Genomic DNA, 55703 nt, shown 5'->3' with positions numbered 1-55703 from the left:
GCTCGCGCTCGACGCCGAAGAAGGTGAGCAGCCTCTCACGCCGCGACACCGGCACGTAGTTGGCGCACATCAGCTCGCCGCGGACCGCGCCCGCTCCTCTTCCTGCAGGCGCAGCACGCGGCGCTGCACCTTGCCCGTGGTCGTCATCGGCAGCTGCTCGATGAACTCGATCTCCTTCGGGTACTCGTAGGGCGCCAGCTTGTCCTTCACGTGCGCCTGCAGCTGCGCGATGAGCTCGCTGTCGAACGCGTTCTGGCCGCGTGTGGTGATGGCGCGCGCCTGCGCGACGTGCGGTGCCAGCACCACGTACGCCTTCACGAGCGCGCCGCGTTCCCGGTCCGGCTTGGGCACGACGGCGGCGTTGACAACTGCGGGGTGCTTCACGAGGCAGTTCTCGATCTCGCTCGGCCCGATGCGGTAGCCCGCCGCCTTGAACACGTCGTCCGCGCGGCCCTGGTACCAGAGGTAGCCGTCCTCGTCGCGCGTGGCGAGGTCGCCGGTGCGGCACCAGTCGCCGGTGTACTTGGCGCGCGTGGCGTTCTCGTTCTTCCAGTAGCCGAGGAAGAAGATCGGGTCGGGGTCGCCGTGGATGTCGTAACGGTTCACGGCCACGTCGCCGGGTACGCCAGGTGGGCATTCTCGCCCTTCGTCATCGATCACGGCGACACGATGGCCCGGGTACGGCCTGCCCATGCTGCCGGCGCGCGCAGGCCAGTACCTCGCGCAGTTGCCGACCACGTAGTTGATCTCCGTCTGCCCGAACATCTCGTTGACGATCACGCCGAGGTGGTCGCGGCAGTACGCGAACACCGCGTCGCCGACTGCCTCACCGGCGCTCATGATCGCCTGCAGCTTCAGCTTGAAGTGCTCGCGCGGCTCGGGGAACACCTTCATCATCGCCTTCAGCGCCGTCGGGAACAGGAAGGTGTGCGTCACCCCGTGCTCCTGGATCAGCGTGAAGGCCAGCTCGGGGTTGAAGCGGCCGTTGTAGCCGACGATGGGCCGGCCGAAGTAGAGCGTCGGCAGCAGCGCGTCCATCAACCCGCCGGTCCACGCCCAATCGGCCGGCGACCAGAAGACCGCGTCGGTCTTCTTGTTCGACTGGCCGTCGAAGCCGAACCAGTTCTGGCTGCACACGAAGCCCGACAGGTTGCCGATCAGCGCGCGGTGCGGGATCAACGCACCCTTCGGTGGCCCGGTGGTGCCGCTCGTATAAATCAGCACCGCGGCATCGTCGGCATGCGTATGCGCGTAGACGAACTCGGTGGACATGCCCTGCAGCTCGGCCTGCCAGTCGATGTCCGCATCGGCAGCGGCGGCGCCCACGCCGATCACCTCGCGCAGCAACGGGCACTGCGCGCGCACCTGGTCGACGTTGGCGATGGAGCTTTCGTCGCAGATCGCCACCACCGCCTCGCTGTCCTGCAGCCGGTACTCCAGCGCCTCGGGGCCGAACAGCATCGACAGCGGCATGGCGACGGCGCCCAGCTGGAACACCGCCATGTACGCCACCGCCGTCTCGAAGCGCTGCGGCATGACGATGGCGACGCGGTCGCCGCGGTGCACGCCCAGCGTGGCCAGCAGGTTGCTCAGGGCGTTGGCGCGCTGCTGCAGCTGCGCGTAGGTCATGGTCGCGCCCTCGCCCTTCACGCCGTGCGCGATGACCGCCACGCGCGTGTCCGCATCGCGCCGCACCGCCCAGCGCGCGCAGCACTCGCGCGCGATGTTGAAGTCGGGCGGCACGTGCCAGCCGAAAGACCCGTGCATCGCGTGGTAGTTGTCCCTGCCTTGACTGTCCTGCATGGCGCCGCTCCGTATCATCGGCGTCACTGTAACCAGCCCCGCCACGATGTACCAACCCCGCCGGATTTTCCGCAACCAGTTCGTCCCGATCCGCAACCTGAACTACCACGTGCTCACGTGGGGCGAGCCGGGGCCGGGCAAGGTGCCGCTGGTGATGGTGCACGGCTGGATGGACGTGGCGGCGTCGTACCAGTTCGTGGTGGACGAGTTCGAGCGAGACCACTACGTCATCGCGCCGGACTGGCGCGGCTACGGCGCCACCGACGTCCCCCACACGGACAACTACTGGTTCCCCGATTACCTGGCCGACCTCGATTTCCTGATCGACCATTTCTCGCCGGACCAGCCCGTGAACCTCGTGGGCCACAGCATGGGCGGCAACGTCGCGATGCACTATTCGGGCGTGAAGCCCGCGCGCGTGCGGCGCCTCGTCAACCTCGAAGGCTTCGGCATGCCGAAGACGAAGCCCTCGCAGGCGCCGGGGCGGCTCGCGAAGTGGATCGACGAACTCAAGGCCTACCACCGCGGCGAAATGGAGCTGAAGCCGTACGACTCGGCGGACGGCGTCGCCCAACGCCTGATGAAGACCAACAAGCGCCTGACGCAGGACAAGGCGGGCTGGCTGGCCCGCCACTGGGCGAAGCCGGACGCCGAAGGCAAATGGCGGATCCTCGGCCACGCTGCGCACAAGATCGTCAACGCCAACCTCAGCCGCGAGGACGAGGTGCTGGAGCTCTACAAGGCGATCACCGCGCCGACGCTGGCCGTGGTGGCTTCGGACGACAGCCTCAGCCAGTGGTGGCAGGGCCGCTTCACGCTCGCGCAGTACGAAGAACGTCTGAAGTCCGTTTCCGACCACCGTGTAGTCCGCATCGAGGACGCGGGGCACATGATGCACCACGACCAACCTCGGCAGCTGGCGCAGCACATCGAAAGTTTTCTCGGCGGCTAGCGCGGGCGCACGAACACCTTTTTGTTCATTCACGCGGACTTACGCGTCCGATGCGTGAATTTTGCCGACGAGCCACTGCTACCGGCCCTCTCCAACGTAACAAACCTTGCCGTAGGAAGTGTCCTACTCCATAGTAGGCGCCATCGAAGGGGTAGTTGCTCATGAGGAAGTCGGGTTTCGCGGCCCTCCTGTTGGCTGCAGTGCTGAGTCCGGCCTTTGCGCAGGCGGATGAGTTCGAGCAAGGGCTCGGCACGATGTGGGAAGTGCTGTGGCACCAGAGCGGCACGCCCACACGCCTCGTACGCTGGGAACAGGAGATGCGCGTGCGCGTCTACGGCGTCAACCTCGCCTCCCACAAGCAGCACACCCTCGAAGCGCTGCGCGCCGTGGCCGGCGAGGCCGGCATCAAACTGGTAGACGTGAGCGACCGCGCCGACGCAGCGCAGGTGGCCAACGTGAGCGTCGAGATCACGCCCGACTACATGCTGGAAGACAACCAGCCCTGCGTCACCTTCCTGAATTTCTATACCGAGACGCGCATCGAGTCGGCTGCCGTGCAGATGCGCGGCCGGGATGCGTGGCGCTGCGCCTACCACGAGGCCATGCACGTGATGGGCGTGCGCGGCCACCCCGCCGGCAAGACGGTGCTCAGCTACTTCCCCACCAAAGTGGAAGGCCTGTTGCCGCTGGACCGCGCGATGCTGCGCGCCTGGTACTCGCCCAAGGTGCGCGGCGGCATGACGCCTTTCGAAGTGCTGCCCGCGCTGGCGGACGAACTGATCGCCGCCGCGCCGGCCGCCGACAAGGCGCGCGTGACTCGCATTCGCGATCGCTTCTTCGCCGACACGATCGAGTCGATGCAGGCGTTTGCCGAAGGCCGCGGCGAGATCCCGTACATCGTCAAGCGCTCGGGCAAGAGCACGGAAGACGGCATCAAGCTCGGCCGCACCGAGATGAGCTACTTCCTCGGCGTGGCCTACCTGGAAGGCGCCACGGTGCAGGCCGACTCCGGCCAAGCCGTGCGCTGGCTGCAGCGCGCCGCCACGCTGGGCAGCCGCACCGCGCAGACGCGCCTGGGCGGCACCCGCTGATCCTCCTCGTTCCTTATGGGAGAATCCTTGGCTCTCAAGGATTCTCCAGATGGACGCAGAACGCACCAACCTGATCGGCACGACACTCGCCGATCTCCAGACCCGGACCTCTGAACTACGGAGGTATCTTTGACTTCGATGCGAAGTCGGAGAGGCTGAGGACCGTCAACGCCGCGCTGGAAGACCCCGCGGTCTGGAACGACCCCAAGAAGGCCCAGGAACTGGGCAAGGAAAAGAAGCAGCTCGACGCGGTGGTGGTCTCCCTCACCGACCTCGAGCGTGAGACCTCGGACAACCTCGAGCTCTTCGAGATGAGCAAGGAGGAGGGCGACGAGGCCGGCCTGCAGACCATCGAGGCCGAGACCGCCAAGCTCACGAAGATCGTCGAGGACCTCGAGTTCCGCCGCATGTTCAACCAGCCGGCGGACCCGAACAACTGCTTCCTCGACCTGCAGGCAGGCGCCGGCGGCACGGAAGCGTGCGACTGGGCGAGCATGCTCATGCGCCAGTACATCAAGTACGCCGAGCGCAAGGGCTTCAAGTACACCATCGAGGACGAGACGCCCGGCGACGTGGCGGGCATCAAGAGCGCCACGCTCAAGATCGAGGGCGAGTACGCGTTCGGGCTGCTGCGCACCGAGACGGGCGTGCACCGGCTCGTTCGCAAGTCGCCGTTCGATTCGTCGGGCGGTCGGCACACGAGTTTCGCTTCGGTGTTCGTCTACCCCGAGATCGACGACTCGATCGAGATCGACGTCAACCCCGCCGACGTGCGCGTGGACACGTTCCGTGCCTCCGGCGCGGGCGGCCAGCACATCAACAAGACGGACTCCGCGGTGCGCCTGACGCACATGCCCACGGGCATCGTGGTGCAGTGCCAGGACAGCCGCAGCCAGCACAGCAACCGCGACGTGGCGTGGCGGCGCCTGCGCTCGCGCCTGTACGACTTCGAGATGCGCAAGCGCATGGAGGCGCAGCAGGCGCTGGAGGCGACCAAGACCGATGTGGGCTGGGGCCACCAGATCCGCAGCTACGTGCTGGACCAGAGCCGCATCAAGGACTTGCGGACGAACGTGGAAATCTCCAACACGCAGAAGGTGCTGGACGGGGACCTCGACACGTTCATCGAGGCCAGCCTGAAGCAGGGCGTATGAACACCACAGCCGTCATTGCGGGCTTGACCCGCAATCCATGCCGGCGTGGGACCACGCAACGATGGATGCCGGGTCGAGCCCGGCATGACGGCCTGTGAGCGCGCCCGTCTTCATCTTTGACATGGACGGCACGCTCGTCGACTCCATGCCGACGCACGCCAGGAGCTGGGAGGCTTTCACGCGCAGGCACGGCATCGACATGTCCGTCGCTGAAGTGCTCGCGCGGACCACCGGCCGCAACGGCGTCGAATGCATCCGCGAGCTGATGGGTGCGGACACGCCCGAAGCCCGGGCGCTGGAACTCATTGCGGAGAAGGAAGCGATCTACCGCGACCTCTTCGCATCGCAGTTCCGCGAAGTACGCGGCGTCAGCGATTTCATCCGGGCGGCGCGCGAGCGGGGCATCCGCTGCGGCATTGCCACAGCCGGCGACAGGCACAACATCGCATTCACGCTCGGCCACCTCAAGCTGGCGCAAGCGCCCGACGCCATCGTCGGCGGCGACGAGGGCCTGCCCGGCAAGCCCGACCCCGCCCTCTTCCTGGAGGCCGCGCGCCGCATGGGCGCCCAGGCTTCGCAGTGCATCGTTTTCGAAGACGCACCGTTCGGCATCGAAGCCGCGCGGCGCGCCGGCATGCGCGCGGTGAGCATCTGCACGACGCACACCGCCGCCGAACTGGGTGGCGCGCACGTGATCGCGCAGGCCCCCGATTTCCTGGACCTCGCCAACAAGAACTTCCTGGAGACACTCCATGCGTGAAGGCCACAACAACGTGATCTACCGGCAGGACTACCTGCCCCCGCCCTTCTGGATCGACAGCGTCGACCTGACCTTCGACCTCGACCCGGCGAAGACGCGCGTGCTCAACAAGATGCGCGTGCGCCGCAACCCGGACGTGCCGCCGCAGGCGCTGCGCCTGGATGGCGAGGAGCTGAACCTCGCGCGCGTGCTGGTCAACGGGCAAGGCACGTCCTTCAAGATGGAGGACCACACGCTGGTGCTGGAGAACCTGCCGGAGGGCAACGACCCCTTCGAGCTGGAGATCTTCACCACCTGCGCGCCTGCGAAGAACACCAAGCTGATGGGCCTGTACGTCAGCAACGAATCGTTCTTCACGCAGTGCGAAGCCGAGGGCTTCCGCCGCATCACCTACTTCCTCGACCGGCCGGACGTGATGGCCAGCTACACCGTCACGCTGCGTGGCGACAAGACGAAGTACCCCGTGATGCTGTCCAACGGCAACCTCGTGGAGCAAGGCGAGCTGGACGACGACCGCCACTTCGCCAAGTGGGTCGACCCGTTCCGCAAGCCCAGCTACCTCTTCGCGCTGGTCGCGGGGCAGCTGGTGTGCCGCGAGCAGCGCATCGTCTCGCGCAGCGGCAAGGAGCATTTGCTGCAGGTGTACGTGCGCGCCGGCGACCTGGACAAGACCGAGCACGCGATGAACTCGCTGATGCACTCGGTGGCGTGGGACGAGGCGCGCTTCAACCTGCCGCTGGACCTGGAGCGCTTCATGATCGTCGCCACGAGCGACTTCAACATGGGCGCCATGGAGAACAAGGGCCTGAACATCTTCAACACGAAGTACGTTCTCGCCTCGCAGGCCACGGCCACCGATGTGGACTTCGCCAACATCGAGTCGGTGGTGGGCCACGAGTATTTCCACAACTGGACCGGCAACCGCGTGACCTGCCGCGACTGGTTCCAGCTGTCGCTGAAGGAAGGCCTCACGGTTTTCCGCGACCAGGAGTTCAGCCAGGACCTCGCGGGTGAAGCGTCTGCACGCGCCGTCAAGCGCATCGAGGACGTGCGCGTGCTGCGCAGCGCGCAGTTCCCCGAGGACGCGGGCCCGATGGCGCACCCGGTGCGGCCCGACCAGTACCTGGAGATCAACAACTTCTACACGGTGACCGTGTACGAAAAAGGCGCCGAGGTCGTGCGCATGCAGCAGACCCTCGTCGGCCGCGAAGGCTTCGCGAAGGGCATGGCGCTGTACTTCCAACGCCATGACGGGCATGCCGTGACGTGCGACGACTTCGCGCAGGCGATCGCGGATGCCAACCCCGAGTCGCCGCTCGCGCAGAAGCTGGAGCAGTTCAAGCGCTGGTACAGCCAGGCCGGCACGCCGCGCGTGCGCGCCGAGGGCCGCTTCGACGAGGCGAGCGGCACCTACACCCTGACGCTGTCGCAGTCCTGCGCGCCCACGCCGGGCCAGGCGACCAAGCTGCCGTTCGTGATCCCGATCGCCTACGGCCTCGTCGCCGCCGACGGCCGTGAAGTCGCGTCCGGCATGCACGTGCTGACCGAAGCCAGCGAGACGCTCACCTTCAACGGCCTGCAGGCCGCGCCCGTGCCGTCGCTGCTGCGCGGCTTCAGCGCGCCGGTAATCCTCGACCACGACTACACCGACGAGCGGCTGCTCACCCTGCTGGCGCACGACACCGACCCGTTCAACCGCTGGGAAGCGGCGCAGCGCCTCGCGACGGCCCGCGCGCTGAAAGCCATCCGCGGCGGCGGCGAGGTCGAACTCGATGCGCCTTTCGTCGAGGCGATGCGAACCGTGCTGCGCCATCCCACGCTGGATGCGGCGTTCAAGGAGCTGGTGCTCACGCTGCCCGGCGAAACCTACATCGCCGAGCAGCTGGAAACCGTGGACCCGCAGCGCGTGCACGTCGTGCGCGAAGCGATGAAGGAGCAGCTCGCGCAGCAGCTCTTCGCCGATTTCGAGCAGGCGTACGAGCAGAACAAGGACACGGGCGCGTATCGGCCCGATCCCGTCTCCAGCGGCCGTCGCGCCCTCGCCGGGCTCGCGCTGGCCCACCTGTGCCTGGCCGCGCGCCAGAGCGGCGACACGGTGTGGCCCGGCAAGGCCTACCAGCGCTTCAAGGACGCGGGCAACATGACCGACCGCTTCAATGCGCTGACGGCCCTCGTCACGAGCGGCCACCCGCTCGCGGCCGAAGCATTGCAACGCTTCCACGCGATGTTCAAGGACGAGGCGCTCGTCATCGACAAGTGGTTCGCGCTGCAGGCGAGCGCGCCCGACCGGGGCGGCAACGTGCTGCCCGTCGTCAAGCAGCTGATGTCGCACCCCGACTTCAACATCCGCAACCCGAACCGCGCGCGCAGCGTCATCTTCAGCTACTGCAGCGGCAACCCGGGCGGCTTCCACCGCGCGGACGCGGCCGGCTACGTGTTCTGGAGCGAGCGCGTCATGGAGCTCGACTCGATGAACCCGCAGGTGGCCGCGCGCCTCGCGCGTGCGCTGGACCGCTGGAAGAAACTGGCCGAGCCGCTGCGCACGGCTGCACGCGAAGCGATTGCGCGCGTTGCCGCCAAGCCGGACCTGAGCAACGACGTGCGCGAGGTCGTGACCCGCGCCCTTGCGGACTAGACGCGGAGGCACGCCATGGCTGCGAAGGAGAAGAAGAACGCTTTCTACGCGCAGTCGGGCGGCGTCACCGCCGTCATCAACGCGTCGGCGTGCGGCGTCATCGAGACGGCGCGCGCCAACAGGGACCGCATCGGCAAGGTCTATGCGGGGCGCAACGGCATCATCGGCGCGCTGACCGAGGACCTGATCGACACGAGCAAGGAGAGTGCTGCCGCCATCGCGCTGCTGCGCTCGACGCCCTCCGGCGCGTTCGGGTCCTGCCGCTACAAGCTCAAGTCGCTGGAGGCGAACAAGCGCGAGTACGAGCGCCTCATCGAGGTGTTCAGGGCGCACGGCATCGGCTACTTCTTCTACAACGGCGGCGGCGACTCGGCGGACACCTGTTTCAAGGTGAGCCAGCTGTCGCAGACCATGGGCTACCCGATCCAGGCGATCCACGTGCCCAAGACGGTGGACAACGACCTGCCGATCACCGACTGCTGCCCCGGTTTCGGCTCGGTGGCGAAGTACGTCGCGGTGTCGGCGCTCGAGGCGTCGTTCGACGTGCGCTCGATGGCGAAGACGTCCACCAAGGTGTTCGTGCTCGAAGTGATGGGGCGCCATGCGGGCTGGATCGCGGCTGCGGGCGGGCTGATCGAGGACGAGGGCATCCCCGTCGTCGTGCTCTTCCCCGAGGTCGAATTCGACGAGAAGAAATTCCTCGCGCGTGTCGAGGCGTTGGTGAAGAAGCACGGCTTCTGCACGGTGGTGGTCTCCGAAGGCTGCCACCACCCCGACGGCACCTTCCTCGCGGAGCAAGGCACCAAGGACGCCTTCGGCCATGCGCAGCTCGGTGGCGCGGCGCCCGTCGTCGCCAACATGGTCAAGCAAGGGCTCGGCTACAAGTTCCACTGGGCCGTCGCCGACTACCTGCAGCGCGCCGCGCGCCACATCGCCTCGAAGACCGACGCGAAGCAGGCTTATGAAGTCGGCGCCGCCGCCGTCAAGCTCGCGCTCAAGGGCCACAACGCCGTGATGCCCACCGTTGAGCGCGTGAGCGACGCGCCCTACAAGTACCGCATCGGCGTCGCGCCGCTGGACAAGGTGGCCAACACCGAGAAGTTCATGCCGCGCAACTTCATCACCGCCGACGGTTTCGGCATCACCGAAGCCTGCAAGCGCTACCTGCGCCCCCTCATCCAGGGCGAGGACTATCCTCGCTACCGCAACGGCATGCCCGTGTACGCGACGCTGAAGAACGTCGCAGTCCCGAAGAAACTCCCCACGTTCGAGATGCAGAAATGAGCGCGAAGATCTCCCTGACCCGTTACCTCGTCGAGCAGCAGCGCGTCGACGGCCGCATCCCATCCGACCTGCGCCTGCTGATCGAGGTCGTGGCGCGCGCCTGCAAGGCGATCAGCCACTCGGTGGAGAAAGGCGCGCTCGGCGGCGTGCTCGGCTCCGCCGACAAGGAGAACGTGCAGGGCGAAGTGCAGAAGAAGCTGGACATCATCGCCAACGAGGTGCTGATCGAGGCCAACGAGTGGGGCGGCCACCTCGCCGCGATGGCGAGCGAGGAGATGGACACCATCCACCTCGTGCCCAACCGCTACCCGCAGGGCGAGTACCTGCTGCTGTTCGACCCGCTGGACGGCTCGTCCAACATCGACGTGAACGTGAGCATCGGCACGATCTTCAGCGTGCTGAAGAAGCCGGAGGCCACGAACGGCGGCGTGTCGGAAGCCGACTTCCTGCAGAGCGGCAACAAGCAGGTGGCGGCCGGCTACTGCATCTACGGCCCGCAGACGACGCTGGTGCTGACGGTGGGTGACGGCGTCGCGATGTTCACGCTGGACCGCGAGCAGGGTTCGTTCGTGCTGACCGAGGAGCACGTGAAGATCCCCGCCGACACCAAGGAGTTCGCGATCAACATGTCGAACATGCGTCACTGGGACGCCCCGGTGAAGCGCTACATCGACGAGTGCCTGGCCGGCAAGGAGGGCCCGCGCGGCAAGGACTTCAACATGCGCTGGGTGGCCAGCATGGTGGCCGACGTGCACCGCATCCTCACGCGCGGCGGCATCTTCATGTACCCGTGGGACAAGCGCGAGCCGGACAAGCCGGGCAAGCTGCGCCTGATGTACGAGGCCAACCCGATGAGCTGGCTCGTCGAGCAGGCCGGCGGCGCCGCCACCGACGGCCGCCAGCGCATCCTGGACATCCAGCCGGGCAAGCTGCACCAGCGGGTGAGCGTGGTGCTGGGCTCGAAGAACGAGGTGGAAAGGGTGACCGGGTACCACCTTTCGTAGGCTGCTATAATCTGAGGCTTCGCCGGAGTAGCTCAGTCGGTAGAGCAGCGCATTCGTAATGCGAAGGTCGGGGGTTCAATTCCTCTCTCCGGCACCAGACAGCAAGGCCGCCAGTCGCAGGACTGGCGGCCTTTTGCTTTTCGGGGTGGTTGAGGCCAAGTCTCGATTGAGACTAGAATCAGCTTCATATCAGGCCAATCCGGGAGACCTCGTGACGACCGCCTCGCTTCCCATGCCCGCGCGCCGAGCGCACCAACCGACGCCTGCGACTTCAAAGCCGCACACGGCGAGGCCGCGCCAACCAGCGCTCAAGGACCTCGCGCAGCTCGTGGAAGTCGTCACACGCGCGACGCCGCTGGAGCTGGTCGAACTCGAACGCAAAGGCGTGCCGAGCGCCATCCTGAAGGACATCGCCCGCCAGCTTGGGCTACCCCAGGCACGCGTCTTCGAGATGCTCGGTGTGCCCAAGGCGACGGCCGAGAGGAAAGTGGCCGCCGGCGAGACGATTGCAGGCATGGGCGGGCAGGCCATCATCGGTGTGGCAAGGCTGCTGGCGAGAGCGCACGAAATCGTCGCGAATTCCACCGCACCCGAAGCACGCGGATTCGACACGGAAAAGTGGTTGGGTCGCTGGCTCGAAACGCCGCAGCCTTCGCTGGGCGGGCGCAAGTCGTCGGAACTGATCGACACACGGACCGGCCTCGACGTCGTGCTCAGGCTGCTTGGGGCGCTGCAGAGCGGTGCCTACCAATGATGCTGTGGCGTATTGCCGAAGAGACCCGGCAGTACAGGGCTGACGACTTGAGCGGCACCGGTGCCGCCCAGTATCCGGGGCGTTGGAACAACGCAGGCGCGCCGGTGCTCTACACGACGCTCACGATTTCCCTGGCCGCGCTGGAGACGGCCGCGCACATGGCCGAAACCGGGCTGCCGGGAAATCGGTACGTGGTTCGCATCGACGTCCCCGAGCATGCGTGGCGCAATCGGCAGGTGCTCGCCCCCGAAGCGCTTCCGGTGACATGGGATGCCATCCCGGCGGGTGAATCGAGCGCCGAGCTCGGTGCCGAGTGGCTCGCGGCCGGCGCGAGTGCGATCCTGCTCGTGCCCTCCGTCATCGTGCCGGAGGAAGCGGTGGCGCTGATCAACCCCGCCCATCCGGATGCAGCGAAGATCAAGGCCACCGCGGTGCGCAGCTTCGAGTACAGCAGGCTGTTCCGCTAACCTGCGCGTTAGCTCGCACGCGTCGTCGTGCGCACGGTCGTCACCTTCGCCACGTGACGATGCTTCGGCGTCTTCACGACGGCGACGATCTTCTTGTGGTGGCGGTGGTGGTGGTTGTACGCGACATGGCGCGCGGGATGATGGCGCTCCTTCGTCACCTGTTTCGTCACGGTGCCGCTGGGGGTCTGGTGCACGGTGGTCGTCGTGGTGGTGGACGTCGCCGCAAAGGCCGAGCCGGCCAGGGCCATGGCGGCGGCGAGGGTGATGGCTTGCAGTTTCATGTGGGTCTCCTGTCGAGGTTGTGAAGGGCCGAAGGTGGCCCCACACTTCAAAGACGCGCGAGGCACCCCGCTCGCCGAAAGACAGGATGGATGGCGGCTGTCGGCATGCGCCGACAAGGGCCGCCCGTCCACAGCCGTAGCATGCGAACCATGCCCAGATCCCTGACTCTGCGGTGGCTGCTCGCCGCCGCCACCGTGCTTGCCGCCGGCTGCTCGCGCGCCGCACCTCTGGACCAGCCGATGCCGCCCGAGCAGTTCCAGGCGTGCGTGCAATCGCTCGCGTCGCAAACGAACACCGCGCAACGGCCCCTGCGCAGCGAGGACTTCCTGCGCTACGCATCCACCGCGCAATACGACGACCGCGTGCGCCAGTCGATGCTGGTGCAAGTCACCGAGCCCACCTTCTGGTGGGACGATCTCGCGGCCACCACCGACGACCAGCGCGTCGAGGAAGGCCGCGCGGTGCTCGCGCGCGAGCGCGAAGCACTGCAGCGGATCGAAGCGCAATTCGGCGTGCCGAAGGAAATCATCGTCGCGCTCTACGGCATCGAGACGAACTACGGCCCCGCCCTCGGCCGCATCCCGATCCTCGACGCCACGATCTCGCTCGCGTGCCTGCGCCCCTGCCCCGACCCGGCAAAGACCTGCAGTTCGCGCGAACGTGCGTACGCCGCCGTGCGCCTGCTGCGCGACAACAAGGTCAAGCCCGAGACGTATCGCGGCTCGTGGGCCGGCGCATTCGGCCGCACGCAGTTCGTGCCGGACACCTTCGAGCAGATCGCGGTGGATGGCGACGGTGACGGTGTCGCCGACATCGTCGGCTCCGAACGCGATGCGTGGGCGTCGACGGCCAACCACCTCGTCAAGCGCGGCGGCTGGATCACGACTGCGCCCGTGTATGTGGAGGTCGTGGTGCCGCCCGCCGAACGCGCCCAGTTCGCCACCGGGGGCAACGCCACGCGGCAACGCGATCGCGCGCAGAAGGCCTCCGCGTGGGCGGCCGCGGGCTGGCAGGCCGTCGATGCCGCGGGCAAGCCGGTGCCGCTGCAGGTCAACGGCGACCCGGAGCTCTTCCCCTTCCTGCCGGTGGGCCTGCCGGGCCCCGCGTTCCTCGTGTCGCGCAACTTCCTCTCGATCTTCCGCTACAACAACTCGGAGAAGTACGTGATGGAAGTGGCCGTGCTCGCCAACAAGCTCGCGGGCGGCCCCGGCATCGTCACGCCGTGGCCGACGGACGACCCGGGCCTGTCGCGCGCGCAGGTGCGCGAGCTGCAATCGTGGCTGGTGCAACAGGGCTACGGCAAGGTCACGGCCGACGGCGTGATGGGCCGCAACACGCGCGATGCCATCGAGGCCGAGAGGGCGAAGAAGGGGCTGCCGCCGGGCCGCCGCGTGGGGCAGCGTACGATGCGCCTCCTGATGCAATCCTGATCGACTCGACCATGAACTACCGTTCGCTCGGCCGCAGCGGCCTGCAGGTTTCGCCCATCTGCTTCGGCGGCAACGTCTTCGGCTGGACGGCCGACGAGAAGACCTCCTTCAGCCTGCTCGACGCGTGGCTGGACGAAGGCTTCAACTTCGTCGACACGGCCGACGTGTATTCGTACTGGGTGAAGGGCCACACCGGCGGCGAGTCGGAAACGATCATCGGCAAGTGGTTCAAGGCGAGTGGCAAGCGCGACAAGGTGGTGCTCGCCACCAAGGTCGGCAAGCCGATGCCCGCCGGCAAGGGCCTGAGCCCCGCGTACATCCGGCGCGCCGTCGAAGACTCGCTGCGCCGCCTGCAGACGGACGTGATCGACCTTTACCAGTCGCACGACGACGACACCGAAACGCCGCAGGAAGAGACGATGGCGGCGTTCACCGAGCTCGTCCGCGCGGGCAAGGTGCGCGCCGTCGGCTGCTCCAACTACAGCGCGGACCGCTTGCGCTCCGCCCTGCAGGTGAGCGAGAAGCTGGGCCTGGCCCGCTACGAATCCCTGCAGCCGCTGTACAACCTCTACTCGCGCAAGGAGTTCGAGGACGGGCTGCAGCAGGTGTGCACCGAATACGGCGTGGGTGTCATCCCGTTCTATGCGCTCGCCGCCGGCTTCCTCACGGGCAAGTACCGCACGCCCGAAGACGCATCCAAGAGCGCGCGCGGCGGCAACATCGTCAAGAACTACCTCAACGAGCGCGGCCTTCGCATCCTCGATGCGCTCGACGCCGTCGCGAAGCGCAACAACGCCACGTGCGGGCAGGTGGCGGTCGCATGGCAGCTCACCAAGCCCGCGATCACCGCGCCCATCGCCAGCGCGACTTCGCTGCAGCAACTGAAGGAGCTGGCCGCGGCCGCACGCCTGAAGCTCTCGGCCGAAGACGTCGCGCTGCTCGACGAAGCGTCGCGCTAGCCCCGTAAGCCGCTGTTCACGCGGCCTGCGGAAAGCGGCGCGCGAGGAACTGCAGGAAAGCGTGCGCCGCCGGCGACGCCTCGCGTTCGCGCGGCGTCAGCAGGCAGATGCGCCGCTGGATGCGCGGGCCATGCAGCGGCCGCACGACGAGCCCATACGCCGCGGCGAGCGGCTCCGCATGCGCCGGCTGCGCGGTGATGCCCTTGCCCGCCTTCACCAAGGCGAGCGCCGTCGTGATGAAGGTGACATAGGTTTCGGGCTCCAGCGTCAGGCTCTCGGAAAAATGCGCGAGGTCCGCGCGCATCGTCATCGCGTAGTCCGGCGAGAGCGAAACATAGGGATGGCGCAGCGCCTCGACCCACTGCACGGCGTCCTGCGCGGCGAGCGGATGGTCGGGCCGGCACACGAGCTGCACGTCGTCGCGGAACAACTGCGCCTGCACCACTTCGGCCGGCACCGCGCGTTCGGGCGCGATGCCGAGGTCCGCATCGCCGCTCGCCACTTTCGCGGCAACCTGCTCGGTCAGCGCATCGACGACGTGCACGCGGATACCCGGATGCAATTCGCTGAACTGCGCCGCCAGCTCCGGCACCAGCGTGCCCGCGTAGATGGGCGAGCCCGCGATGCGCAGCACGCCGCGCTCCACGCCCTGGAACTCGCGCAGCCCTTCGATCGCGCGCGCGAAGTCCTCCACCAGCTTGCGCGCCGAAGGCAGGAAGTCGCGGCCCGCGGGTGCCAGCCGCGTCTGCCGCGTGGTGCGGTCGAACAGGCGCAGCCCGACCGTGGACTCGAGGTCCTTGATCACCAGGCTGAGCGCCGACGGCGTGACGTGCAGCCGGCTGCGCCGCCGCCGTGAAGCTGCCCGCCTCGGCCAGCGCCACGAAAGCCCGCAACTGCTTGAGCGTCACATTCATCAGCCAACCTCAAAACTGCACTGAGTATTTCTCGATTGTGCTTGGCAATCGCGCTCCGTAGAGTGCGGTTCAAGCGGTGCGCCCGCAGCCGACATCCCCAGGAGTAGTACCGGATGCTTCGTTTCGACCCCAACCTGCGCTGGCTCTTCACCGAGCTGCCCATGTGGGACCGCTACACCGCCGCCGCGCAAGCGGGCTTTTCCGGCGTGGAAGTGGCCTTCCCCTACGAATACCCCGCCCGCAAGCTCGCGGCGCACCTGAAGGACAACGGGCTCACGCTCGTGCAGGTCCTCGCGCCCGTGGACTGGGAAGGCGGCTCACGCGGCATTGCGTGCCTGCCCGAGAAGAAGGACGAGTGCCGCCGCAGCGTCGAGACCGCGATCGAATACGCGCTGGGTGTCGGCAAGCCCATGGTGCACGTGCTCGCCGGCAACCTGGAGCCGCACCACCGCATCGACGAGTGCATGGCGGTGTTCAAGGAGAACCTCGCCTATGCGGCCGATATCGCGGGGCGCGAGGGCATCACGATCATCATCGAGCCGGTGTGCAACGCGCGGTTTCCCGCGTACCTCTACTCGCGGCTGGACGAGGGCACGCAGATCATCGACGAGCTGGGCAAGCCCAACATCAAGCTGTGCTTCGACACGTACCACGTGCAGATGCAGGAGGGCAACCTCACCGAGCGGCTGCGGCAGGTGTACCCCTACATCGGCCACATGCAGATCGGCAACACGCCGGGGCGCAACGAGCCCGGCGTGGGCGAGCTGGACCTGCACTGGTTCTTCCGCCAGCTCGAGAAACTGGGATGGGACCGCTGGATCGGCTGCGAATACGCGCCGTCCACCCGCACGCTCGCATCCATCGGCTGGCACGCCCCCTTCACCACACGCTAGATCCATGAAGCTCCTCAGCTACACCCGCAATGGCAAGCCCTCCTGGGGCGCGCTCGAAGGCAACGACCGCATCGTCGACCTCGGCCACGTCGCGCCCACGTTGCGCGACGCGCTGGGCCAGGGCGGCCTCGGCGCGATCCGCGAGAGCCTCGCAGCGGCCGACCGCGGCGCCGCGTTGCGCCTTGCGGACGTGCGGCTGCTGCCGGTGATCCCCAACCCCGAGAAGATCGTCTGCATCGGCCTGAACTACGAGGCGCATCGCCTCGAAGCGAAGCGCGCCGAGACGAAGTTCCCCACGCTGTTCCCGCGCTGGCCGACCTCGCAGACGGCGCACGGCGCGGCGATCCCGCTGCCGACGGAGTCGGAGCAGCTCGACTTCGAAGGCGAGATCGCGCTCGTCATCGGCAAGGGCGGCCGCCGCATCGCGAAGGAAGACGCTTGGTCGCACATCGCGGGCTATGCGCCCTACAACGACGCGTCGATCCGCGACTGGCAGTACCACACCACGCAGTGGGGCGCGGGCAAGAACTTCGACGGCACCGGCGCGTTCGGGCCGTGGATGGTGACCCGCGACGAGATCAAGGACGGCCAGCGGCTCGAACTCGTCACGCGCCTCAATGGCGAGGAGGTGCAGCGCGGCAACACCGACCAGCTGATCTTCTCGATCCCCGTCCTCATCAACTACATCTCCACCGTGATGACGCTCAGGCCCGGCGACGTGATCGTCACCGGCACGCCTTCCGGCGTGGGCGTCAAGCGCGAGCCGCAGCTGTTCATGAAGGCGGGCGACCGCATCGAAGTGGAAGTCAGCGGCCTCGGCCGCCTCGAAAACACCGTCGCCCACGAGAGGACGCCATGAAGTACCCCGCACTCCTGCGCCGCGCGTTCGTCGCGCTCGCCTGCGCCGCCGCCCTTGCGCCGACGGCGCATGCCCAGGACGCCTTCCCCGACAAGCCGATCAAGCTCGTGGTGCCGCTCGCACCCGGCGGTGTGACCGACGTGTTCGCGCGTGTCGTCGCGCAGCAGCTGGGCAAGGAGTTGAACGGCACCGTCGTCGTGGAGAACAAGCCGGGCGGCGACGGCGTCATCGGCAACGCCTTCGTCGCGCAGGCCAGGCCCGATGGCTACACGCTGCTGTTCTCCGTGCCGTCGCTCGCCATCGACCCCGCATTGGGCCGCAAGCTCCCCTACGACGCGCTGAAGGACTTCACCTTGATCGGCCTCGCGGCCGCGTCGCCGAACTTCCTCGTCGTGAGCTCGAAGATGCCCGTGAACGACGTGAAGTCGCTCGTGGAGCTGGTGCACAAGAACCCGGGCAAGTACAACTACGGCCATCCCGGCGTCGGCACCACCGCGCACCTCAGCTTCGAGTTGTTCAAGCTGGCCGCCAAGCTGGATGCACAGGCGATCCCCTACAAGGGCTCGGCGCCGATGATCGTGGAGCTCGCGAGCGGGCAGGTCGCGATGACGAGCATGGCCGCCATCCTGGCGATCAGCGAGTCGAAGGCGGGCCGCGTGAAAGTGCTCGCGACCACCGCACCGAATCGCTCGCCGCAATTCCCCGACGTGCCGACGATGGCCGAAGTGGGCTACCCGACCGCGATGGTGCAACCCTGGTTCGGCATCGTCGGGCCGGCCGGCATGCCGCAGGCCATCAGCACCAAGCTGGTCTCGGCATTGCAGAAGGCCCTGCAAGCACCTGAAGTGAAGGCGCAGCTCGGGGCCGTCGGCGGCGAAGTGGCCACCGCGACGCCCGCGGAATTCCGCGCGCTGATCGAGAAGGACACCGCGCGCTGGACCGACCTCGTCAAGAAGGCCGGCCTCACCGTCACGACGCAGTGAAGCCATGCTGAGCCGCGAAGACAACGAGACGCTCACGCGCACCGGGCCGGGCACGGCCATGGGGCAGCTGTTCCGCAGCTACTGGATCCCCGTGCTGCTGTCCGAGGAACTGCCCGAGCGCGACGGCCCGCAGGTGCGCGTGCGCATCCTCGGCGAGGACCTGCTGGCCTTCCGCGACTCGGAGGGCCGCATCGGCCTCGTCGAGCCGCGCTGCCCGCACCGCGGCGCCGACCTCTACTTCGGCCGCAACGAGGAAGGCGGCGTGCGCTGCGCCTACCACGGCTGGAAGTTCGACGTGACGGGCCAGTGCCTGGACATGCCGACCGTGCCGCCGGAGACCGCGCAGACGATGTGCGCCAAGGCGCGCATCCGCGCCTACCCCACGCGCGAGTGGGGCGGCATGGTGTGGGCGTACATGGCCGAACTTGCCGGCGGCGCCGAGCCGCCGCCGTTGCCGCAGATGGAATTCGCGCTCGTCCCCGGTGAGCACCGCTATGTTTCGAAGAAGCTGCAGGAATGCAACTGGGCGCAGGCGGCCGAAGGCGGCATCGACACCGCGCACTTCTCCTTCCTGCACATGCCGGTGGCGCGCAGCGAAGCGGAGTTCGCCGAGCGCGCGCTGCGTGCCGTGCGCGGCTACAACGCCAGGACGATGAGCCAGGACCACGTGCGCTGGATGCGCGAGGACCCGCGCCCGCGCTACCAGGTGAAGCGCCATGCGGCGGGCCTGGTGCTCGGCGCGTCGCGGCAGGCGGACCCCGGCGAGCACTACTGGCGCATCGCGCAGTACCTGATGCCCTGCCACGGCTACACGCCGAGCGCCACCGAGGGCCAGACGTACCACGGCCAGAGCTGGGTGCCGATCGACGACCACTCGTGCTGGATCTTCTGCTACTCGTGGAACCCCGAGCGGCCGCTGACCGAGCAGGAGCGCTCGTCCTATGTGACGGGGGGCGCGGTCTACCCCGCACGCGATGCGAACTACGTCCCCGTGCGCAACCGCGGCAACGAGTACCTGATGGACCGGCGCATGCAGAAGCTGGAGAACTTCACCGGCATCGAGGGTGTGTCGGAGCAGGACGCCGCGATCCAGGACAGCCAGGGCCGCATCGCGGACCGCACGCGCGAGCTGCTCGGGCCCACGGATGTGGCGGTGGTGCACTTCCGCCGGTTGATGCTGCAGTCGGCGGCCGGCGTGGCGAAGGGCGAATCGCCGCCGGGGCGTGACGACCCGGCGGCTTACCTCGTGCGCGGTGGCGGCACCATCGCGCCGGTCGGCGAAGCATTCGACGACGTGATGCGCCGGCGCTTCGGCGACGAGATGGGGCGAGTGGTGCCGAAGGACATGGTCAGCGCTTGACTGTCACCCTCAGGATCCGGGGCTTCATGCCCGCAGTCTACGCCCGCGCTATGCTGCACCCGTGAGCCTGCACATCCAGTTCAGACCCGTGTCGCGCGAAGACGGCGACGCGCTCGCCACGCTGCGCGTGGAGGCGATGCGTGAAAGCCTCGAACGCGCGGGCCGCTTCGACCCGGAGCGGGCGCGCAACCGCTTCCTGGACGCCTTCTCACCCGACGCCACGCACGAGATCGTCGCCAACGGCGAGCGCGCCGGTTTCTACGTGCTCAAGTGGAAAGGCGCGAGCCTGTGGCTCGACCACCTTTACCTCAAGGCACAGTGGCAGGGCCGCGGCATCGGCGCGCAAGTGCTGCGCCACGTATTCGCGCGGGCGGATGAATTGCAGGTGGACGTGGGCGTCGGTGCGCTGCGCGGCAGCCCCGCCAACCGCTTCTACGCGCGGCACGGGTTCGAGCTGGTGGAACAGGTGGACGTCGACAACTACTACGTCCGGCGGCCTAGGCGCTAGCCGGCGCGCGCGATCCGCTGCTGGAGGTATTCGACGCCCGCGCTGTCCAGCACGAGCGCCAGTTCGTGTTCCGGCTCGAGCGCCGCGCGCGAGCCACTGCCGCCCTTGAGCATGCGCTCCAGCACACCGGTGCCGCGCTTCCACACATCGGCCAGGCGCAGCTTCGGCTGCGTGTCCCACGCGACGAGGCGCGACACGAGCGCGCACAGCGCCGCCTCGAGGTCGATCTCGCCATGGCGGGCGAGCGACATGCGGTCCGCCACACGCTGGTGCAGCCCGCCCAGCCGCTTGCGCAGCTCGCGCGGCTCGATGCCATCCAGCGGCAAGCCCGCCTCCGCCGCGCCGCTGAAGATCCACATCACTTCCACGTCGGCCCAGTGCACCACTTCCATGAAGCAGCCATCGAGGCTGGCGCGCAGCTCGCACAGCACGGCGAGACCGGCTTGCACGCGGTCGAAGAGGCCCGCTTCGCGCAGGAGCGATTCGACCGCCAGGCCATGGCTGTCCAGGTAGGTTTCATAGGCGGAGTGGCGCGAGAGGTAAGGCAGCAGCGTCGAGCCGGCCCAGGCGCCGCTTCCGCCGCCTTGCACCACGTGCCAACCGCCTGCCACCATGCCTGCCGTCCTTTCCCTGCGAATGGACGGATGCTCACGCCTGCCGGGCCGGTCGCGAAGGAGCTGCGTCACTGCTTTCCTGTGCGCTATTACCGGCGACCGGCGGCCGGCTCACTTCAATTCGTCGTCGCCCCCACCGACTTCGTCACCGCCTTGATCTTCTCGACTTCTTCGGCGACGAAGGCGGCCAGCTCTTGCGGCGTGCTCGTTGCGGCGTCGGTGCCCAGCTGCAGGAACTGCGCCTTCACCTCCGGCAGGGCCATGATCCTGCGGATTTCGCCATTGAGCCGCTGCACCGCCTCGGCCGGCATGCCCGCAGGGCCCACCACGGCCTGCCACGTCGAGAAGGCGAACCCGGGGTAGCCCGACTCCGCGATGGTGGGCACGTCGGGCGCGATCTCGCTACGCCTCGGTGTGGCGACGGCCAGCGCGCGCAGCTTGCCGCCGCGCACCTGCTCGAGCACGTCCGAGATGTTGGCGAACATCACCTGCGCATGGCCCGCCAACAGGTCCTGCATCGCCGGCGCGCCGCCCTTGTAGTGCACCGTCACCCAGTCGACCTTGGCGACCTGCTTGAACTGCTCGCCCGACAGCCGCACCAGCGTCGTCGGCCCGGGGGAAGCCATGTTCAGCTTGCCGGGGTTCGCTTTGGACCAGGCCACCAGCTCGCCGATCGTCTTCGCGGGCACCGCCGGCGTTGCCACCACCATGATCGGCACTGTCGCGACCAGCGACACGGGCGTGAAGTCCTTCACCGGGTCCCACCCGAGCTTGTCGAAGAACGCAGGCGCGGCGGCGAACGACGTCGCGGCCATCATCAAGGTGTAGCCGTCGGGCGCCGCGCGCGCGACCGCTTCGGAAGCGATGTTGCCGCTGGCGCCGACGCGGTTCTCCACGACGACCGGTTGCCCGAGCGTCTGCGACAGCCGCGCCGCCAGCAGGCGCGCGGCAAGGTCGGTGGAGCCGCCCGGCGGAAAGCCCACCAGCAGCTTCACGGGCCGATTCGGCCAACCTTGGGCGGCGGCCTGCGGGGCAGTCCAGGCCAGCACGAGGGCGCAGGCGGCGGCAGCGAGGGTACGGAACATGAGCGGCTCCTTTCTACTTCTCAGAAATTCAGGGGCAAGGCGAACCGGCGCACCTTGTCCTCGTCGATGTCGATGCCCAGCCCCGGCCGCTGCGGCACATAAGCCACCTGCGAGCGCACGGGGAAGGGCTGCGCGAGGTAGTCCTCGGCGATGAACTGCGGGCCGTTCAGGTCCACCGGCAGCGCCATGCCGTACGCGGCGAACAGGTGCACCGACGCCGCGAAGCCGATGGGAGCGTCCATCAGCCCCGAGCCGATCAGCGTGAGCCCGGCGTTGAGCGCCAGGTCGCACATCTGACGCGCGTAGTGCAGGCCGCCGACCTTCGAGACCTTGATGGCCAGTCCTTCGACCGCCTCGCGGCGGATCAGCTCCACCACGAAAGGCAGGCCGATGGCGGCTTCGTCCAGCGCGATCTTCAGCGGTGTCGCGGCGAGCAGCTTGCGCATGCCGTAGACGTCGCTCATGGCCACCGGCTGCTCGAAGAGCGTGAGGCCGAGGGACTCGAACACGCGGCTCATCGCCAGCGCCTCGTCCAGCGTGTAGCCCTGGTTCGCATCCGCCCACACGTAGCCGCCGCGCGCGGCGCCCACGACGGCACGCACGATGTCGGCATCGAGCGCCTTGTGGTGGCCCACCTTCACCTTGAAGCCGCGAAAGCCTTCCTCGCACGCCTCTTCGGTCATCCGCGCGGCCTCCTCGGGCGAGGCCGCCGACACGAGTCGCGCGAGCTGCACGGAGTCGGCGCGCTTGGCACCGAGCCAGCTCTGCACCGGGATGCCGAGCCGGCGGCCGATGAGGTCGTGCACCGCCACGTCGATCGCGCACTTGGCGATCGGCTGGCCGGGGTCCAGGCCGACGGCGAGTTCGCGGTTCATGCGCTCGTGCAGGCCCGCGATGTCGAAGATGTCGTGCCCGACGACCGCCGGCGCCAGGTATTGCCGCAGCGAACTCACGCAGGACTCCAGCGTTTCGGCCGACCAGCGCCGCGACGGCCCCGACTCGCCCCAGCCCACGTTCCCGTCTTCGTCGGTGACCTTCACCAGCGCGACCCGCTTGCCTTCGTCCAGCGTGCGCGACGCGCCGCGCGGCAGCGTCAGCACGCCCTTGAGCGGCAGGCGGACCGGGAACACTTCGACGCGTTCGATCTTCATCGGCGGCCTATCGGTAGTTGATGAACACGGGGCTCGCCCAGGCGAGCTGCCCGTTCTTCTGCTTCACGCGCAGGTAGACGTGCGAGCGCCGCGGCGGCACGGCCAGGGTCACCCTGCCGGCCAGCGACGACGCGGCCAGCGGCACCAGGCGATGCCACTGGTAACCCTCTTTCGGAAAGCCCCCGGTGAACAGGTTGTGCGAGCCCTTGAAGAGGTCGGCCATGCGGCTGGACGTGTGCTGCGGGCTGGGCTCGGTCAACGTGAGTTGGAGCACCGTGTCCACCGATGCAGCAACCTCGAGCACGACGCTCTGGTTCGGGTTCTCGCGGTAGGCCCCCTGGCGCGCGCTGTAGGAGCGGATTGCCAGCGCGCGATCCCCCTCCGGCGTGAAGCGATGGCGCCGCTGCTCGTCGTAGGGCATCGACTGCAGGCAGGGAAAGTGGCGCAGCAGGCGGCCGTGCGTCACCTCGACGCGCATCGCCCAGTCGCACACGCGGTCCAGCGCCAGTGCGCCCCACGGGCCCCAGCCCCACTCCAGCCGCAGCTGCACCGGCGAGTCGAAAGCGCGAGGGGCGTCGACTCTTTCGTCCGCGTACGCGCGGTGCACGATGTGGCCGTCCTGGATGACCTCGACCACGTCGATCTCGTCCCGGCCGCGCACGTCGAAAGCGACTTCGACCTGCGCCCCGGCTTCGATGGTGCTGCCCATCGGCGCGCCGTCGACGCGGAAGTCGACCTCGATGCGGTCTCCGGTGAGCGCATAGGTACGGCGCGCGCGGATGGCCTCGAAGATGCCTTCGCGGGTGAAGTCCTTCACCCACGCGGCCATGAGGCCCTCGCCGTAGGCACCGGGGAAACCGGCGTGGTCGTCCGACGAACCGACGAAGCCGAAGCGCAGGCCATTGGCCAGGCCCGCCGCGGCGGTGTTCGACGTCTGCCGCCCGCCCATCGAGTGGCTGAAGTACGTGAGCGGCCCGCGGTCTTCCTCGCCGTTGCCGTGCTCGGAATAGACCTCCACCACCGGCGTGCATTCCTCGCAGAATGCATCCCAGTTCACGCCGCGGTGGCCGCTGGGGTAGGCGAGATGATGCGGGATCATCAGCGCGTTCTCGTCCCGGCAGAAGCGCCGCAGCTCGTGCGGGTCGGACGTGTAGTGCAACGGGCGGTGGTCGCCCGGGAAGACCACGCACTGGTCGCCCCAGTGCGACGAATGCCACTCGAAGCCGAGGAAGGCGCAGAAGGCGTTGTCGCGGTTGCCGTCGGCGATGACCTGCTGCACGCGCGGCCAGGTGTCCTTCAGGCGCTTGAAGCCGTCGATCCAGTGACGCTCGCGCCCGCCTTCCATGGCGGGCATGTCGTGCCAGCTCGAGTGGCCGGTGAATGCGAAGAAGTCGAGGTGCGTGCGCGCGATGTCGAGCGAGCGCTCGATGGAGCCGACGCCATACCCGTGCGCGTTGTGGTTGTGGATGTCGCCGAAGAGGAGGCGGTGGTCGTCCATGCGCCGTCCTCAGCCGGGGGCCGCGGCGATGGGTACTGCTTCGATCTCGACCGCCATCGAAGGCAGTTTAAGAGCGCGGGGTCTCCAGGGTATCGGTAGAGTCCCGGGTAGCGGGGCCCTCCGGTGCCGCCACCGGAACCGGCGGCAGGTGCGCCTGCTCGTAGTCGAGCAGCTCCATCAGGTGGTGCATCACCTCGTCGGCGATCTCGTTGCCCTGCCACAGGCGCAGCAGCTCCTTGCGCTCGGCGCGGATCACCGCGTGGCGCAGGCGCGTCATCGTCTCCATGCGCGGCGTGAGCTGCTCGTCCTCGCTCGTCGCGAGCGCGATCCGGTCGGACACCTCCGCCTTCAGCCGCTGCGCCCACTCCTGCGAGATCTGCTCGCGGGCGATGACGTCGTCGATGGTCGCGAGTGCCGCGGCGCTCATGGCCGCGCGCACGCGCATCTGCTCGTCGTGCAGGCTCCAGTTGGAGCCCACCTTCAGCCAGCGGATCAGCGGCGTGAGCGTCAGGCCCTGCCCCACCAGCGTGGCGACGATCACGACGAAGGTGATGAAGATGATCAGGTCGCGGTGCGGGAAGGGCGTGCCGTCCGGCAGCGCGAGGGGCAGCGCCAATGCGGCGGCCAGCGACACGATGCCGCGCATCCCGCACCAGCCGATGATGATCAGCTCGCCGCCGTCCTTGTTCTCCTTCTCCAGCAGCTGGCCGACGTTGGCGACCGGGAACACCCACAGGAAGCGCACGACGATGGCCGTGGCCGTCACGGCCGCGGCGATGCCCGCGAGGTGCAGCGGCGAGTAGAGCCGCAGGTTCACGGAGACGACCGCGTTGATCTGCAAGCCGATCAGGATGAACACGAGGCTGTTCAGCAGGAACACGAGCAGGTTCCACACCGAGCGCGCCATGATCCGCATCTCGGCCGAGACGATCTCCGGCGCATAACGGCCGCGCACCAGCCCCGCGGCGACGACGGCGAGCACGCCCGAGACATGCACCGACTCCGCCGCGAGATACGCCGTGTAGGGAATCGTCAGCACCGTCAGCGTCTCGATGAACGGGTCGCCCAGTTTCTTGTGCAGGCCGATGTACACGAAAGCGAGCGCGACACCCACGGCGACGCCACCGACCGACACCAGCGCGAACTGCGCCGTCGCCTCCATGAACGAGAAGGCGCCGGTGAGCACCGCCGCCACCGCGAACTTGTAGAGCACCAGCCCCGACGCATCGTTGACGAGGCTTTCGCCTTCGAGGATGGTCACGATGCGCCGCGGCATGTTCAGCCGCGAGAGGATCGCCGTGGCGGCCACCGCGTCGGGCGGCGACACGATCGCGCCCAGCGCGAACGCCGCGGCCCACGGCACGTCGGGGACGAGCCACTTCAGCACCGCGCCCACCGCTAGCGTGGTCACCACCACGAGGCCGATCGCCAGCATGCCGATCGGCCGGATGTTCGCCTTGAAGTCCGACCACGAGGTGAGCAGCGCCGCCTGGTAGAGGATCGGCGGCAGCACCGCGAACAGGATGATCTGCGGGTCGAACGTGGCCACCGGCAGGTTGGGCACCAGCCCCAGGACCACACCGCCGGCCACCAGCGCGATCGGGTACGGGAACTTGAAGTGGCGCGCCACCCAGCCGAGGGCCACGGCGGACAGCAGCAGGATCAGGAGGAGCTCGAGCAGGGCCATGTCCCGGTGATTATGGCTTTGCCCCCCGGCCGTGGCACCATGGCAGCGCAGTGGAACAGTACGACGCAGAAAGTGAACGCAGGCTGCGCCGCCGCGGGGCGGTGCTCGTGGTGCTGCGCATCGCGATGGCGCTGTGCGCCCTTTCGCTCATCGCCGCGATCGCGCACTGGCCGTTCGAGAGCGCCGGGCGCATTGTCGACACCTGCCTCGCGCGCGGCGGCACAGGCGACATGCTGATGGACTGCGTGCGGCGGCGCATCGACCTGCAGGTGAGCCAGGCCGAGATGGTGCGCGCGCAGGTGGTGCTGCTGCTCGCCCTGCTGGCCGCCGTCATCACCGCCGCCTTCTTCGTGCGGCGCACTTACCGGGACCGCCTCGAGGAACAGGCGGAATACCACGAGCAGCTGATCGACGCGATCCCGCTGCCGCTGGGCCTGCGCGCTGCCGACGGCACCTTCATGCGAGTGAACACCTCTTTCGAGCGGCGCAACGGCGTCAGCCGTGACGAGGTGGACGGCAAAGCCGTGGACCAGGTCATCGGCCCCGCGCGCGCGCGCATGGTGGCCGAAATGGACACGCGGGCGCTCGCCTCCAACGAGGCAGTCGAGTGCGAGCTGGACCTCTCCGACGCCCGCAACGAGCAGTACGTGCAGTTCCGGCTGCAGGCGCTGCGCCGCCGCGACGGCTCGGTGCTGGGCCTGGTGGGCGTCAGCAACGACATCACGGCGCTGCGCATCAAGGAGCGCGAACTGCAGCGCAACAACGAGCGGCTGCATCGCCTCTCCAACCAGATGCTGGTGGCGCAGGAGGACGAGCGCCGCCGCATCGCGCGCGACCTGCACGACCAGGTGGGCCAGATCCTCACCGCGCTGAAGCTGCAGCTGGGTTCGCTGGCGAAGCGCCCGACCATCGACGACCCCGCGGCCGCGATGGTGACGCCGGTGGACCTGGTGGAGGAGGCGCTGCGAAGCACGCGCGACCTGAGCGCCTCGTTGCACCCGCACCTGCTGGACGACCTCGGGCTGGAGCGTGCGTTGCAGTGGCTGGTGGAGCGGTTCATCCGGCCGGCGATCCCGAACATCGAGCTGCGCTGCCGGCTCGACCCGCCCCGTGCAGAGGCGGGCCTGGAACTGGTCGCATTCCGCGTCGTTCAGGAATCCCTGACGAATGTGGTGCGGCATGCGCAGGCGACGCGCGTCGGCGTGATACTGGAGGCCGGGGAGGGCGAGCTGGCAATCGAGGTGATGGACGATGGCGTGGGTTTCGACCTCCCCCGGGATGGCACGGCACAGGCGGTGTCGCTGGGGCTGGCGGGCATGGAGGAACGTGTGAGCGAGTTTGGCGGTGAGTTCGCGATGGAAAGCACGCGCGGCGTGGGCACCCGGCTGCGCGTGAGCCTGCCCTGGAAGGCGCAGCCGTGACGAAGCTGCACGTCGTGCTCGCCGACGACCACCGCCTCGTGCGCGCGGGCCTGCGCGCCCTCCTCGATGGCATGGCCGACGTCGAAGTGGTCGCCGAGGCCACGGATGGCGAGGAGGCCTGGCGCCTCGTGCAGGAATTGCGGCCCGACGCGGCCCTGCTGGACATCGCCATGCCCAAGCTCAGCGGCCTGGCCGTGCTGTGCAACGTGACGGCGGCGAAACTGCCCACGCGCGTGCTGCTGCTGTCCATGTACGACAACGACGAGTACGTGGCCGAGGCCGTGCGCTCCGGCGCCGCGGGGTACCTGATCAAGGATGCGGCGGTGGAGGAGCTGGGGCTCGCGCTCGACGCATTGCGCCGGGGCGACGTCTACCTGAGCCCCGCCGTCACCCGCAAGCTGACGCAGGCCTTCAGCGGCAACCGCCCCAGCCCGGGCCTCACGAGCCGCCAGACGCAGATCCTGCGCATGATCGCGCTGGGGCGCTCGTCGAAGGAGATCGCGCGCGAGCTGGACCTGTCGATCAAGACGGTGGAGACGCACCGCACGCAGATCATGGACCGGCTGGAGATCCGCGATCTCGCGGGCCTCGTGCGCTACGCCGTGCGCAGCGGGCTGGTGGACCCGGCGCAATGAGGCCGCTGCATCCTCCCTAGGGGTAATTCGGTATGCGCGTGCGCCGCACGCATGGATGGGCAGGGCGGCCCCCGGTTCCTACGATCCCGCCATGCCCAAGACACACGTCCTACGCGTCATCTGCGCCAGCGTGGCGCGCGTGGAAAGCTCGCCCGTCAACGTGCTGCTCACGTTGCGCAACGACTTCTGCCAGAAGAACGTGCGGGCACGCTCCGCCTGGCTGTACACCCACGGCTGGTTCGTGGGCTGGTTCGAGGGCGCGCGGGACGCCGTGGAAAACGGCATCGCGATCGCCGCGTCGGACACCCGCAATGCGGGGCAGCGCATCGTCCACCGCAGCACCGGCCCGGCCACGCTGGCGCAGCCGATCAGCGTGGTGGCCACGCAGAGCCAGCACACCCCCACGGAGTTCGCGCGCGGCATCGAGTGGCTGCGGCGCTCGCCGCTCGCGCAGGAGGAGCCGCTGGCCGTCTGGCGCCGCCTGAGCGAGCCCTGCGTGGCCCCGGGGCACGGCACCTGGAGCGCGCTGCCGGACCACGACGTCGCCTACGTCGCCGCCGACCCCAACGCCTCGCTCGACGAGCTGCGCAAGCTGGGCGAGCGCCACGGCAGCCCCGTGGTGTACCAGCGCTTCGCCAACGCGCGCCTGCGCTCCGGCGACGTCGGCGCGGCGTACGTCGACGTGCCCCACCGCGACGGCTTCACCCGGGTGCGCCTCGTCTCGCGCCGCTCGCTGGAGCAGCCGATGCTGCGCACCGTGCTGGATGCCACCGGGTGCACGGTGCGCGACTTCGGCAGCTTCGCGGCGCCTGAGCCCGGTATCGGGGTAACTCTGTATCCCCAGCCTGTCAACGCATGGATGCCGCAAACCACCACCGGTGCCTAGCATCCCAACCAACACCTGAACGCCAAGCCGCCATGTCCCCAACCACCACGCCCACCCTCGACACCGCCGCCGTCGTGCGCCTGGCGGTCAAGGGCTTCAGCGCCATCGAGCACAAGCTGCTGGAAGGCACCGTCAAGCTCTCGCAGCGCCGCGCGCCGCGCATCGACCTGCTGGCCGAAGCCGACGCGCACGCGGCGGACGTGGTGCTGATCGACGCGCAGGACTCGGCCGCCGTCCAGTGGGCCGCGGCGCAGCCCTGGCTGCCGCAACGCGCCGCCATCTGGGCCGGCGCCAAGACCACGCGGCCGCAGCACATGGCCGCCGAGCGCCAGATCAAGTGGCCGATCCTGCCCGTGCTGCTGTACCGCGCGCTCGAACTCGCGCCGCGCGAACAACCCGCGGCCGCACCCGCGGCCTCCGTGGCCAGCCGCCGCGTGCTCGTCGTCGACGACAGCCTCGCCGTGCGCAACTACCTGCGCTCGATGCTCGAGAAGGAAGGCATCGAGGTGCACGAGGCCGAAAGCGCCGAACAGGGTATCGAGACGGCCGCCGCGGGCAACTACGCCTGCGTGCTGATGGACGTGCTGCTGCCCGGCATCGACGGCTTCGAAGCGTGCCGGCGCCTGAAGGCTCGCGCCCGCAACGGCCACCAGCTCCCCGTCGTCATGCTCACCAGCAAGTCGTCGCCCTTCGACCGCGTGCGCGGGAAGATGGCCGGCTGCGACACCTACCTCACCAAACCCGTGGACCCCAACGAGCTGCGCGGCGTGGTCGCGCGCCACGTGGCCCCGCATTGAATCACCCAACCCTGAAAGGACAACCATGACCCGCACCATCCTCGTCGTCGAAGACAGCCAGGTTGACCGTGCCCGCCTCGAGCAGCTGCTGGCCGCCAACGGCTTCAGCGTCGCCACCGCCGAGAACGGCGAGCAGGCCCTCGCCAGCGTCAAGCGCAGCAAGCCGCACGCGATCCTGATGGACGTGAACATGCCCGGCATGGACGGCTTCGCCGCCACGCGCGCGCTGCGCAACGACGCCGACACGAAGGACATCCCGGTCGTGCTCGTCACCGCCAAGGACCAGAAGGCCGACAAGGCCTGGGGACAGATGCTGGGCGCCAGGGGCTACGTGACCAAGCCTTACAGCGACGACCAGATCCTCTCGCAAGTGCGGGCCCTCTGAGCGGAGCCCTGCGATGGCCCTCAAAGTCCTGATCGTCGACGACGCCGTGGTGGACCGCCAGAACCTGGAGCGCATCGTGTCCGGCGCGGGCCACCGCGTCGTGTGCGCCGAATCGGGCGAGCAGGCCGTGGCGTCCGCGCGCAGCGAGCGCCCGGACCTCATCCTCATGGACGTGAACATGCCCGACCTCGACGGCTTCGCCGCGACGCGGCAGCTCAAGTCCGACGCGGCCACGCGGGACATCCCCGTCGTGTTCGTCACCGGCAAGAACCAGAAGGCCGACATCGCGTGGGGCCGCATGCTCGGCGCCCGCGGCTACATCGGCAAGCCGTACAGCGCCGAGCAGATCCTCGCGCAGCTGGCGGCGGCCTGAGGCAGCCATGCAAGCCGTGCTACCCCCCAACCTCACCCTGGTGCCCCCGGCCCTGGCGCTCACGCGCGGGTTCGTGGACGCGCCGCGCGCCGCCGCCACGAGCGGCGCGCCGACGGCGCACGATGCATCGCACGAGCTGCGGCAGGCTTTCCGCTGCGGCCCCCTGCGCCTGATGGTGCGTTACGAAGACGGCAGCGAGCTCACCGAGATGCCGCCGGTCTACAAGCTGCCGAACACCCCGGAGTGGTTCCTCGGCATCGCCAACTTGCACGGGTTGCTGGTGCCCGTGTTCGACCTCGCGCGGTTCGCGGGCGTGCAAGCGCCCGAGCCGCAACAGGCCTACCTGCTCGTGCTGTCGCATGGCGACGACTCGGCGGGCGTGGTGATCGAAGGATTGCCCCGCCGCCTTCGCATCCTGCCGCACGAGCACACCGGCACCGACGCCGCGCCGCAAGGCCTGGCCCCTTACCTGCGCGGCGGCGCGCTCACGGCCGGCGAGCTGTGGCTCGACCTGGACCGCGCGGCGCTGCTCGACGCCTTCGAGCGCGCGCTCGACGACACCCTTCCCGGAGCTTGACATGACGACATCCTTTGCAGGCCGCCTCGGCGGCTGGGGCGGCCTTCGCCTGAATTTCCTCACGCGCCTGAAGCTGTGGCAGAAATTTGCCCTGCTCGGCGCCGTTGCCGTGGCGCTCGCGGCCTTCCCCGTGTGGCGCCTGGTCAAGACGGTGGAGCAATCCATCGCGCAGGCGCACACGGAGGAGTCCGGCCTCGCCGCGATCACCGCCGCGCTCGAACTCGTGCGCACGCTGCAGGACCACCGCGGCTCGTCCAGCTACTTCGTGCTGGGCGACGAGAAGCGCGGCGCGGCGCAGCCCAAGAACGCCGCCGAAGCCGACGCGGCGCTGGCGAAGCTCGAAGCGCAGGTCGCGCCGCTCAACGACGCGGCCGTCAACGCCCGCGTCGCCGCGTTCAGGAAGGAATGGCTGAAGCTGAAGGAAGACGTCGTCGCGCGCCGCATCGACCAGCGCTCGGTGACGGAAGCCCACATCAACGCCATCGCCGGCCTGCTGCGCCTGGTGGAGGACTTCACGGCCGCCTACCGCATCGACCTCGACGCCGACGCCGCGACCTACTACCTCGCGCGTTCGACGCTGGTGGACCTGCCGCGCCTGTCGGAGTCGCTCGGCCAGCTGCGCAGCCCGGTGGTGTCGCGCCTGCAGGAGATCGCCACCGCCCGCAGCGGCGCCGATGCCGCCAAGGTGGAAGCCGCGCTGCGCGATGCGATGCGGCCCAGCGACCGCGCGCGTATCGCCGAGACGGTGAAGGACCTCAGCGACTCCCTCGACCGCTACGTGTCCAACCAGCGCCGCGCCATCCGCGCCCTGCCGGAACTCGAAGCGACGTCCGGCCCGCAGATCGCTGAAATCCAGCGCGCCACCGGCCAGGCCATCGCGCTCGTGCAGAAGGAAATCCTGGGCAAGGAAGTGCCGACCATCGAAGCCGCGGCGTACCTCAAGGAAGTGTCCGTGCCGCGTGAAGTGGTGCAGAAGGCCGCGACGCAGCAGGAGCTGCTGGGCCGCCAGTTGCAGGCGCGCGTGTCCGCCGCCCGTGCCGACCGCCTCGAGACCGTCGGTGCCGTGCTCGCGCTGCTGGCGCTGGCCGCCGTCATCGCCACGCTGATCGTGCGCAACATCACGTCCACCGTGGCGGGCCTGCAGCAGTCGGTGGAGCGCGTGCGCTCCGGCGACAGCGCGGCGCTGCAATCCATCGAGTCGCGCGACGAAGTGGGCGACCTGGGCCGCACGGTGAACCTGCTGCTGCAGGAACGCCTGGCCGCGCAGCAGAAGGCCGAAGCGGAGAACGAAGCGCTGAACAACTCGGTGATCTCGATCCTCGAAGCCGTGAACCAGCTGTCGCAACGTGACCTGACGGCCCGCGCCCCCGTGACGCAGGACATCATCGGCACGGTGTCGGACTCCGTGAACGCGCTGGCCGACGAGACGGCGAAAGTGCTGGTGCAGGTGAGCGCGATTGCCGGCAACGTGGCGCAGGCCTCCGGCAAGGTGAAGGGCCAGGCGGACCTCGTGAGCCGCACGGCCGAGCACGAGCGCAAGAACGTCGGCGAGGTGATCGAGTCGCTCGCCAACGCCACGCAGACCATGAACCAGGTGGCCGAACTCGCCGCGCAGAGCAACCGCTCCGCCGAGCGGGCCACGCAGGCCACGCACAACGCGCTGCAGACGGTGAACGGCACCGTGCAGGGCATGGAGTCGATCCGCGAGACGATCGCCGAGACCGAGAAGCGCATCAAGCGCCTGGGCGAGCGTTCGCAGGAAATCACGGGCATCGTGAACCTGATCAACACCATCTCGGAGCGCACGCACGTGCTGGCGCTGAACGCGTCGATGCAGGCCGCGGTGGCGGGCGAAGCGGGCCGCGGTTTCGCGGTCGTGGCCGAAGAAGTGCAGCGCCTCGCGGAAAGCTCGCGCAACGCCACGCAGCAAATCGGCACGCTGGTCAGCAACATCCAGCTGGAAACCAACGAAACCATCGCCACGGTGAACAAGACGATCGGGCAAGTGGTGTCCGGCTCCGAGCAGGCACAGAAGGCGGGCGAGCAGATGCGCCTGACGCAGGAGATCACCAGCGAGCTGGTGGCGCAGGTGCAGCGCATCGCGGCTTCGTCCGAGACGCAGAAGGCGGCGTCCGCCGAGCTGCTGAAGTCGGTGCAGGGCATCGGCGACAGCACCGAGCGCACCGCGCAGCAGATCGAGATGCAGAACCGCGAAACCGAGACGCTGCTGGACTCCGCGCGCCGCCTCGTGGAGTCGGTGAACGTCTTCAAGCTGGCGCACGCCTGAGGCGCGCCATGAAGCTCAAGGACCTGGTCGAGGCGCTGGCCACCGAGGTGGAACGCGCCGGCGCCCAACTCGAGGAGTGCCTGGGCACCCTCGCCCAGCTCGGCGAGGACGACCCCGTGCTGTTCGACCTGTGCGAGCAGTACAGCGGCCAGGCCCAGCGCATGGGCGAGGCCGCCGAGCTGGCGGGCTTCCCCGGCCTGCAGGCCGTGTGCGACCACGTCCTGCAGAACGGGCTGCTGCTCACCGTGACGCCCGCGGGCGAACGCGGGCCGCTCGTGGACTTCCTGCGCGCATGGCCGCCGCTCGTGGTGTTCTACCTGCGCAACCTGAGCGACCCGTCGGCGGCCGTGGGCCTGGTGGACCACCTGTGCACCGCGCCCGACCCGCTGCCCGAGGACGCCGCCCGCAAGATCGTGCACATGCTCGGCGCGATGCCGCTGCAGGTGGAAGCGGGGGCGGACGACGAGCAGCCGCAGCGGCCGGTGCTGGCGAGCGCGGAGGACGTGGCGCTGGAGATGCCCGCGGACGTGGACGAGCGTTTGCTGGAAGGATTCCGGCAGGAGTCGCCCGAGCAGGCGCGCTACCTCGTCGCGCTGGCACGCAACATGGCGGCCGGCGGCGACAGCTCCGACGTGGTGGCGGCCAAGCGCGTGGCGCACACGCTCAAGGGCAGCGCGTCGATCATCGGGCTGCGCGGCATCGCGTCAGTGTCGCACCATCTCGAGGACATCCTCGAACACTTCGAGGAAGCCGGTGGCGCCGTCGCTCGGCCCGCCGCCGAGGCCCTGCTCGATGCGGCCTACTGCGTCGAGCAGATGGTCGGTTACGTGATGGGCGAGGACGAGTACCCGCAGCAGGCGCAGCGCGTGCTGCAGGACGTGCTGGACCTGGCCAACCGGATCGATCGCGGCGAGTCACTGGACGCGCCGCTCGCGCGGAGCGAAGAAGCGCCCGCCGTGGAAACCGTCCCGCAGGCGGCAGTGGCAGCGAGCACTTCAGGCAACGCGATGCGCGTGAGCGTGCGCCGCATCGACGAACTCTTCCGCGTCTCCGGCGAGCTGGCCGTGCACGGCGCGGCAATGGAAGCGAGGTTGAAGGCGCTGGTGGACAGCTCGCGGCAACTTCTCGCGCAGAACCTGCGCGTGCAGAAGCGCCTGTTCGAGCTGGAGACCGTTGTAGACGTGCGCTCGCTCGCCACGATGCGCGCCCGCGCCGGCAGCGCCGGCCGCGACGACGGCTTCGACTCCCTGGAGCTGGACCAATACAGCGAGCTTCACAGCACGTCGCATGCCCTCATCGAGGAAGCGGCCGACGCGCGCGCGATGGCGCTGCGGCTGGAAGAAGAGATCGCCCAGCTCTCAGGCCTGCAGTCGCGCCAGCAGCGCCTGGGCAAGGACATGCAGCACCTGGTGATCGGCACCCGCATGACCGAAGTGGGGGTGCTGGAGCCGCGACTGCACCGCAACGTGCGCAGCACCTGCCAGGCCACGGGCAAGCAGGCCGAGCTGGTGCTCAAGGGCGGCGGCACGCTGATCGACGCCGACGTGCTGTCGCGACTGGCCGAACCGCTGATGCACCTGCTGCGCAATGCGGTTGATCACGGCATCGAGAGCCCCGAGGTGCGCGGCCGCGCCGGCAAGTCGCCGGTGGGGCGCGTCATGCTCGACTTCTCGCGGCAGGGCCAGCAGGTGGTGCTGCGCTGCGCGGACGATGGCCGCGGCCTCGACCTGCCCGCCATCCGCAACCGCGCCATCGAACGCGGCCTCATCTCCGCCGAGCAGGTGCTCGGCGACGACGAGATCGCGCGCCTGATCCTGCTGCCCGGCTTCTCCACGCGCGATGCAGTGAGCGAAGTCTCCGGCCGCGGGGTGGGCATGGACGTGGTGCACGAGTGGGTGAACGCCATGAACGGCAGCATTCGCATCTCGTCCGTGGCCGGCAGCGGCAGCACGATCGAGCTGCGCTTCGCGGCCTCGCTCACGACGATGCAGTCGCTGGTGGTGGAAGCCGCCGGGCAGCGCTTTGCCTTGCCGGCGGTGCACGTCGAGCAGGCGGTGCCGCGCGGGCTCGGCGAATTCGAGCAGGTGGGCGACAGCCTGGCGTGGCGGCATGCGGACCGCATCTACCCCGCTCGCCTGCTGGCCGAAGCCGCGGGCTTGCCGCGCGATGCCGGCCGTGCGCTGGTGGACCACGACGTCGTCATCGTCCGCTTCGACAACCGCTCACATGCGCTGGCTGTCGAGCGCCTCGTCGATGCGCGCGAACTGCTGGTCAAGAACCCCGGCCGCTATGCGCGGCACGTGCGTGGCGTGGCCGGCCTGTCGATCCTCGGTGACGGCAGCGTGGCGGTGAACCTGGAGCTGCCGCAGCTGCTGGCGCGTGCCTCGCGCCGCGTGCATGACGCGGGCGGCAGCGACGCGCCGACGGCTTCGAAGCAGGAAGTGCCCGGCGTGCTCATCGTCGACGATTCGCTGTCGGTGCGCACGGCCTTGCGCAACCTGGTGCAGGACGCAGGTTTCCGCGTGGAAGCGGCCCGCGACGGGCTCGAAGCCATCGAGTCCCTGCGCGGCTTTCGCCCGAAGATCGTGCTGACCGACCTGGAGATGCCCAACATGAACGGCGTCGAGCTGACGTCGCACCTGAAGGCACGCGCCGACACGAAGGACCTGCCGGTGATCATGATCACGTCGCGTTCGCAGGAGAAGCACCGCCGCATGGCGCAGCAGGCGGGCGTCGATGCGTACCTCACCAAGCCCTACAACGACGGCGAGCTGCTGCGCACGATCCGGGAGGCGATCCATGCGTGACGATCGAATGCTCGCGCGCGGCAACTACGTGCTGCTGCGTGCCGGCGGGCTGCGCCTGCTGCTGCCGCAGGAGGACGTGGGTGCGGCGTTCCATGTGGGCGAGTCGAGCGGGATCGAGCTTGCGGCCCTGTCCGATCGCATGCAGCGCCTGCCGGCCTGCCCGGCGGACCGCTTCGTGGCCGCGTCATTGCGCGGGGATGAAGGCACGCTTTGGGCGTGGAACGAGCTGCGCGTTCTGATCGCTTTCGACCTCGAGCTGCATGCCTTGCCGCCTTCGCTGTGCGACGCGGGCAGCGTGCTGCGGCACTACGCGTTGATCGACGGCGAGATGGCGTTCGCCGTTCGTGCCGATGCCGTGCTGGCGTTCGCGGAGGCCGCCCATGCGGCGTGACTTCGAATCCCTGCCGCAGCCTTCGGCAGCAGGCACATCCCGGGCATGGCTGTTGCCCCTGCGGCGCGGCGGCTGGTGGGCGCTGCCTTCGCATGCGACGCTCGAAGTGGTGGAGCAGCCGCGGGCCGTCCCCGTGCCGGGTGCACCACGCCATGCACTCGGCCTGCTCGCGTGGCAAGGCCGGTGGATCGCGTTGCTCGACGTCGACGTCCTGGCCGGTGAGCCTGTCCTCGAGCAGCCGCGCTACGCGCTGGTCGTTGCCTGGCAGCCCGCCCCCGGCCGGCCACTCGAACATGCCGCCGTGGCGTTGGATGCGCTGCCGGAGTTGTTCCTGCTGCCGCAGGACTGCCCGGCGTGCGAACTGCCCGAGCCAGCAGGCGTCTGGCGTCACTACGCGGTTTCGTGCTTCGTGCACGGCGGGCATGCCGTGCCCATCATCGACAGCGCGCGGCTGTTCGGTTGATCGTTGCCTCTCTCGCGCGCTGACCGTCGCGCTCTTCGACCTCGCGGGCAAATCCGCGCGTGGGCAGGCTGCGGCGCGATGGCTACGGCGTCGCTCGCGGCCGCTGACGCGACCGCTACTCGATCCCTTGCGCCGGGCGTGGCGTTGCCGCGAGGTCGCGCCGCGCAAAAACCTAGAGCCGCTCCACCTGCTGCGCAAAGTAAAACCACTCCGCGCCCCGCTCCGCCTTCGTGTTCGGGAACACGACGAACCCGTCGGCGGGCGCAGTAACGGCTTCACCGTTCGCGCGCAGCCCGATCGTTTCACCGGCGCGGACGGGCTCGAAGCTCTTCCACTCGCGCGCAAACCGGTCACCCGGATCCGCGCGGTCCACCACCTCCACGAGCCGCAGCGTCTGGATATCAGGCACGCGCTGCGGCGCAGGCGCGTCGATCAGCTGCAGCTGCGCGAGCGCGCGATGGATCGCGCCATACGCAACGCCAGGTGCACGCGGGTCCTCGTGCTGCCCGCATTCCAGCGTCACGCCATAGCCACCCACGCTGCGCATGTACTCCGTCGTGCCCATGCCGTACCTGGCACTGCCCCCGCGCCGGCTCGCACCGCGCGCATAGGTGTCCAGCCAGCCGTCGACCGCGCGCGTGACGCCGAGGCACGCCGCCAGCGCTTCCTCTTCCGCCGCGTGCGAGAACGGCTCGAGCGAACCCTTGTTGTCGTAAGGCCCGACCATCACGAACGGCTCGCCGGGTGAGTGGAAGGAATGCAGGTCCAGCAGCACGTCGTGCTGCGCCAGCACCGGGCACAGCTCGTTGGCGATGCGGTCCTCGTTGTCCTGCGGCGTGGCCGTGGGCGCGAGGTTGCGATTGAGGTTGCGGTCGCCGGCGCGGGCGCCGCGCTCGTAGGCGAGGCGGTTGGTCACGGGGATGAGCGTGAGCGAGCCGCGAACGACGCGCAGCTCCCCTTTTGCCAGTTCGTCGAGAACGCGCCCGATCGCCACCGTGCCGCAGGTCTCGTTGCCGTGCACGGCGCCCAGCACCAGCAGGCGCGGGCCGCTCTGCGGTCCATGGAAAGTATGAATGTCGAACATCGTAGCCATGCCGCGAGCTTCGCACACAATGGAGGCCACGACATCCGGAGGAGACTGCATTGAAGTTCCGCACCCTCGCCCTCGGCGTGCTGGGCGTCGCCCTTGTGGGCGGCACGGCCGGCTGGTTCAGCCTGGACAAGGAAACGCGCGGCCTGATCGCCACGCTGCCCACCAACCGCGACCTGCTCTTCTGGAGCCAGGACCAGCGCGACGCCGCCTTCCGCGCGCTCGACCGCCTGCCCATCCTTGCCAAGGCCCGCCCGATCCCGGCCAGCGGCAAGCCGTCGCCCCTGCCACAGGGCGCGCCGCTGAAGCTGCCGCTCGACATGGACGCGTACATGGCCGGGCAGCGCGCCGCCGGCATCGTCATCGTGCACGACGGCAAGATCCGCTTCGAGCGCTACGGCCTCGGCTTCGACGGCGACGGCCGCTGGACCAGCTTCTCCGTCGCCAAGTCGATGACGTCCACGCTGGTCGGCGCGGCGCTGCGCGACGGCCACATCAAGAGCATGGACGACAAGGTCAGCACCTACATCCCGCAGATGAAGGGCTCCGCGTACGACGACGTGAGCATCCGCCAGCTGCTGACGATGACATCGGGCGTGCAATGGAACGAGGACTATTCGGACCCGAACTCCGACGTCGCGCGCTTCAACAACCACAAGCCGGAGGAAGGCGTGGATGCGCTGGTGAGCTACCTGCGCAAGCTGCCGCGCGCGGCGCCGGCGGGCACGCGCTGGAACTACAGCACCGGCGAGACCAACCTCGTGGGCATCCTCGTTTCGAACGCGACGAAGAAGCCGCTGGCCGACTACCTGTCCGAGAAAATCTGGCAACCCGCCGGCATGGAGCAGCAGGCGACCTGGATCCTCAGCAAGACCGGCAAGGAGATCAGCGGGTGCTGCATCCAGGCGGCGACGCGGGACTTCGCGCGCTTTGCGCAGTTCATCGCCAATGGCGCGCAAGTCGACGGGCAGCCGATCGTGCCGGACGGCTGGCTGGCTGAAGCCACCTCGCAACGCGTGCCCACCGACCAGCCGGGCCGCGGCTACGGCTACCAGTGGTGGACCTGGGACGACGGCACCTTCACCGCGGTCGGCATCTTCGGGCAGGGGCTGCTCGTCGACACGAAGCGCAAGCTCGTGATCGCGAGCAACGCGAACTGGGCAGGGGGTGCGCGCGACCCGAAGGCGAGCGCGGCGCGCCAGGCGTTCTACAAGGCCGTGCAGAAGGCCATCGACGAAGAATCCAGCAAGTCGCCGGGTTGAAGACATGCAGACGCAGGACATCGCATTCCTTCCGGCGCACGAACTCGTGCGCCGCATCGCCACGAAGCAGCTCTCGCCGGTTGAAGCCGTCGAATCGTTCCTCACGCGCATCGCGGCGCAGGACAGCCGGCTGCACGCCTTCGTCGAGGTGTATGCCGACGATGCGCGCGAAGCCGCGCGCGCCGCGGAACTCGCCATCCGCTCCGGCCACGCGGCGGGGCCTCTTCACGGCGTGCCGATCGCGCTGAAGGACCTGATCGAACTCGAAGGCCGCACGGTCACCGGCGGCTGCAAGGCGTGGTCCGCGCGCAAGGCGCAGCGCACGGCGACGCTGGCGCAGCGCCTCATCGCGCAAGGGATGATCGTGCTCGGAAAGACTCACACCGTCGAATTCGCAATGGGCGGCTGGGGAACCAACACGCACCTGGGCACGCCGTGGAACCCGTGGGATAGCGAACGTGCGCGCACGCCCGGCGGCTCCAGCAGCGGCTCCGGCGTGGCGGTGGCGGCGGGCCTCGCGCCTTGGGCCGTCGGCACCGACACGGGCGGCTCGGTGCGCCTGCCGGCCTCGTGGTGCGGCATCACGTCGCTGAAGACGACTGTCGGACGGATCAGCACGCACGGCGTGCTGCCGCTCAGCCCCACGCTCGACACACCGGGGCCGATGACGCGCAGCATCGAAGACGCGGCATTGCTCTACACCGCGATGCAGGGGCCGGACGCGCTCGATCCGCGCACGCTGCGAGTCCCGTACACCGATCCGCTGCCGCATCTCAAGCGCGGCGTGCGCGGCCTGCGGCTCGCGCGCATGCCCGCCAGCGAGCGCCAGTTCGCGGGTGCGGAGGTCCTCGAGGCCTATGACCGCTCCCTCGAAGAGCTCCAGCGCCTGGGCGCGGAAGTCGTCGACGTGCAACTGCCCTTCGCCTTCGCCGACATCGCCGCGTGGAACCTGCGCATCATGGCGGCCGAAAGCTACGTCATCCTGCGGGAGCTCATCGACGACGATGCCGCGCCGCTGGACCCGCACGTGCGCGCCCGCATCGTGCCGGGCCGGGACCTCAGCGCGCGCGACTACATCGAGGCGCTGAACAACCGCGAGAAGCTGAAGGTTGCCTACGCAAAAGCGATGGAGGGCGTCGATGCGATGCTCACGCCCACCACGATGACGACCGCGGTGCCCGTGGACGAAGTCGACCAGACGAAAGCTCCCGCGCACTACACGCGGTTCGCGAACTACCTGGACCTCACGGCCGTCGCGCTGCCCAATGGTTTCTCGCCAGCCGGCTTGCCGACCTCGCTGCAGATCGCCTGCCGCGGTTTCGACGAAGCGATGGCCCTGCGCATCGGCTGGGCGTACCAGCAGGCCACCGAGTGGCACCTGCGTCGCCCGCCCGTGTAGCGCGCGTCACTCGCCCCGCAGCGTCGGCAAGCCCACGCCCGCGGCGTCGAAGCCCCCATCGGCCGCCAGTACCTGGCCGGTGACGTACGTCGCCTGCGGCGAGCACAGGAACAGCACCACGGCCGCGATCTCTTCCTCGCTGCCGTAGCGGCCCAGCGGGATGGTGTCGTGGTAGTCCTTGCGGATCGCCGGCGTGTGCACCTGCTTCGCCATCGCAGTCTCCACCGGGCCCGGCGCCACTGCATTCGCGCGGATCCCATGCATCGCCAGCTCGACGGCCTGCTGCCGCGTGAAGTGCGCGAGTGCCGCCTTGCTCGTGCCGTATGCAACACGCAAGGTACTCGCCCGCAGCCCCGAGATCGACGTGATGTTCACGATGCTGCCGCCACCCGCAGCGCGCATGTGCGGAACGCACGCCTGGCTGCACAGGAAGGGCCCGTCGAGGTTTGTCGACATCACGTACCGCCACTCCTCGAAGGTCGTCTCGACGAGCGGCTTGAACACCGCGACGCCGGCATTGTTGACGAGCGCATCGATGCGCCCGGACTTCGCAGCGACCTGTGCGATCGAGCGTTCGACCTGCGCAGGCTGCGACACGTCGCACTCGATGGGCAACGCACGCTCGCCGAACTCCGCCTGCAGCGGTTTCGCGGCCGCCGCCAGCGTGCCGGCGTCGACGTCGAGCAGCGCCACGGCATCGCCGCGCGCCAGGAATTGCCGCGCAATCGCCAGGCCGATGCCGCGCGCGGCACCGGTCACGACGGCGGTGTAGGGGTGTTGCGTGCTGATCGGCGTCTCCTCGCGTTCGTCCGCGAGGATCATCGCACGCCGGGCACGCGAAGACGACGGTGCCCCGGAGGCACCATCGTCATGCGTCAAGCGTGCTGCTTAGCCGCGGTCCGCGCGGGCCGGGCGCATCGGCTGCACCTCGGGTTCCGGAGCGGGCGGCGCGCCCATTTCCTGCACGGCGGGCGCCTGGGCCATTACTTCAGGTTGCGGCACCACGGCTACTTCTTCGACCTTCTGGATCGAAGCGATCGGCGCGGCCTTGGGCGCGCAGGCATTCGGGTCGGGGCGATGCGCGCCCGTGCCGCCACGCAGCGTGTTGCAGGTGGCCGTCGCGCCGTTGCCCGGCGTCGAGGTGATGTACTGGGCCTGGGCGACGGCGATGCCGCCGACCGTGACGCCGATGGCAGCCGCGATCGTGGCGAGGGTCTTCGTGTTCATGCAGGTACTCCTGGGTAATGTGTACCGGCAAGTTAGCCGCTCGGCAGCAGGCGCAATGTCGGGGAGCGTTCGGCGTGCGAGTCAGCCCGGGTTTCGGAGTCGATTCGGTTGCCGTCCTACACGCCGGCTTGGAGTAACGAGTCGAAAGAATCGTTGATCACAAAAGGGGACGTGAATCTCCCGGTATGAGGAGGACGGTTGCTGCCTCATGCACGCCGCTAGACTCGCGCCGGTGAAAAGCGACTTCATCGTCTATGTCGACGAGAGCGGGGACCACAGCCTCGAGAGCATCGACATCCACTATCCCTTGTTCGTGCTCTCGTTCTGCGTCTTCAGGATCGCGGACTACAACACTCTCACCGCACCTGCCGTGCGCAAGTTGAAGTTCGAGCTGTTCGGCCACGACATGGTCGTGTTCCATGAAATGGACATCCGGCGCAAGCGAGGAGCTTTCGCCACCTTCGGCAAGGAGCAGCGCGATGCGTTCATGGAGTCGCTGGCGCTGATCATCGCTGCGGCGCCCATGAAGATCATCGCCGTGGTGATCGACAAGGTGCGGCACAAGCAGCGCTATTCGAAGCCGGCGCACCCGTACCACCTTGCTTTCGGCTTCGGCCTCGAGAGACTTCACCGGTTGCTTCGCTCACACGGGCAAGGTGACCGACTCACGCACGTCATTTGCGAAGCACGCGGTGCGAACGAGGACGAAGAGCTCGAGCTGGAATTCCGCGGGATTCGCGACGGGGACAACTATCGCGGCGAGAGGCTGCCGTTCGAGTTGGTCGTCACGAACAAGAGAACCAACTCGGAGGGGTTGCAGATCGCGGACCTGACGGCGCGGCCGATCGGGCTGTCAGTGCTCAGGCCGGGCCAACCGCCGAAGGCCGGATGCACGGCTACGGACTGAAAGTGTTCCCCTGAAAAGCAGAAGGGCCCCCGATCACTCAGGAGCCCAGCGCCGGCCGCGTAGTCGCAACCCATTTAGGCGCATCTTATCGGAAAACCGGTAGGCAGGCCAGACTCCCTGCCTCAGCCGCCGCGCTTCGCGACAAGCGTCAGGATGTCGTAACTCGCCACCATCTGCCCCTCCTGGTTCGTGACCTCCACGTCCCACGCCACCACGCCCTGGTCCTTCTTCTTGTCGATCTTGCGCTTGGCCGTCAGGCGGGCCTGGATGGTGTCGCCGATGCCCACGGGCTTGATGAAGCGCAGCGTGTCGAGGCCGTAGTTGGCGAGCACCGGCCCGGGTGCGGGCGAGACGAAAAGGCCCGCGGCCGCCGAGAGCACGAAGTAGCCGTGCGCGATGCGCTTGCCGAAAGGGCTTTCCTTCGCCGCGATCTCGTCGAAGTGCATGTAGAAATAGTCGCCAGAGATGCCGCCGAAGTTGACGATGTCGGCCTCGCTGACGGTGCGGCGATGCGTCAGCAGGGAGTCGCCGATCTTCAGGTCCTCGAAATACTTTCGGAACGGGTGCACGCCGTCCTCGTTGACCTTGGCGCCACGAACATGCTCGCGCGTGACGGCGGCCAGCATCGTCGGCGAGCCCTGCACAGCCGCGCGCTGCAGGTAGTGCTTGACGGCGCGGATGCCACCGAGCTCCTCGCCGCCGCCGGCACGTCCGGGGCCGCCGTGCTTCAGCACAGGCAGCGGCGAACCATGGCCGGTGGATTCGGCAGCGGCTTCGCGATCCAGCACGAGGATGCGCCCATGCGTCGCCGCGGCCGCAGGCACGAAGCGCGCCGCGGTGGACGGGTCTTTCGTGACCAGCGTACCCACCAGAGAGCCCTTCCCCCGCGCAGCCAGCGCCAGCGCGTCGTCGAGCGTGTCGTAGGGCATGAGCGTGCTCACCGGCCCGAACGCTTCGATGTCGTGCACGGCATCGTCACGCATCGGGTTCTTCGCCAGCAGCAGCGTCGGCGAGAAGAACGCGCCTTCGGCCACGCCCTCGCCTTTCGGCGAGAAACCGTCCTTCGCGCCGAACACGAGCTCGGCGCTCTTCATCAACGCCTCGACGCGCGCGGCCACGTCCTGCTGCTGGTCGTGCGAAGCCAGCGCGCCCATCTTCACGTCTTCGAGCGCGGGGTCGCCCGCAACCACCTTCGCGAGCCGTGCCCTCAGCCGCTTCGCCACTTCGTCCACGTATTTCGCCGGCACGATCGCGCGGCGGATGGCGGTGCACTTCTGGCCGGCCTTCACCGTCATCTCGCGCGCGACCTCCTTCACGTAGAGGTCGAATTCCTCGTCATCCGGCGTCACGTCCGGGGCAAGGACGGCCATGTTCAATGAATCCGCTTCCGCGTTGAACGGGATCGACTGCCGCACGATGTTCGGGTGCACGCGCAGCTTCGCGGCGGTATCCGCGGAACCCGTGAACGTGACCACGTCGCTGCCATCTAGACGGTCCAGCAGGTCGCCGGTCGAGCCGATCACGAGCTGCAGGGACCCCTCGGGCAGCAGGCCGGACTCCATCACCAGCCGCACCATCGCCTCGGTGAGGTAGCTCGTCGAAGTCGCCGGCTTGCCGATGCAGGGCACGCCCGCGAGGAAGCTCGGTGCGAACTTCTCCAGCAAGCCCCACACCGGGAAATTGAACGCGTTGATGTGCACCGCCACCCCGCCGCGCGGCACGAGGATGTGCGTGCCCGCGAACCCGCCCTTTTTGCCCAGCGGCATCGCCGGCCCTTCATGCACCACGTTGCCCGAAGGCAGCTCGTTCGCACCCACGCTCGCATACGCGAACAGCGTGCCGCTGCCGCCTTCGATATCGATCCAGCTGTCGGTGCGCGTGGCGCCCGTGTGCGCGGAGATCGCGTACAGCTCCTCCTTGCGTTCGCCGAGGAACTTGGCGAGCGCCTTCAGCCGCTCGGCCCGCTGCTGGAAGTCCAGCTTCATCAAGTTCGGCACGCCGACCTTGCGCGCATGTTCGACGGCCGCCGCGAAGTCGACCTTCTCCGCATGCGTGGCGGCGACGGGTTTGCCGTTGACGGCGCTGCGCAGCACCTGCGCGGATTGCGTGCCGAGCCATTGGCCCGCGATGTAGCTCTGGAGCGTCTTCATGGTGTTGCCCGAAATTAACCGACCGATCGGTTGGTTAATGTAGCAGAGGCGCTCAGAGCAGTTGCGTGAAGAGGCCGCGTGCGGCGTCTCGGTCGGCGCAGTCGCACGTGTCGGGCAAGCCTTCCAGCACCCGGCCGAGGACCGTGCGGGCCTCTTCGCGCCGGCCCTCGCCTTCGTGCAGCCGGGCGAGTTCGACGGCCGCGCGCAGGCCGTACATCAGTGCTTCCTGCTCCTGCGCGATGCGCAGCGCCGTCTCGAAGCACTGCTGCGCCTGCTGCGCGTTGCCGCGCGATGCGGCGAGCGCCGCGCGCCCGCGCGCGCGCCACATCTCGGGCATGTTCATCCCGACCTGCGCATCCGGCATCGTCCCGATCACCTGCTCGATCGCCCGCAAGCCTTCCTCCGCGCAACCCGCGCGCACGAGCGCTTCGCAGTACATCACGGCGGGGTACAGCGCGCTGAAGCCGTACTTCAACGCACCGGCATAGGTCTCGCGCAGCACGGTGAGCGGCCGGCCCACCGGGTCGGCCAGCTGCTGCACCGCCGCGGCATGGAAAGCGGCCGAGGGCACGGCTGCGTCGAACGCGTAGCGCCGCGCCAGTTCCAGCTGCAGGTTGGCATGCTCCAGCGCGTCCTCGTGGAAGCCCCCGAGGAAGTGCATCGTCGCCACGGACCCGTGCATGAACTGGATACTGGTGGGGTGCCCGAGCGACTGCGCAAGCTCCACGCCGTGCGCCGCCATCCCTCGGCACTCGGCCGCGCGACCCAGCAGGTGCCCGGCGTGCAGCATGCAGGCCCACGCGCACACGCCCGGGTCGTGCCCCGCGTAGACATGGGCCAGCACGTGATGCCTTTCGCGGCGGTAGTCGCGCACGCCGCGCTCTGCCAGTTGCCTCAGCTCGCGCGTATGGCCCTTGAAGAAGGCCATGCCCCACAGGTGGTGCAGGCTCTCGAACGCGAGGTCCGTGTCGCCCATCCGGCCCACGATGTCCTTCAGCGCATGCCCGTGCCGGTCGGCGTCGTCGAAGCGCCGCGACGCCGCGGCGTTCAGGTACAGGCCCCACGTGGCCTGGAACAGCGGCCGATCCAGCCCCTGGCGCTCGGCCAGCGCGCGCGCCTGTTCGAGCACGGGCGTCGCATCCGGGCTCTGCGGGCCGGCCTGGATGACGATGATCGCGCTGCGCTTGAGCGTCGCGTCCAGCTCGAGACGCTCGCCCGCGTCGCCGCCGGCGCGCCGCGCCTCCTCCAGCGCCTGGTCGAGGCAGCCCAGCGCTTCGGCGAAAGCCGATCGCGCCGACGCGGCATCGGCCGCGCGCATCCATTCCTGCGCGGCCTGCGCCGGCTGGTTGGCGCGGCTGCGGTGGAACGCCACGACCTCGGCGGCGTCATGCCCGTCCCGCGCCAGCGCATCGGCCACCTTCGCATGCAAGGCGATGCGCCGCGACTTCAGCAGCGACTCGTAGGCGGCTTCCTGGACCAGCGCGTGGCTGAAGCTGTACGCGTCGGGCGCGTCGTCCTCGATGCTCACGCGGAACGCCAGCCCCGACTGGCACAGGCGCCCGAGCGCGGCCTCCAGCTCGTGCCCCGGCACGTCGGGCAGCTCGCGCAGCAGGTCGAGCGTGAATTGCCGCCCGATCACGGATGCGGCCAGCGCCACGTCCTTCGCCGTGCCGAGGCGATCCAGCCGCGCCATCAGCGAATCGCGCAGCGTCGCCGGCACGGCGCGCCCTTCGGCCGAGTGCGACTCCACGAGCGCCTTGGTCAGCTCCTCGATGAACAGCGGCACGCCGTCGCTGCGCCGCACGATCTCCTCCACCTCCGACTGCTGGATCGCGGCCTGCGCCGCGATGCCGCGCACGAGGTCGCGGCAATCGTCGGCCGAGAGCTTCTTGCAGGCGACGGTCGTGGCCTGCGGCAGCTCGGCCCACGGCGGTTCGTACTCGGGGCGGTGCGTGACCACGACGAGCAGCGGCTCGTGCACCAGCGCTTCGGCGGCGGTGGCCAGCAGTTGCTGCGTGGTCGGGTCGATCCAGTGCGCGTCTTCCACCAGCAGCAGCGTGGGGCCGCCGCCGGGCGCGGCGCAGAGCCAGCGCGCGAGCAAGGCGATCGACTGCGCCTTCTTCTGCGCCTTGGTCATCTCCATCGGCGCGATCTGGTCCTGTGTCGGGATGTCCAGCAGTTCCGCCACGAGCAGCCGCGCCTGCCGCGAATCGAGCCCGCTTGCGGCGAGCAGCCGGCCCAGCGCATCGAACTGCACCGCCGCGTCCTGCTCGGGGTGCAGGTCCGCCGCGCGGCGCAGCATCTGCGCCACCGGGAACAGCGCGCTCGTGCGCCGGTACGGCGAGCACTGGCAGCGCAGCAGCCGGCGCGGCTCCGTCGCGACGTGCGACGCAACCACCTCCAGCAACCGCGACTTGCCGATCCCCGCCTCGCCGCGCAGCATCACCATCTGGCCCTGCCCGCGCAGCGCGGACTGCCAGGCCTGCCGCACGATGGCGCTCTCGCGCTCGCGCCCGATGAACAGGCGCGCCGCGGAATCCGCACGCGCCGCGGCGAAGCGGCTTTCCACCTCCAGCTCGCGCGCCATGCGCCACACCGGCACCGGCTGCGCGAAGCCTTTCAGGTCGTGCACGCCGCGGAACTCGCTGTCGAAGAAGCGGCCGGCGAGCTGCCGGGTGAGTTCGCTCGCGAGCACTTCACCCGGCGCGGCCAGTGCCTGCAGGCGCGCGGCCATGTTCGGCGTCTCGCCGACGATCGTGCGCTCCTGCGCGGAGTCGGCCCCGATCAGCTCGCCCACGACGACCACACCGGTCGCGATGCCCACGCGCGTTTCGCAGCTGCCGCCGTCGGGGCGGCGCAACGCCGTGATCGCACGCACGATCTCCAGGCCGGCGCGCACTGAGCTCTCGGCCGAGTTCTCGCTCGCGGCGGGGTAGCCGAAGTAGGCGAGCACGCCATCGCCCATCAGCTTGGCGACGTAGCCTTCGTTGGCCGCGATGCGCTCGCTGCACGCGTTCTGGAACTGCCGCAGCAGCAGGCCCATCTCCTCCGGGTCCAGCATCGTGGCGAGCGCGGTGGACCCGACGAGGTCCGCGAAGAGCACGGTGACCTGGCGGCGCTCCACCTGCGAGGCCGGCGAGGCCGGCGAGGCCGGGGTGGCCGCAGGCGGCGGCGCAGACGCACTGCGCAAGGCCTCGGCCGCCGCAAGGAACTTGCGCCGGTGCCCCAGCGACATGCCCAGCGACACGAGGTCCGCATCGGTCAGGTGCGCGGCCGCCTCGAGATCGACGTCGTTGCTCGCGAGCACCTCCGCATACTGCGTAAGCCCGATGCCGGCCAGCCACTGCGCGAGCGTTGCCATGCGCGCCTTGTCGCACAGCGGCGCGGGCGCGTCAAGGTGCCCCCGTCAGTCCTGCGGCGTGGCCTGCGCGGAGCGCGCGAGCGGCATCTGGGCCGCGGGGCTGGTGCGCCCGGCGCGCGCGTTGAGCACCATCTCCGTCATCCAGTGCACGAGCAGCGAGGTGTAGTTCTGCTGCCATTCCTTCTTCGACAGCGCGTGGTCGGCGCCCGCGATCACGCGGTAGGTGACCGACTGCGCCTGCGCGAGCGCCTTCTTGTAGTTCTGGATCACCGGGTGCGGCACGAGGTCGTCGTGCTCCGATTCGACGATGAGGACGTCGCCCTTGAACTGCGTGCAGGCGACGAGTGCGCGGTTGGCATCGGGCGGCAGGTCGCGGTTGCGATAGGCCTTGAGCCGCTCGCGGTCGAGCGAGTTCTTGGGCCGGTCCCAGTCCTCGTCCTCGTACAGCGCCGGCACGCGCAGCCCGAGCCAGCGCACCGGCCGCAGGGACGACGCGATCGCCGCGAGGTAGCCGCCGTAGCTGCTACCGACGATCGCCACCGCGCGCGGGTCCACCGAGGGGTGGCCGACCAGCACGTCGTACGCGCACAGCAGGTCGCGCAGGTTGTCCTCGCGCGTGACGGTGTCGCGCTCGGCCTGGTGGCGCACGTGGCCGCGCAGGTCGAAGGTGAGGCAGATGCAGCCCATGGCCGCGATCTCGTGGGCGCGCGCGGTGTACTGCTCCTGGCTGCCGTCCCACCCGTGCACCAGCAGCACGCCGGGCACGAGCGTGTCCGGGCCGACGAGCGTGCCGTCGATGTGCTGGCCGTCCACGGGGATGTCGATGGTGCGCGCGCGAGTGCTCATTCGTCCTCCAGGACCGTGTACTTGGTCAGCGGGCCCTGGCGCGGGTCGATGCCGCGGTAGTGCACGGTGGCCGAAGGCGGCGGCTCGGGGCTGTCGCCGTAAACCTCGTGGCAGGAGGCGCGCACGAGCTTGCAGCCCGGGTCGGCCGCGAAGCGTTCCAGCGCGGCCAGCTCCGCGCCCGTGGCGCCGCCCACGCGCCACGACGGCTCCAGCACGCCGCACAGCAGCGTGCCCGAAGCGTCCCGGCCCAGCAGCACGTCGCAATTGCTGCGCGACGTGTGGAACCCGGGATAACAGGCACTGACCGCGTCGTCGTAGCAGCGCGCCTGCCCGATGGCGTGCATCACCTCGGGCGCGGGTCGCAGGGCCAGCAAGGCGTCGTAGCCGCCGCGCACAAGGGTCAGGGAGGAGCCGCCGTAGGCCGACACGCCTTCGTTGTCGCGAGTGGAGCGCTGCACGCCGAAATAGCTGGCCGTGAGGCCGGCCACCTGCACCTGGCCGATGCTGAAGGTGTGCAGCTCATCCACCTGCACCTCCACCACCAGCCCGTGCGTCGCGATCTCGTGCGGGTCCATTTGCGCGACCGCCCGACGCAACGACGCGTCATCCTGCGCCACGCTCTGGCCGCGGCTGCCGCTGGCGCGCACCGGCTTGAGCCGCACCGGCCCGCGGGCGAGCAGGCGCTGCCCCGCCGTGAGCGCGTCGCCCTGATCGAACACGGTGAACCCCGGCAACACGCATGCTTCGATGCCGGCCGCGAGGCCGTGGACCCAGCCGTGCACACAAGTCGCGCCCGGGTCGACGAGCGCGTGGCTGATCGCTTTCGTGGCGACGAAGGCATGCGGCACCACGCCGCCGAACAACTGCTGCGGCCCGTGGATGCCGAGCGCGGCCGCCTCCTCGGTGGTCAACGTGTCTTGCGGCACGAAGAACGGCCGCTCGTCGTGCGTGGCGCCCGGGTGGTGGAAGCCGCCGGCCCGCTCGCCGCGCAGCGCGGCGACCTGGCGCACGAAGCCCAGCAGCGTGCAGCGCTGGTGCTCGCTGAGTTCGTCGGGGTGCTCGGACGCGAGCGCGAGCACCACGCCGGGCTGCGGTTGGGGTTGCACTGCGGTTCTCCCTGTTTTCCCCAGCATGGCCGGGCCGTGGCAGCGGGGGCTGTCGGAGGAGGGGAACAGTGCGTATCGGTCAGACGCTGAGCACGCCCCGGAAACCCCGCGCGGCGTAGTACGACTGCGCACCGTTGTGGTAGGTGAACACGCGGCCGAAGCGGCGGTCGCAGAACAGCGAGCCGCCGAGCCTGCGCACCTCGGGCGGCGTGAGGATCCAGCTCGACGTCTTCAGGTCGAATTCGCCGAGCTGCTGCAGCGCGCGGTACTGCTCCTCGTTGAGCAGCTCGATGCCCATGGCCGCTGCCTCCTCCACGGCGCTGCCGGCGGGCTTGTTTTCCTTGCGCGAGTCGAGCGCTTCGCGGTCGTAGCACAGGCTGCGCCGGCCGGCGGGCGATTCGGGGGCGCAATCGCAAAAGGTGTATCGGCCGGCGGGGCCGCCCAGGTCCACAACGTCCGGCTCGCCGCCGGAGGCTTCCATCGCCTGCAGCGCCTTGATGGCCTTGGCGTCCAGCCTCGCCAGCACGTCCTTCCATGCCGCCTTGCGGTGGCGCGGGATGTGCTTCTCGAAGCGGGTTTGCAGGGTGCGCAGGAGGGCGTCTTTTTCAGGGGTTTTCATGGTGGACCGGATAGTAGGCGGTCCCCGAAAACGGGCGCAGAATGGCCCCATGCCCAAACCCAACTACGGTTTCGAGAAGCGCCAGCGCGAGCTCGAGAAAAAGCGCAAGAAGGCCGAAAAGGCCGCGCGCAAGTCCGCCCCCCAGCCCGCCCCCGCGCCGGCGAACGCACCCGCCCCGAGCGACGGCGCTCATGAAGGGTGAGGTCACGACGAAGGTGCGGGCCAACGGCCTGCGCTACAAATCGAAGGCGAGCGGCACCGAGTTCCCCGGCCCGTTCGGGGCCACGATGAGCTGCATCGTCTGCGGGCGCCACCTGCCCCGCTCGCGGCTCATGCCGTTCCGGCTGGCGGGGGCGCTGCAATACCGCTGCAAGGAAGGTTGCGAGGCGCCGGGCCGGCAGGCGGCCTAGCGAGCTGACACGCTCGCCCGACAGGAGCCGTCGGCCCTCGCCGACGGCACGCCCGGGCGCCGCGGCCCAGCATGGGGCGATGCGCACCGTCATCGTCACCGAACACCAGCAGGAATGGCTCGAGATCCCGGACGCGACCGTCCTCACGGCGCGCCGCTACCTCGCGGAGCCCGACGGCGACGCCGAGCCCGGCGTGCAGCTGCTCAACCTCTGCCGCACCGGCCGCTACCAGGGCCGCGGCTACTACGTGTCGCTGCTGGCCGAAGCGCGCGGCCAGCGCTCGCTGCCGGACGTCAAGACGGTCGAGGACCTGAAGTCGCAAGCGCGGGTGCAGGCCCTGGCCGGTGAGCTGGAGACCCTGGTGCAGGCGACGCTGCGCCACGACGAAAGCGACCGCTTCGAGCTGAACGCGTACCTGGGCAAGGACCCTGCCGAACGCCACCCCGCGCTTTCGGAGAAGCTCTTCGCGAGCGTGCGGGCGCCGCTGCTGCGCGCGATGTTCCGCCGCGTCGAGGGCCGCTGGCAACTCGAAGCGGTGCAGGCGATCGGCCTGGCCGACATCCCGCCGCAGCACCGCCCTTTTCTCCTCGATGCGGTCAAGGCGTTCATCCCGGAAACGTCCGCGCCCAAGGCGCGGCGCACGGCCGAACGCAAGCCACGGCTGGCGATCCTGTGGGACGAGAAGGAGCCGCACAAGCCCTCCAACAAGGAGGCGCTGCATCGCCTGGTGAAGGCCGCTCCGCTCGTGGGCATGGAAGCCGAACTGATCGGCCCCGATGCGCTGGAGCGCCTGCAGGAATTCGACGGCCTCTTCAACCGCGCAAGCCCCGAGGTCAACGGCGTGATCTACGAGTTCGTCCGGCGCGCCGAGGCACTGGGCATGCCCGTCGTGGACGACCCGCAGTCGATCCTGAAGTGCCTCAACAAGGTCTACATGCACGAGTTGATGAACCGGCACCGCATCACGCAGCCGCGCACGCTGATCGTTCATCGCACGATCCTCGACCAGGTGGTGCCGACGCTGGGCCTGCCCTGCGTGCTGAAGCTGCCGGACAGCGGCTTCGGCCTCGACGTGCTGAAGATCGAATCGGACGAGGACCTGCGGCGCGAGGCGGAGCGCTTCTTCAAGGTCTCCGAACTCATCGTCGCGCAGGAATGGCTGCCCACCGGCTTCGACTGGCGCGTGGGCGTCTACGACCGCCGCCCGCTCTTCGTCGCCAAGTACTTCATGGCGCCCGGCCACTGGAAGGTGAACCAGGTGGCCGAAGGCCAGAAGCTGATCGAAGGCAAGACGGTGGCGATGTCGGTGGGTGAAGCGCCGGAGCAGGTGGTGAGCATGGCCGTGCGCGCCGCCAACCTGATCGGCCGCGGGCTGTACGGCGTCGACCTGAAGCAGGACGGCGACCGCGTTTACCTGATCGAGGTGAACTGCAACCCGAACATCGACGCGGGCAACGAGGACCAGGTGCTGGGCGAAGCGCTGTACCGGGAAGTCGTTGGCGTGTTCGCGCGGCGCATCGCGGAGCGGCAGCCATGGAATTCGGCCTAGCGAGCGGCAGGCTGGACACCCAGCGCACCGGCTGCATCGTGGTGGGTGTGTACGAGGGCCGTGTGCTTTCGCCTTCGGCTCGCGAACTGGTGGCTTCCTTCGAGAGCTTGCACGGCGACATGCACGGCGAGCTCGGCACGACGCTTATGCTGCACGGCGTTGGAAATGCCGAGCGCGTGCTGCTCGTCGGCCTCGGCCCGGAGGACGAATTCGGGGAAAGCCGTTACCTCGCGGCCCTCGCCTCGGCCATGAAGGTCCTGCGCGCAACGGGCGCGACGGACGCGATTCTCTGTCTCCATGAACTGCCGGTGAACGGCCGCGACGAGGCGTGGAAGATCGAGCGGGCGGTCCTTGCCGTGATGGACGGCCTGTATTGCTTCGACACGTTGAAGACCAAGCCGTCGCCTCGCAAGCAGGTCTTGCGAAAGGTCGCCTTCCGCGCCGACGCGCCGTGCCAGGCCGCCATCGACCGCGGCGTGGCGATCGCCGAAGGCGTGATGCTCGCGCGCAACCTCGGCGACATGCCCGGCAACCTGTGCACGCCGACCTATCTCGCCGACAAGGCAGTGGAACTCGGCAGGCGCCACGGTTTCGAGGTGAACGTTTTCGAGCGGGAGCAGATCGAGAAGCTGGGCATGGGCGCCTTCCTCGCCGTGGCACGCGGCAGCCGGGAGCCCCCCAAGCTGGTCGTGCTGCAGTACCACGGTGGCGCGCCGCGTGCGCAGCCGGTCGTGCTGGTCGGCAAGGGCATCACCTTCGATGCGGGCGGCATCTCGATCAAGCCGGCGCACGAGATGGACGAGATGAAGTTCGACATGTGCGGCGCCGCGGCCGTGCTCGGTGCGATGCACGCGGCTGCGCTCATGAAGCTGCCGCTGAACATCGTCGGCATCGTCGCCGCCACCGAGAACATGCCCGGCGACAACGCCGTCAAGCCGGGTGACGTGGTGACGACGATGTCGGGCCAGACCGTCGAAATCCTCGATACCGATTGCGAAGGCCGGGTCGTGCTCTGCGATGCGCTCACTTACGCGGAGCGTTTCAACCCCGCGGTGGTTGTCGACGTCGCCACGCTCACCGGCGCCATCGTCAGCGCACTCGGGCCCGTTGCCTCGGGCGTGTTCTCGAACCGCGACGCGCTCGCGCGCGAAGTCATCGAGGCCGGCGACAGCGCCTGGGACCGCGCCTGGCAGATGCCGCTGTGGGACGACTACCAGGAAGCGCTGAAATCCAACTTCGCGGACCTGCCGAACACCGGCTCGCACCCCGCCGATGCGATCACCGCCGCCTGCTTCCTCTCGCGGTTCACGAGGGCTTACCCGTGGGTGCACCTCGACATCGCCGGGACTGCGTCACGAAGCGGCGCCGACAAGGGCGCGACGGGCCGGCCGGTCGCGCTGCTGGCGCACTTCCTCGTCAATAGAGCCCGCCGAACCCCGTCGCCTGCCCGCCCAGCATGAAGTGGAAGGTGGCGCCCTGCCCCGGCGCCGACGTCGCCCAGATGCGGCCCTTGTGCATGGTGATGATCTTCTGCACGGTCGCCAGCCCGACGCCGGTGCCCTCGAACTCGCTCACCGGGTGCAGCCGCTCGAACACCCCGAAGAGGCGGCTGGCGTACTGCATGTCGAAGCCCGCGCCGTTGTCGCGCACGAAGAACACGTCGTAGCCTTCGACGTACGCCTCGACGCCCACTTCGATCACGGCGCGCTCCTGCTTCGCCGTGAACTTCCACGCATTCGACAGCAGGTTCTCGAAGACGCGCGCGAGGAGCACGCGGTCGCCCTCGGCCTGCAGGTTCCTCGCGATGCGCAGTTGCACTTTCCTGGCGGGGTCGCGAGCCTGCAGGAAGCCCAGCGCTTCGCACGCGAGCGCGCTGATGTCGACGCGCTCCATGTGCATCGCCGTGCGCGACAGTTTGGCGAGGGTGAGCAGGCCCGTCGTCATCTCGTCCATGTTGCCGGCCGCGCGCCGGATGCGTTGCAGGTAGTTCACGCCGGCGGCCGACAGCTTGTGGCCCTCGCGCTCCTGCAGGCTCTGCGCGAAGCCGCTGATGGCCGAGAGCGGGCCGCGCAGGTCGTGGGCAACGGAGTACGAGAACGCCTCCAGCTCGCGGTTGGCGGCCTGCAGTTCGGCCGTGCGTTCGCGCACGCGCTCCTCCAGCGCGCCGTTGAGGCGCAGGGCCTCCTCGCGGGAGCGCACGCTCTGCGTGATGTCGTGGAAGCACACGGCAAGGCCTTGCGGCGAGGGCGAAGCGCGCACGTGGAACCACGCCTCGAGCGGTGCGTAGTAGTCCTCGAACTCCACCGGCGTGTTCGTCGCCATGGCCTTGTGGTACTGGAATGCCACCTGCGTGTCGAGCAGGTCCGGGAACTCGTCCCAGAGGCACCGGCCCAGCAGCTGATACCGGTCGCGCCGGATCAGCTTCTCGGCCTGCGGATTGATGAAGGTGAAGCGCCAGTCGCGGTCGACGGTGAAGAAGCCCTCGGTCAGCGAGTCCAGGGTCATCGACAGGCGCTCGGCGAGCTCCCGGTTGTGCTCCGCGGCGAGCTTGCTCGCCGTGATGTCCTGGAAGGCGCCTTGCACCCGGACGATGCGGCCATCGTCGTCGCGCTCCGCGGCGCCGATCGA

The 55703-nt window shown here is 69.0% G+C and carries 52 protein-coding genes and 1 tRNA gene (2 of these 53 only partly in view); 35 read left to right on the top strand and 18 right to left on the bottom strand.

Going from position 1 to position 55703, the window contains the following annotated elements; translation table 11 throughout:
- Both H8R02_RS26655 and H8R02_RS26650 read right to left on the bottom strand, forming a co-directional pair.
- Positions 1–70, bottom strand: the beginning of a protein-coding gene (locus tag H8R02_RS26655) for an SOS response-associated peptidase (RefSeq protein ID WP_187084556.1). It extends 638 nt beyond the left edge of the window; the window shows 70 of its 708 coding nt (coding positions 1–70); the start codon lies at positions 68–70; its stop codon lies off the left edge, out of view.
- Positions 70–1803, bottom strand: coding sequence for an acetate--CoA ligase (locus H8R02_RS26650; RefSeq protein ID WP_187084555.1), 1734 nt, complete (start codon positions 1801–1803; stop codon positions 70–72). Before H8R02_RS26650 ends, H8R02_RS26655 begins: the two co-directional genes overlap by 1 nt.
- Positions 1804–1849: 46 nt before the next feature.
- Here H8R02_RS26650 and H8R02_RS26645 point away from each other — a divergent pair, with 46 nt between their 5' ends.
- The 10 genes from H8R02_RS26645 to H8R02_RS26600 all read left to right on the top strand — a co-directional run bounded on the left by H8R02_RS26645 (position 1850) and on the right by H8R02_RS26600 (position 11904).
- A complete protein-coding gene (locus H8R02_RS26645) occupies positions 1850–2755 on the top strand; it encodes an alpha/beta fold hydrolase (RefSeq protein ID WP_187084592.1) in 906 nt (301 codons plus the stop codon).
- A 161-nt stretch (positions 2756–2916) separates the two neighbouring features.
- Complete coding sequence (locus H8R02_RS26640; RefSeq protein ID WP_187084554.1) at positions 2917–3846, top strand: hypothetical protein; 930 nt, start codon at positions 2917–2919, stop codon at positions 3844–3846.
- 49 nt (positions 3847–3895) lie between these two features.
- A protein-coding gene (gene prfB / locus H8R02_RS26635) for a peptide chain release factor 2 (protein ID WP_187084553.1) occupies positions 3896–5000 on the top strand; the annotation gives its coding sequence in 2 pieces (ribosomal slippage) (positions 3896–3976 and positions 3978–5000; 1104 coding nt in all).
- 94 nt (positions 5001–5094) lie between these two features.
- Positions 5095–5760, top strand: a complete 666-nt coding sequence (locus H8R02_RS26630; protein ID WP_354004980.1) for an HAD family hydrolase — start codon at positions 5095–5097, stop codon at positions 5758–5760.
- Positions 5753–8395 (top strand): aminopeptidase N, encoded by a 2643-nt coding sequence (pepN, locus tag H8R02_RS26625; protein WP_187084551.1) that lies wholly within the window; start codon positions 5753–5755, stop codon positions 8393–8395. The genes H8R02_RS26630 and pepN overlap by 8 nt, the downstream gene beginning before the upstream one ends.
- A gap of 15 nt (positions 8396–8410) precedes the next feature.
- A complete protein-coding gene (locus H8R02_RS26620) occupies positions 8411–9679 on the top strand; it encodes a 6-phosphofructokinase (protein WP_187084550.1) in 1269 nt (422 codons plus the stop codon).
- Positions 9676–10683, top strand: coding sequence for a class 1 fructose-bisphosphatase (locus H8R02_RS26615; RefSeq protein WP_187084549.1), 1008 nt, complete (start codon positions 9676–9678; stop codon positions 10681–10683). Before H8R02_RS26620 ends, H8R02_RS26615 begins: the two co-directional genes overlap by 4 nt.
- Before the next feature lie 21 nt (positions 10684–10704).
- A tRNA-Thr gene (locus H8R02_RS26610) sits at positions 10705–10780 on the top strand.
- A 231-nt stretch (positions 10781–11011) separates the two neighbouring features.
- Positions 11012–11437, top strand: a complete 426-nt coding sequence (locus H8R02_RS26605; RefSeq protein WP_354004979.1) for an Xre family toxin-antitoxin system antitoxin — start codon at positions 11012–11014, stop codon at positions 11435–11437.
- On the top strand, positions 11434–11904 hold the full coding sequence (locus tag H8R02_RS26600) for an RES family NAD+ phosphorylase (RefSeq protein ID WP_187084548.1): 471 nt from the start codon (positions 11434–11436) through the stop codon (positions 11902–11904). Before H8R02_RS26605 ends, H8R02_RS26600 begins: the two co-directional genes overlap by 4 nt.
- A gap of 8 nt (positions 11905–11912) precedes the next feature.
- On the opposite strand, the gene H8R02_RS26595 is transcribed toward H8R02_RS26600, so the two are convergent.
- The gene (locus H8R02_RS26595) at positions 11913–12185 is read right to left on the bottom strand and encodes a hypothetical protein (RefSeq protein WP_187084547.1); all 273 of its coding nucleotides are present in this window, start codon (positions 12183–12185) and stop codon (positions 11913–11915) included.
- Between the two features lie 150 nt (positions 12186–12335).
- Between H8R02_RS26595 and H8R02_RS26590 the strand changes: the two genes are divergently transcribed.
- A complete protein-coding gene (locus H8R02_RS26590) occupies positions 12336–13616 on the top strand; it encodes a lytic murein transglycosylase (RefSeq protein ID WP_187084546.1) in 1281 nt (426 codons plus the stop codon).
- An 11-nt stretch (positions 13617–13627) separates the two neighbouring features.
- Positions 13628–14575, top strand: a complete 948-nt coding sequence (locus H8R02_RS26585; protein WP_187084545.1) for an aldo/keto reductase — start codon at positions 13628–13630, stop codon at positions 14573–14575.
- Between the two features lie 16 nt (positions 14576–14591).
- Here the strand turns inward: H8R02_RS26585 and H8R02_RS26580 are convergent, their stop codons facing one another.
- Entirely contained in the window at positions 14592–15410 is an 819-nt protein-coding gene (locus H8R02_RS26580) for a LysR family transcriptional regulator (protein WP_255429585.1), read from the bottom strand.
- 192 nt (positions 15411–15602) lie between these two features.
- Here H8R02_RS26580 and H8R02_RS26575 point away from each other — a divergent pair, with 192 nt between their 5' ends.
- The 5 genes from H8R02_RS26575 (at position 15603) to H8R02_RS26555 (ending at position 20092) form a co-directional block, all read left to right on the top strand.
- Entirely contained in the window at positions 15603–16382 is a 780-nt protein-coding gene (locus H8R02_RS26575; protein ID WP_187084543.1) for a hydroxypyruvate isomerase family protein, read from the top strand.
- A 4-nt stretch (positions 16383–16386) separates the two neighbouring features.
- A complete protein-coding gene (locus H8R02_RS26570) occupies positions 16387–17241 on the top strand; it encodes a fumarylacetoacetate hydrolase family protein (RefSeq protein ID WP_187084542.1) in 855 nt (284 codons plus the stop codon).
- Entirely contained in the window at positions 17238–18224 is a 987-nt protein-coding gene (locus H8R02_RS26565) for a Bug family tripartite tricarboxylate transporter substrate binding protein (RefSeq protein WP_187084541.1), read from the top strand. Before H8R02_RS26570 ends, H8R02_RS26565 begins: the two co-directional genes overlap by 4 nt.
- A 4-nt stretch (positions 18225–18228) precedes the next feature.
- Positions 18229–19584 carry a Rieske 2Fe-2S domain-containing protein gene (locus H8R02_RS26560; RefSeq protein WP_187084540.1) on the top strand — a complete coding sequence of 452 codons (1356 nt, stop codon included), beginning with the start codon at positions 18229–18231 and terminating at the stop codon, positions 19582–19584.
- A gap of 61 nt (positions 19585–19645) precedes the next feature.
- Positions 19646–20092, top strand: coding sequence for a GNAT family N-acetyltransferase (locus tag H8R02_RS26555; protein ID WP_354004978.1), 447 nt, complete (start codon positions 19646–19648; stop codon positions 20090–20092).
- Here the strand turns inward: H8R02_RS26555 and H8R02_RS26550 are convergent.
- The 5 genes from H8R02_RS26550 to H8R02_RS26530 form a co-directional block, all read right to left on the bottom strand.
- On the bottom strand, positions 20089–20706 hold the full coding sequence (locus tag H8R02_RS26550) for a hypothetical protein (protein ID WP_187084539.1): 618 nt from the start codon (positions 20704–20706) through the stop codon (positions 20089–20091). The genes H8R02_RS26555 and H8R02_RS26550 overlap by 4 nt on opposite strands.
- A gap of 116 nt (positions 20707–20822) precedes the next feature.
- The gene (locus H8R02_RS26545; RefSeq protein WP_187084538.1) at positions 20823–21791 is read right to left on the bottom strand and encodes a Bug family tripartite tricarboxylate transporter substrate binding protein; all 969 of its coding nucleotides are present in this window, start codon (positions 21789–21791) and stop codon (positions 20823–20825) included.
- Between the two features lie 20 nt (positions 21792–21811).
- A complete protein-coding gene (locus H8R02_RS26540; protein WP_187084537.1) occupies positions 21812–22942 on the bottom strand; it encodes a mandelate racemase/muconate lactonizing enzyme family protein in 1131 nt (376 codons plus the stop codon).
- A 7-nt stretch (positions 22943–22949) separates the two neighbouring features.
- Entirely contained in the window at positions 22950–24440 is a 1491-nt protein-coding gene (locus H8R02_RS26535) for a DUF3604 domain-containing protein (protein WP_187084536.1), read from the bottom strand.
- Positions 24441–24507: 67 nt separating this feature from the next.
- Positions 24508–26127, bottom strand: coding sequence for a Na+/H+ antiporter (locus tag H8R02_RS26530; RefSeq protein ID WP_187084535.1), 1620 nt, complete (start codon positions 26125–26127; stop codon positions 24508–24510).
- Between the two features lie 50 nt (positions 26128–26177).
- Between H8R02_RS26530 and H8R02_RS26525 the strand changes: the two genes are divergently transcribed.
- From H8R02_RS26525 to H8R02_RS26475, 11 genes are all read left to right on the top strand, one after another.
- Positions 26178–27548, top strand: a complete 1371-nt coding sequence (locus H8R02_RS26525) for a PAS domain-containing sensor histidine kinase (RefSeq protein WP_187084534.1) — start codon at positions 26178–26180, stop codon at positions 27546–27548.
- Positions 27545–28183 (top strand): response regulator, encoded by a 639-nt coding sequence (locus H8R02_RS26520; protein WP_187084533.1) that lies wholly within the window; start codon positions 27545–27547, stop codon positions 28181–28183. Before H8R02_RS26525 ends, H8R02_RS26520 begins: the two co-directional genes overlap by 4 nt.
- 91 nt (positions 28184–28274) lie before the next feature.
- A complete protein-coding gene (locus tag H8R02_RS26515) occupies positions 28275–29069 on the top strand; it encodes a hypothetical protein (protein WP_187084532.1) in 795 nt (264 codons plus the stop codon).
- 32 nt (positions 29070–29101) lie between these two features.
- The gene (locus tag H8R02_RS26510; RefSeq protein ID WP_187084531.1) at positions 29102–29866 is read left to right on the top strand and encodes a response regulator; all 765 of its coding nucleotides are present in this window, start codon (positions 29102–29104) and stop codon (positions 29864–29866) included.
- Between the two features lie 25 nt (positions 29867–29891).
- Positions 29892–30251 (top strand): response regulator, encoded by a 360-nt coding sequence (locus tag H8R02_RS26505; protein WP_187084530.1) that lies wholly within the window; start codon positions 29892–29894, stop codon positions 30249–30251.
- 13 nt (positions 30252–30264) lie between these two features.
- Complete coding sequence (locus tag H8R02_RS26500; protein WP_187084529.1) at positions 30265–30624, top strand: response regulator; 360 nt, start codon at positions 30265–30267, stop codon at positions 30622–30624.
- Positions 30625–30631: 7 nt separating this feature from the next.
- Positions 30632–31201 (top strand): chemotaxis protein CheW, encoded by a 570-nt coding sequence (locus H8R02_RS26495; protein WP_187084528.1) that lies wholly within the window; start codon positions 30632–30634, stop codon positions 31199–31201.
- Between the two features lies 1 nt (position 31202).
- Positions 31203–33488, top strand: a complete 2286-nt coding sequence (locus H8R02_RS26490) for a methyl-accepting chemotaxis protein (protein WP_187084527.1) — start codon at positions 31203–31205, stop codon at positions 33486–33488.
- 8 nt (positions 33489–33496) lie between these two features.
- Complete coding sequence (locus tag H8R02_RS26485) at positions 33497–36295, top strand: hybrid sensor histidine kinase/response regulator (RefSeq protein WP_187084526.1); 2799 nt, start codon at positions 33497–33499, stop codon at positions 36293–36295.
- Positions 36288–36686, top strand: coding sequence for a hypothetical protein (locus H8R02_RS26480; RefSeq protein WP_187084525.1), 399 nt, complete (start codon positions 36288–36290; stop codon positions 36684–36686). The genes H8R02_RS26485 and H8R02_RS26480 overlap by 8 nt, the downstream gene beginning before the upstream one ends.
- A complete protein-coding gene (locus H8R02_RS26475) occupies positions 36676–37149 on the top strand; it encodes a chemotaxis protein CheW (protein ID WP_187084524.1) in 474 nt (157 codons plus the stop codon). The genes H8R02_RS26480 and H8R02_RS26475 overlap by 11 nt, the downstream gene beginning before the upstream one ends.
- A gap of 172 nt (positions 37150–37321) precedes the next feature.
- Here the strand turns inward: H8R02_RS26475 and H8R02_RS26470 are convergent, their stop codons facing one another.
- Positions 37322–38242, bottom strand: a complete 921-nt coding sequence (locus H8R02_RS26470) for a M14 family metallopeptidase (protein WP_187084523.1) — start codon at positions 38240–38242, stop codon at positions 37322–37324.
- Between the two features lie 50 nt (positions 38243–38292).
- On the opposite strand from H8R02_RS26470, the gene H8R02_RS26465 reads away from it, so the two are divergent.
- Together H8R02_RS26465 and H8R02_RS26460 are read left to right on the top strand one after the other, a co-directional pair.
- On the top strand, positions 38293–39501 hold the full coding sequence (locus H8R02_RS26465; RefSeq protein ID WP_187084522.1) for a serine hydrolase domain-containing protein: 1209 nt from the start codon (positions 38293–38295) through the stop codon (positions 39499–39501).
- A gap of 4 nt (positions 39502–39505) precedes the next feature.
- A complete protein-coding gene (locus H8R02_RS26460) occupies positions 39506–40900 on the top strand; it encodes an amidase (protein WP_187084521.1) in 1395 nt (464 codons plus the stop codon).
- Positions 40901–40906: 6 nt separating this feature from the next.
- On the opposite strand, the gene H8R02_RS26455 is transcribed toward H8R02_RS26460, so the two are convergent.
- Positions 40907–41722, bottom strand: a complete 816-nt coding sequence (locus H8R02_RS26455; protein ID WP_187084589.1) for an SDR family NAD(P)-dependent oxidoreductase — start codon at positions 41720–41722, stop codon at positions 40907–40909.
- Between the two features lie 66 nt (positions 41723–41788).
- Entirely contained in the window at positions 41789–42127 is a 339-nt protein-coding gene (locus tag H8R02_RS26450; protein WP_187084520.1) for a hypothetical protein, read from the bottom strand.
- Positions 42128–42359: 232 nt separating this feature from the next.
- On the opposite strand from H8R02_RS26450, the gene H8R02_RS26445 reads away from it, so the two are divergent.
- Positions 42360–43034: a DUF3800 domain-containing protein gene (locus tag H8R02_RS26445; RefSeq protein WP_222622657.1), complete on the top strand. Its 675-nt coding sequence runs from the start codon at positions 42360–42362 to the stop codon at positions 43032–43034.
- Between the two features lie 122 nt (positions 43035–43156).
- On the opposite strand, the gene paaZ is transcribed toward H8R02_RS26445, so the two are convergent.
- The 5 genes from paaZ to H8R02_RS26420 form a co-directional block, all read right to left on the bottom strand.
- A complete protein-coding gene (gene paaZ / locus H8R02_RS26440) occupies positions 43157–45184 on the bottom strand; it encodes a phenylacetic acid degradation bifunctional protein PaaZ (protein WP_187084518.1) in 2028 nt (675 codons plus the stop codon).
- Positions 45185–45236: 52 nt separating this feature from the next.
- The gene (locus tag H8R02_RS26435) at positions 45237–48545 is read right to left on the bottom strand and encodes an adenylate/guanylate cyclase domain-containing protein (RefSeq protein ID WP_187084517.1); all 3309 of its coding nucleotides are present in this window, start codon (positions 48543–48545) and stop codon (positions 45237–45239) included.
- 45 nt (positions 48546–48590) lie between these two features.
- Positions 48591–49391, bottom strand: coding sequence for an alpha/beta hydrolase family protein (locus H8R02_RS26430; protein ID WP_187084516.1), 801 nt, complete (start codon positions 49389–49391; stop codon positions 48591–48593).
- The gene (locus H8R02_RS26425; protein WP_187084515.1) at positions 49388–50497 is read right to left on the bottom strand and encodes a DUF3182 family protein; all 1110 of its coding nucleotides are present in this window, start codon (positions 50495–50497) and stop codon (positions 49388–49390) included. Before H8R02_RS26425 ends, H8R02_RS26430 begins: the two co-directional genes overlap by 4 nt.
- Positions 50498–50576: 79 nt before the next feature.
- Entirely contained in the window at positions 50577–51116 is a 540-nt protein-coding gene (locus tag H8R02_RS26420; protein WP_187084514.1) for a DUF4256 domain-containing protein, read from the bottom strand.
- 49 nt (positions 51117–51165) lie between these two features.
- On the opposite strand from H8R02_RS26420, the gene H8R02_RS26415 reads away from it, so the two are divergent.
- The 4 genes from H8R02_RS26415 to H8R02_RS26400 all read left to right on the top strand — a co-directional run bounded on the left by H8R02_RS26415 (position 51166) and on the right by H8R02_RS26400 (position 54535).
- Entirely contained in the window at positions 51166–51318 is a 153-nt protein-coding gene (locus H8R02_RS26415) for a hypothetical protein (RefSeq protein WP_187084513.1), read from the top strand.
- Positions 51308–51526, top strand: coding sequence for a hypothetical protein (locus tag H8R02_RS26410; protein ID WP_187084512.1), 219 nt, complete (start codon positions 51308–51310; stop codon positions 51524–51526). The genes H8R02_RS26415 and H8R02_RS26410 overlap by 11 nt, the downstream gene beginning before the upstream one ends.
- Positions 51527–51605: 79 nt before the next feature.
- Complete coding sequence (locus tag H8R02_RS26405) at positions 51606–53075, top strand: RimK family ATP-grasp domain-containing protein (RefSeq protein ID WP_187084511.1); 1470 nt, start codon at positions 51606–51608, stop codon at positions 53073–53075.
- On the top strand, positions 53060–54535 hold the full coding sequence (locus H8R02_RS26400) for a leucyl aminopeptidase (protein ID WP_187084510.1): 1476 nt from the start codon (positions 53060–53062) through the stop codon (positions 54533–54535). Before H8R02_RS26405 ends, H8R02_RS26400 begins: the two co-directional genes overlap by 16 nt.
- On the opposite strand, the gene H8R02_RS26395 is transcribed toward H8R02_RS26400, so the two are convergent.
- On the bottom strand, positions 54492–55703 hold the 3' portion of the coding sequence (locus tag H8R02_RS26395; protein WP_187084509.1) for a sensor histidine kinase. 387 nt of this gene lie beyond the right edge of the window; 1212 of the gene's 1599 nt are visible here — the last part of the coding sequence; its start codon lies beyond the right edge, outside the window; the stop codon is at positions 54492–54494. The genes H8R02_RS26400 and H8R02_RS26395 overlap by 44 nt on opposite strands.

The sequence above is a fragment of the Ramlibacter albus genome, assembly GCF_014297445.1.
In the GTDB taxonomy this organism is placed as follows: domain Bacteria; phylum Pseudomonadota; class Gammaproteobacteria; order Burkholderiales; family Burkholderiaceae_C; genus Ramlibacter; species Ramlibacter albus.
This window is presented reverse-complemented; position numbering and strand designations above follow the sequence as displayed.

What these genes read in the sequence shown, in the direction of transcription:
- H8R02_RS26650 (WP_187084555.1), bottom strand. Translation starts at nt 1,803, where the DNA reads ATGCAGGACAGTCAAGGCAGGGACAACTACCACGCGATGCACGGGTCT.
- H8R02_RS26645 (WP_187084592.1), top strand. Translation starts at nt 1,850, where the DNA reads ATGTACCAACCCCGCCGGATTTTCCGCAACCAGTTCGTCCCGATCCGC.
- H8R02_RS26640 (WP_187084554.1), top strand. Translation starts at nt 2,917, where the DNA reads ATGAGGAAGTCGGGTTTCGCGGCCCTCCTGTTGGCTGCAGTGCTGAGT.
- pepN (WP_187084551.1), top strand. Translation starts at nt 5,753, where the DNA reads ATGCGTGAAGGCCACAACAACGTGATCTACCGGCAGGACTACCTGCCC.
- H8R02_RS26620 (WP_187084550.1), top strand. Translation starts at nt 8,411, where the DNA reads ATGGCTGCGAAGGAGAAGAAGAACGCTTTCTACGCGCAGTCGGGCGGC.
- H8R02_RS26615 (WP_187084549.1), top strand. Translation starts at nt 9,676, where the DNA reads ATGAGCGCGAAGATCTCCCTGACCCGTTACCTCGTCGAGCAGCAGCGC.
- H8R02_RS26600 (WP_187084548.1), top strand. Translation starts at nt 11,434, where the DNA reads ATGATGCTGTGGCGTATTGCCGAAGAGACCCGGCAGTACAGGGCTGAC.
- H8R02_RS26595 (WP_187084547.1), bottom strand. Translation starts at nt 12,185, where the DNA reads ATGAAACTGCAAGCCATCACCCTCGCCGCCGCCATGGCCCTGGCCGGC.
- H8R02_RS26590 (WP_187084546.1), top strand. Translation starts at nt 12,336, where the DNA reads ATGCCCAGATCCCTGACTCTGCGGTGGCTGCTCGCCGCCGCCACCGTG.
- H8R02_RS26585 (WP_187084545.1), top strand. Translation starts at nt 13,628, where the DNA reads ATGAACTACCGTTCGCTCGGCCGCAGCGGCCTGCAGGTTTCGCCCATC.
- H8R02_RS26575 (WP_187084543.1), top strand. Translation starts at nt 15,603, where the DNA reads ATGCTTCGTTTCGACCCCAACCTGCGCTGGCTCTTCACCGAGCTGCCC.
- H8R02_RS26570 (WP_187084542.1), top strand. Translation starts at nt 16,387, where the DNA reads ATGAAGCTCCTCAGCTACACCCGCAATGGCAAGCCCTCCTGGGGCGCG.
- H8R02_RS26565 (WP_187084541.1), top strand. Translation starts at nt 17,238, where the DNA reads ATGAAGTACCCCGCACTCCTGCGCCGCGCGTTCGTCGCGCTCGCCTGC.
- H8R02_RS26560 (WP_187084540.1), top strand. Translation starts at nt 18,229, where the DNA reads ATGCTGAGCCGCGAAGACAACGAGACGCTCACGCGCACCGGGCCGGGC.
- H8R02_RS26550 (WP_187084539.1), bottom strand. Translation starts at nt 20,706, where the DNA reads ATGGTGGCAGGCGGTTGGCACGTGGTGCAAGGCGGCGGAAGCGGCGCC.
- H8R02_RS26545 (WP_187084538.1), bottom strand. Translation starts at nt 21,791, where the DNA reads ATGTTCCGTACCCTCGCTGCCGCCGCCTGCGCCCTCGTGCTGGCCTGG.
- H8R02_RS26540 (WP_187084537.1), bottom strand. Translation starts at nt 22,942, where the DNA reads ATGAAGATCGAACGCGTCGAAGTGTTCCCGGTCCGCCTGCCGCTCAAG.
- H8R02_RS26535 (WP_187084536.1), bottom strand. Translation starts at nt 24,440, where the DNA reads ATGGACGACCACCGCCTCCTCTTCGGCGACATCCACAACCACAACGCG.
- H8R02_RS26530 (WP_187084535.1), bottom strand. Translation starts at nt 26,127, where the DNA reads ATGGCCCTGCTCGAGCTCCTCCTGATCCTGCTGCTGTCCGCCGTGGCC.
- H8R02_RS26515 (WP_187084532.1), top strand. Translation starts at nt 28,275, where the DNA reads ATGCCCAAGACACACGTCCTACGCGTCATCTGCGCCAGCGTGGCGCGC.
- H8R02_RS26510 (WP_187084531.1), top strand. Translation starts at nt 29,102, where the DNA reads ATGTCCCCAACCACCACGCCCACCCTCGACACCGCCGCCGTCGTGCGC.
- H8R02_RS26505 (WP_187084530.1), top strand. Translation starts at nt 29,892, where the DNA reads ATGACCCGCACCATCCTCGTCGTCGAAGACAGCCAGGTTGACCGTGCC.
- H8R02_RS26500 (WP_187084529.1), top strand. Translation starts at nt 30,265, where the DNA reads ATGGCCCTCAAAGTCCTGATCGTCGACGACGCCGTGGTGGACCGCCAG.
- H8R02_RS26495 (WP_187084528.1), top strand. Translation starts at nt 30,632, where the DNA reads ATGCAAGCCGTGCTACCCCCCAACCTCACCCTGGTGCCCCCGGCCCTG.
- H8R02_RS26490 (WP_187084527.1), top strand. Translation starts at nt 31,203, where the DNA reads ATGACGACATCCTTTGCAGGCCGCCTCGGCGGCTGGGGCGGCCTTCGC.
- H8R02_RS26485 (WP_187084526.1), top strand. Translation starts at nt 33,497, where the DNA reads ATGAAGCTCAAGGACCTGGTCGAGGCGCTGGCCACCGAGGTGGAACGC.
- H8R02_RS26480 (WP_187084525.1), top strand. Translation starts at nt 36,288, where the DNA reads ATGCGTGACGATCGAATGCTCGCGCGCGGCAACTACGTGCTGCTGCGT.
- H8R02_RS26475 (WP_187084524.1), top strand. Translation starts at nt 36,676, where the DNA reads ATGCGGCGTGACTTCGAATCCCTGCCGCAGCCTTCGGCAGCAGGCACA.
- H8R02_RS26470 (WP_187084523.1), bottom strand. Translation starts at nt 38,242, where the DNA reads ATGGCTACGATGTTCGACATTCATACTTTCCATGGACCGCAGAGCGGC.
- H8R02_RS26460 (WP_187084521.1), top strand. Translation starts at nt 39,506, where the DNA reads ATGCAGACGCAGGACATCGCATTCCTTCCGGCGCACGAACTCGTGCGC.
- H8R02_RS26455 (WP_187084589.1), bottom strand. Translation starts at nt 41,722, where the DNA reads ATGATCCTCGCGGACGAACGCGAGGAGACGCCGATCAGCACGCAACAC.
- H8R02_RS26450 (WP_187084520.1), bottom strand. Translation starts at nt 42,127, where the DNA reads ATGAACACGAAGACCCTCGCCACGATCGCGGCTGCCATCGGCGTCACG.
- paaZ (WP_187084518.1), bottom strand. Translation starts at nt 45,184, where the DNA reads ATGAAGACGCTCCAGAGCTACATCGCGGGCCAATGGCTCGGCACGCAA.
- H8R02_RS26435 (WP_187084517.1), bottom strand. Translation starts at nt 48,545, where the DNA reads ATGGCAACGCTCGCGCAGTGGCTGGCCGGCATCGGGCTTACGCAGTAT.
- H8R02_RS26430 (WP_187084516.1), bottom strand. Translation starts at nt 49,391, where the DNA reads ATGAGCACTCGCGCGCGCACCATCGACATCCCCGTGGACGGCCAGCAC.
- H8R02_RS26420 (WP_187084514.1), bottom strand. Translation starts at nt 51,116, where the DNA reads ATGAAAACCCCTGAAAAAGACGCCCTCCTGCGCACCCTGCAAACCCGC.
- H8R02_RS26415 (WP_187084513.1), top strand. Translation starts at nt 51,166, where the DNA reads ATGCCCAAACCCAACTACGGTTTCGAGAAGCGCCAGCGCGAGCTCGAG.
- H8R02_RS26410 (WP_187084512.1), top strand. Translation starts at nt 51,308, where the DNA reads ATGAAGGGTGAGGTCACGACGAAGGTGCGGGCCAACGGCCTGCGCTAC.
- H8R02_RS26405 (WP_187084511.1), top strand. Translation starts at nt 51,606, where the DNA reads ATGCGCACCGTCATCGTCACCGAACACCAGCAGGAATGGCTCGAGATC.
- H8R02_RS26400 (WP_187084510.1), top strand. Translation starts at nt 53,060, where the DNA reads ATGGAATTCGGCCTAGCGAGCGGCAGGCTGGACACCCAGCGCACCGGC.